This is a genomic window from Shinella sp. GW821-FHT11G07 (genome assembly GCF_058808115.1).
On sequence record NZ_JBXARJ010000021.1, the window covers coordinates 55,490 to 103,488 of the forward strand.

45 protein-coding genes and 8 pseudogenes (1 of these 53 cut by a window edge) are annotated in these 47,999 nt (G+C 58.8%); 23 read left to right on the forward strand and 30 right to left on the reverse strand.

The features are described 5' to 3' along the window. The 4 genes in view from AC1RT2_RS29125 to AC1RT2_RS29140 are tightly spaced (each overlapping or abutting the next) and all read right to left on the reverse strand, a layout consistent with a single transcriptional unit that may run on beyond the window. A protein-coding gene (locus AC1RT2_RS29125; protein WP_493107578.1) for an ABC transporter permease subunit crosses the window boundary here: on the reverse strand, positions 1 to 211 show its 5' portion. 773 nt of this gene lie to the left of the window's left edge; the window shows 211 of its 984 coding nt (coding positions 1-211); it begins with the start codon at positions 209 to 211; the stop codon falls past the left edge of the window. Continuing rightward, positions 208 to 1,788 carry a sugar ABC transporter ATP-binding protein gene (locus AC1RT2_RS29130; protein WP_493107580.1) on the reverse strand — a complete coding sequence of 527 codons (1,581 nt, stop codon included), beginning with the start codon at positions 1,786 to 1,788 and terminating at the stop codon, positions 208 to 210. Before AC1RT2_RS29130 ends, AC1RT2_RS29125 begins: the two co-directional genes overlap by 4 nt. After that, positions 1,785 to 3,188: an FGGY-family carbohydrate kinase gene (locus AC1RT2_RS29135; RefSeq protein ID WP_493107581.1), complete on the reverse strand. Its 1,404-nt coding sequence runs from the start codon at positions 3,186 to 3,188 to the stop codon at positions 1,785 to 1,787. The genes AC1RT2_RS29130 and AC1RT2_RS29135 overlap by 4 nt, the downstream gene beginning before the upstream one ends. Then, complete coding sequence (locus AC1RT2_RS29140; protein ID WP_069062293.1) at positions 3,185 to 3,964, reverse strand: DeoR/GlpR family DNA-binding transcription regulator; 780 nt, start codon at positions 3,962 to 3,964, stop codon at positions 3,185 to 3,187. The genes AC1RT2_RS29135 and AC1RT2_RS29140 overlap by 4 nt, the downstream gene beginning before the upstream one ends. Positions 3,965 to 4,160: 196 nt before the next feature. Here AC1RT2_RS29140 and AC1RT2_RS29145 point away from each other — a divergent pair, with 196 nt between their 5' ends. Genes AC1RT2_RS29145 through AC1RT2_RS29155 form a run of 3 tightly spaced genes read left to right on the forward strand, consistent with a single transcriptional unit; the run spans position 4,161 to position 7,356 of the window. Next, positions 4,161 to 5,243: a class II aldolase/adducin family protein gene (locus tag AC1RT2_RS29145; RefSeq protein WP_493107583.1), complete on the forward strand. Its 1,083-nt coding sequence runs from the start codon at positions 4,161 to 4,163 to the stop codon at positions 5,241 to 5,243. Further along, on the forward strand, positions 5,240 to 6,517 hold the full coding sequence (locus tag AC1RT2_RS29150) for an FGGY-family carbohydrate kinase (RefSeq protein WP_493107584.1): 1,278 nt from the start codon (positions 5,240 to 5,242) through the stop codon (positions 6,515 to 6,517). The genes AC1RT2_RS29145 and AC1RT2_RS29150 overlap by 4 nt, the downstream gene beginning before the upstream one ends. Positions 6,518 to 6,546: 29 nt before the next feature. Beyond that, positions 6,547 to 7,356 carry a TIGR01459 family HAD-type hydrolase gene (locus AC1RT2_RS29155; RefSeq protein WP_493107658.1) on the forward strand — a complete coding sequence of 270 codons (810 nt, stop codon included), beginning with the start codon at positions 6,547 to 6,549 and terminating at the stop codon, positions 7,354 to 7,356. A 158-nt stretch (positions 7,357 to 7,514) separates the two neighbouring features. On the opposite strand, the pseudogene AC1RT2_RS29160 reads toward AC1RT2_RS29155, so the two are convergent. From AC1RT2_RS29160 to AC1RT2_RS29190, 7 genes and pseudogenes are all read right to left on the reverse strand, one after another. Then, a pseudogene (locus AC1RT2_RS29160) lies at positions 7,515 to 8,170 on the reverse strand (Gfo/Idh/MocA family protein); the annotation flags it as partial. 82 nt (positions 8,171 to 8,252) lie between these two features. Next, positions 8,253 to 8,975, reverse strand: a complete 723-nt coding sequence (locus AC1RT2_RS29165) for an MBL fold metallo-hydrolase (protein ID WP_493107586.1) — start codon at positions 8,973 to 8,975, stop codon at positions 8,253 to 8,255. Between the two features lie 11 nt (positions 8,976 to 8,986). After that, positions 8,987 to 9,727 (reverse strand): amino acid ABC transporter ATP-binding protein, encoded by a 741-nt coding sequence (locus AC1RT2_RS29170; protein ID WP_493107588.1) that lies wholly within the window; start codon positions 9,725 to 9,727, stop codon positions 8,987 to 8,989. A 24-nt stretch (positions 9,728 to 9,751) separates the two neighbouring features. Then, positions 9,752 to 10,429 carry an amino acid ABC transporter permease gene (locus AC1RT2_RS29175; RefSeq protein WP_493107590.1) on the reverse strand — a complete coding sequence of 226 codons (678 nt, stop codon included), beginning with the start codon at positions 10,427 to 10,429 and terminating at the stop codon, positions 9,752 to 9,754. Between the two features lie 16 nt (positions 10,430 to 10,445). Then, complete coding sequence (locus tag AC1RT2_RS29180) at positions 10,446 to 11,285, reverse strand: ABC transporter substrate-binding protein (RefSeq protein WP_493107592.1); 840 nt, start codon at positions 11,283 to 11,285, stop codon at positions 10,446 to 10,448. 119 nt (positions 11,286 to 11,404) lie between these two features. Next, positions 11,405 to 11,707, reverse strand: a complete 303-nt coding sequence (locus tag AC1RT2_RS29185) for a GYD domain-containing protein (RefSeq protein WP_493107594.1) — start codon at positions 11,705 to 11,707, stop codon at positions 11,405 to 11,407. Then, positions 11,704 to 12,378: a cysteine hydrolase family protein gene (locus tag AC1RT2_RS29190; RefSeq protein ID WP_493107596.1), complete on the reverse strand. Its 675-nt coding sequence runs from the start codon at positions 12,376 to 12,378 to the stop codon at positions 11,704 to 11,706. The genes AC1RT2_RS29185 and AC1RT2_RS29190 overlap by 4 nt, the downstream gene beginning before the upstream one ends. 108 nt (positions 12,379 to 12,486) lie before the next feature. On the opposite strand from AC1RT2_RS29190, the gene AC1RT2_RS29195 reads away from it, so the two are divergent. Further along, entirely contained in the window at positions 12,487 to 13,395 is a 909-nt protein-coding gene (locus tag AC1RT2_RS29195) for a LysR substrate-binding domain-containing protein (RefSeq protein ID WP_493107598.1), read from the forward strand. Between the two features lie 31 nt (positions 13,396 to 13,426). Beyond that, complete coding sequence (locus AC1RT2_RS29200) at positions 13,427 to 14,350, forward strand: LysR substrate-binding domain-containing protein (protein ID WP_493107600.1); 924 nt, start codon at positions 13,427 to 13,429, stop codon at positions 14,348 to 14,350. A 133-nt stretch (positions 14,351 to 14,483) separates the two neighbouring features. Here the strand turns inward: AC1RT2_RS29200 and AC1RT2_RS29205 are convergent, their stop codons facing one another. Together AC1RT2_RS29205 and AC1RT2_RS29210 are read right to left on the reverse strand one after the other, a co-directional pair. Next, the gene (locus AC1RT2_RS29205) at positions 14,484 to 15,194 is read right to left on the reverse strand and encodes a YczE/YyaS/YitT family protein (protein WP_493107602.1); all 711 of its coding nucleotides are present in this window, start codon (positions 15,192 to 15,194) and stop codon (positions 14,484 to 14,486) included. Positions 15,195 to 15,345: 151 nt separating this feature from the next. Next, positions 15,346 to 17,073 (reverse strand): amidohydrolase family protein, encoded by a 1,728-nt coding sequence (locus tag AC1RT2_RS29210; RefSeq protein WP_493107603.1) that lies wholly within the window; start codon positions 17,071 to 17,073, stop codon positions 15,346 to 15,348. A gap of 135 nt (positions 17,074 to 17,208) precedes the next feature. Here AC1RT2_RS29210 and AC1RT2_RS29215 point away from each other — a divergent pair, with 135 nt between their 5' ends. From AC1RT2_RS29215 to AC1RT2_RS29225, 3 genes and pseudogenes are all read left to right on the forward strand, one after another. Beyond that, positions 17,209 to 18,111: a LysR family transcriptional regulator gene (locus tag AC1RT2_RS29215; RefSeq protein WP_493107604.1), complete on the forward strand. Its 903-nt coding sequence runs from the start codon at positions 17,209 to 17,211 to the stop codon at positions 18,109 to 18,111. Positions 18,112 to 18,803: 692 nt separating this feature from the next. Further along, a complete protein-coding gene (locus AC1RT2_RS29220) occupies positions 18,804 to 19,154 on the forward strand; it encodes a hypothetical protein (RefSeq protein ID WP_493107606.1) in 351 nt (116 codons plus the stop codon). A gap of 72 nt (positions 19,155 to 19,226) precedes the next feature. Beyond that, a pseudogene (locus AC1RT2_RS29225) lies at positions 19,227 to 19,484 on the forward strand (transposase); the annotation flags it as partial. Positions 19,485 to 19,495: 11 nt separating this feature from the next. Here AC1RT2_RS29225 and AC1RT2_RS29230 read toward each other — a convergent pair. Next, on the reverse strand, positions 19,496 to 19,768 hold the full coding sequence (locus AC1RT2_RS29230) for a hypothetical protein (RefSeq protein WP_493107607.1): 273 nt from the start codon (positions 19,766 to 19,768) through the stop codon (positions 19,496 to 19,498). 65 nt (positions 19,769 to 19,833) lie between these two features. Further along, positions 19,834 to 21,186 carry an NAD(P)/FAD-dependent oxidoreductase gene (locus tag AC1RT2_RS29235; RefSeq protein WP_493107609.1) on the reverse strand — a complete coding sequence of 451 codons (1,353 nt, stop codon included), beginning with the start codon at positions 21,184 to 21,186 and terminating at the stop codon, positions 19,834 to 19,836. Positions 21,187 to 21,319: 133 nt separating this feature from the next. Between AC1RT2_RS29235 and AC1RT2_RS29240 the strand changes: the two genes are divergently transcribed. From AC1RT2_RS29240 to AC1RT2_RS29260, 5 genes are read left to right on the forward strand one after another with little or no spacing between them, the layout of a single operon-like run. Further along, complete coding sequence (locus AC1RT2_RS29240; protein ID WP_493107611.1) at positions 21,320 to 21,958, forward strand: sigma-70 family RNA polymerase sigma factor; 639 nt, start codon at positions 21,320 to 21,322, stop codon at positions 21,956 to 21,958. Next, on the forward strand, positions 21,955 to 22,608 hold the full coding sequence (locus AC1RT2_RS29245) for a ChrR family anti-sigma-E factor (protein ID WP_493107613.1): 654 nt from the start codon (positions 21,955 to 21,957) through the stop codon (positions 22,606 to 22,608). The genes AC1RT2_RS29240 and AC1RT2_RS29245 overlap by 4 nt, the downstream gene beginning before the upstream one ends. 3 nt (positions 22,609 to 22,611) lie before the next feature. Beyond that, the gene (locus tag AC1RT2_RS29250) at positions 22,612 to 23,427 is read left to right on the forward strand and encodes a DUF1295 domain-containing protein (protein WP_493107615.1); all 816 of its coding nucleotides are present in this window, start codon (positions 22,612 to 22,614) and stop codon (positions 23,425 to 23,427) included. Then, the gene (locus tag AC1RT2_RS29255) at positions 23,424 to 24,461 is read left to right on the forward strand and encodes an SAM-dependent methyltransferase (protein ID WP_493107617.1); all 1,038 of its coding nucleotides are present in this window, start codon (positions 23,424 to 23,426) and stop codon (positions 24,459 to 24,461) included. Before AC1RT2_RS29250 ends, AC1RT2_RS29255 begins: the two co-directional genes overlap by 4 nt. Beyond that, positions 24,458 to 25,057, forward strand: a complete 600-nt coding sequence (locus tag AC1RT2_RS29260; RefSeq protein ID WP_493107619.1) for a hypothetical protein — start codon at positions 24,458 to 24,460, stop codon at positions 25,055 to 25,057. The genes AC1RT2_RS29255 and AC1RT2_RS29260 overlap by 4 nt, the downstream gene beginning before the upstream one ends. Here AC1RT2_RS29260 and AC1RT2_RS29265 read toward each other — a convergent pair. Continuing rightward, positions 25,022 to 25,423, reverse strand: coding sequence for a DUF2177 family protein (locus tag AC1RT2_RS29265; protein WP_493107621.1), 402 nt, complete (start codon positions 25,421 to 25,423; stop codon positions 25,022 to 25,024). The genes AC1RT2_RS29260 and AC1RT2_RS29265 overlap by 36 nt on opposite strands. A 120-nt stretch (positions 25,424 to 25,543) precedes the next feature. Between AC1RT2_RS29265 and AC1RT2_RS29270 the strand changes: the two genes are divergently transcribed. The 5 genes and pseudogenes from AC1RT2_RS29270 to groEL form a co-directional block, all read left to right on the forward strand. Continuing rightward, on the forward strand, positions 25,544 to 25,924 hold the full coding sequence (locus AC1RT2_RS29270) for a DUF2147 domain-containing protein (RefSeq protein ID WP_493107623.1): 381 nt from the start codon (positions 25,544 to 25,546) through the stop codon (positions 25,922 to 25,924). A 22-nt stretch (positions 25,925 to 25,946) separates the two neighbouring features. Then, positions 25,947 to 26,771, forward strand: coding sequence for a DUF1365 domain-containing protein (locus tag AC1RT2_RS29275; protein ID WP_493107625.1), 825 nt, complete (start codon positions 25,947 to 25,949; stop codon positions 26,769 to 26,771). Between the two features lie 80 nt (positions 26,772 to 26,851). After that, a complete protein-coding gene (locus AC1RT2_RS29280; RefSeq protein WP_493107627.1) occupies positions 26,852 to 28,081 on the forward strand; it encodes a class I SAM-dependent methyltransferase in 1,230 nt (409 codons plus the stop codon). Positions 28,082 to 28,183: 102 nt separating this feature from the next. Next, the gene (gene hemH / locus AC1RT2_RS29285) at positions 28,184 to 29,188 is read left to right on the forward strand and encodes a ferrochelatase (RefSeq protein WP_493107629.1); all 1,005 of its coding nucleotides are present in this window, start codon (positions 28,184 to 28,186) and stop codon (positions 29,186 to 29,188) included. 83 nt (positions 29,189 to 29,271) lie between these two features. After that, a pseudogene (groEL, locus tag AC1RT2_RS29290) lies at positions 29,272 to 29,564 on the forward strand (chaperonin GroEL); the annotation flags it as partial. Between the two features lie 134 nt (positions 29,565 to 29,698). Here the strand turns inward: groEL and AC1RT2_RS29295 are convergent. From AC1RT2_RS29295 to AC1RT2_RS29305, 3 genes are all read right to left on the reverse strand, one after another. After that, a complete protein-coding gene (locus AC1RT2_RS29295) occupies positions 29,699 to 30,070 on the reverse strand; it encodes a response regulator (RefSeq protein WP_493107631.1) in 372 nt (123 codons plus the stop codon). Positions 30,071 to 30,228: 158 nt separating this feature from the next. Then, positions 30,229 to 31,275 (reverse strand): sensor histidine kinase, encoded by a 1,047-nt coding sequence (locus AC1RT2_RS29300; protein WP_493107633.1) that lies wholly within the window; start codon positions 31,273 to 31,275, stop codon positions 30,229 to 30,231. After that, on the reverse strand, positions 31,272 to 32,714 hold the full coding sequence (locus AC1RT2_RS29305; protein ID WP_493107635.1) for a DUF7125 family protein: 1,443 nt from the start codon (positions 32,712 to 32,714) through the stop codon (positions 31,272 to 31,274). Before AC1RT2_RS29305 ends, AC1RT2_RS29300 begins: the two co-directional genes overlap by 4 nt. A 345-nt stretch (positions 32,715 to 33,059) precedes the next feature. Between AC1RT2_RS29305 and AC1RT2_RS29310 the strand changes: the two are divergent. After that, positions 33,060 to 33,542, forward strand: a pseudogene (locus tag AC1RT2_RS29310) (IS5 family transposase); the annotation flags it as partial. A gap of 131 nt (positions 33,543 to 33,673) precedes the next feature. Here AC1RT2_RS29310 and AC1RT2_RS29315 read toward each other — a convergent pair. The 6 genes and pseudogenes from AC1RT2_RS29315 to AC1RT2_RS29340 form a co-directional block, all read right to left on the reverse strand. Next, positions 33,674 to 34,473 (reverse strand): annotated as a pseudogene (locus tag AC1RT2_RS29315) (IS5 family transposase). Between the two features lie 67 nt (positions 34,474 to 34,540). Next, positions 34,541 to 34,735, reverse strand: coding sequence for a DUF2934 domain-containing protein (locus AC1RT2_RS29320; RefSeq protein ID WP_493107637.1), 195 nt, complete (start codon positions 34,733 to 34,735; stop codon positions 34,541 to 34,543). Between the two features lie 397 nt (positions 34,736 to 35,132). Next, positions 35,133 to 35,408 carry a hypothetical protein gene (locus tag AC1RT2_RS29325; RefSeq protein WP_257950960.1) on the reverse strand — a complete coding sequence of 92 codons (276 nt, stop codon included), beginning with the start codon at positions 35,406 to 35,408 and terminating at the stop codon, positions 35,133 to 35,135. Positions 35,409 to 35,504: 96 nt separating this feature from the next. After that, entirely contained in the window at positions 35,505 to 35,885 is a 381-nt protein-coding gene (locus AC1RT2_RS29330; RefSeq protein WP_493107640.1) for a DUF6481 family protein, read from the reverse strand. Between the two features lie 32 nt (positions 35,886 to 35,917). Beyond that, on the reverse strand, positions 35,918 to 36,142 hold the full coding sequence (locus AC1RT2_RS29335; protein ID WP_493107642.1) for a hypothetical protein: 225 nt from the start codon (positions 36,140 to 36,142) through the stop codon (positions 35,918 to 35,920). A gap of 124 nt (positions 36,143 to 36,266) precedes the next feature. Next, complete coding sequence (locus AC1RT2_RS29340) at positions 36,267 to 36,476, reverse strand: cold-shock protein (protein WP_493107660.1); 210 nt, start codon at positions 36,474 to 36,476, stop codon at positions 36,267 to 36,269. Between the two features lie 331 nt (positions 36,477 to 36,807). Between AC1RT2_RS29340 and AC1RT2_RS29345 the strand changes: the two genes are divergently transcribed. After that, a complete protein-coding gene (locus tag AC1RT2_RS29345) occupies positions 36,808 to 37,317 on the forward strand; it encodes a hypothetical protein (RefSeq protein WP_493107644.1) in 510 nt (169 codons plus the stop codon). A gap of 49 nt (positions 37,318 to 37,366) precedes the next feature. Then, the gene (locus AC1RT2_RS29350; protein WP_493107646.1) at positions 37,367 to 37,600 is read left to right on the forward strand and encodes a hypothetical protein; all 234 of its coding nucleotides are present in this window, start codon (positions 37,367 to 37,369) and stop codon (positions 37,598 to 37,600) included. 265 nt (positions 37,601 to 37,865) lie between these two features. Here AC1RT2_RS29350 and AC1RT2_RS29355 read toward each other — a convergent pair. Continuing rightward, a pseudogene (locus AC1RT2_RS29355) lies at positions 37,866 to 38,265 on the reverse strand (PAS domain-containing protein); the annotation flags it as partial. Positions 38,266 to 38,363: 98 nt separating this feature from the next. On the opposite strand from AC1RT2_RS29355, the gene AC1RT2_RS29360 reads away from it, so the two are divergent. Both AC1RT2_RS29360 and AC1RT2_RS29365 read left to right on the forward strand, forming a co-directional pair. After that, complete coding sequence (locus AC1RT2_RS29360; RefSeq protein ID WP_493107648.1) at positions 38,364 to 39,470, forward strand: Fic family protein; 1,107 nt, start codon at positions 38,364 to 38,366, stop codon at positions 39,468 to 39,470. Positions 39,471 to 39,594: 124 nt separating this feature from the next. Then, positions 39,595 to 40,308 carry an IS6 family transposase gene (locus AC1RT2_RS29365; protein WP_493107650.1) on the forward strand — a complete coding sequence of 238 codons (714 nt, stop codon included), beginning with the start codon at positions 39,595 to 39,597 and terminating at the stop codon, positions 40,306 to 40,308. 375 nt (positions 40,309 to 40,683) lie between these two features. On the opposite strand, the gene AC1RT2_RS29370 is transcribed toward AC1RT2_RS29365, so the two are convergent. From AC1RT2_RS29370 to AC1RT2_RS29385, 4 genes and pseudogenes are all read right to left on the reverse strand, one after another. Next, on the reverse strand, positions 40,684 to 41,850 hold the full coding sequence (locus AC1RT2_RS29370; protein WP_493107652.1) for a GGDEF domain-containing protein: 1,167 nt from the start codon (positions 41,848 to 41,850) through the stop codon (positions 40,684 to 40,686). Between the two features lie 528 nt (positions 41,851 to 42,378). Further along, positions 42,379 to 44,175 (reverse strand): autotransporter family protein, encoded by a 1,797-nt coding sequence (locus AC1RT2_RS29375; RefSeq protein WP_493107662.1) that lies wholly within the window; start codon positions 44,173 to 44,175, stop codon positions 42,379 to 42,381. Positions 44,176 to 44,241: 66 nt separating this feature from the next. Further along, positions 44,242 to 45,087, reverse strand: a pseudogene (locus AC1RT2_RS29380) (autotransporter-associated beta strand repeat-containing protein); the annotation flags it as partial. Between the two features lie 543 nt (positions 45,088 to 45,630). Beyond that, positions 45,631 to 47,694, reverse strand: a pseudogene (locus tag AC1RT2_RS29385) (autotransporter-associated beta strand repeat-containing protein); the annotation flags it as partial. Positions 47,695 to 47,999: the final 305 nt, after the last annotated feature.

The window sequence follows — 47,999 nt, forward strand, 5'->3', positions numbered from 1 at the left end:
GTATGACGAAGGTCATGCCGGCCGCCAGCACCGTGTTGATCGATGCCTGCTGCATGACGATCGACAGGTTGTTGACGGAGAGGAACCGGCCGCTGAGCAGATGGAAGCCAATGGCCAGAAGCACGAGGACCGGCAGCATGCCGAGCGCCGTCAGCGTCGAGCGCAGTTTCAGCTTTTCCATCCGGCCCTGTTCGGTTTCGCTTGCACTCATGGTTTCGTCCCGTCTTCTTCGTTTCTGTCTTCACAATTAGGCCGCATGACCGCTGAGCCGGTCGCAAGCGCCATGATCGCTTCCTGCTCGATCGGCGCTTCCGCCGAACCTGTCACTTCACCGGCGATCCGCCCCTCGCGCATGACCAGCACTCGGTCGGCAATGCCGAGGATTTCCGGCAGATCGCTGGAGATGACGACGATGGCGATGCCGTTCTGGGCGAGTTCGTCGATGATCCGGTAGATTTCCGACTTGGCGCCGACATCGACGCCGCGTGTCGGTTCGTCGAGAATGATGGCCTTGGGCTTCGTCTCGAGCAAACGCGCAAGCAGCACTTTCTGCTGGTTTCCCCCGGACAGAGCACCGACATTGATTTGCGTGCCTGCGGTGCGGATCGAGAGCGACTTCACCGAATGCGACGCCCGCTCTTGCGCGCGCGCGAAGTTGCGCACACCGGCCGCCTTCGCATCATCGGCGATCACGCCGATATTGATGTTGTCGCTGATCGACATGTCGAGGAACAGGCCGAGCGCCTTGCGATCTTCGGTGAGGTAGGCGATACCCGCGTCCAGCGCGTCACGTGGCGAGCTGATCGCAAGCGCCCTGCCGTTCAGCATCACGTCACCAGAGGTCCGTTTGTCGGCGCCGTAGACGAGGCGTGCCAGTTCCGTGCGCCCCGAGCCGACGAGGCCCGCAATGCCGAGCACTTCGCCGGCGCGCACCTCGAACGAGCAATCGTGCACCTTGATGCCGTCGCCGATCTTTTCGACCGAAAGCACCGCCGCGCGTTCGCCTGCGACCTGCCGGTGCTCCTTCTTGTAGAAGGACGAGAGATCCCGGCCGACCATCATCGAGACGAGCTTGCTGGCGGAAAGATCCGCGCGGTCGAGGGTGCCGACATAGGCGCCGTCGCGCAACACGCTCACCCGGTCGGAGAGCTGGTAGACCTCTTCCATGCGGTGGCTGATATAGATGATGGCAATGCCATCGGCCTTGAGACGGGCAATGACGTCGAACAGCCTGTCGGTCTCGCGGCTCGTCAACGACGTCGTCGGCTCGTCCATGACGATGATGCGGGCATTGGTGGTCAGCGCCCGGGCGATCTCCACCATCTGCCGCTCGCCCAGCGACAGTTCCGCAACGCGGCGGGAGGCGTCGAAACCGATACCGAGCTGCTTGAGAATAGGTTCTGCCCGGCGACGCGTTTCCGCGCGATCGGCAACGCCGAAACGCGATGGCTCGTTTCCGAGAAACATGTTCTGCGCCACCGTCAGATTCGGCGCGAGCGAAAGTTCCTGATAGATGACCGCAATGCCATAGGCCTTGGCCTTCAAAGGGTCGCCGAGCGTCACCGTCTCGCCGTCGATCAGCACCGAGCCGCCCGGATCGGCCGTGTAGGCGCCCGACAGGATCTTCATCAGCGTCGACTTGCCCGCGCCGTTCTCGCCCATCAACGCGTGCACTTCGCCGGAATGGACCGCAAGGCTCACCTGCGACAAGGCTTTCGACACACCGAAGGTCTTGCTGATATTCCGCATCTCCAGGAGCGCGCGCTGCCCGTTCATGGTTGCCGTCATGCGCGCTTCTCACTTCGCGAGGCCGGTTCACCCGATGTCATGGCATCGACATGGTGCCGCCATTCCCGCCGGTATTCGTCGAGGCCGGACATCAGTGCAGGTTCGGCGACCACGCAATCGTTGACGAAGGGATTGCGACCAATCGCGTCGAAGACGAGTGCAGCGGCACCAAAGGCGCTACCCTCCGGATTGGCGCTCGTGTGCACGGTTTGCTGCGAGCGAAGCGTCGCCAGAACGGAGGCATAAAGTCCCGTCTTCACAAGGCCGCCATCGATGACGATCGCATTGGCCGAGCCGATGAGGTCGAGAGACAGATCCGTCATCAGCGCGACATAGAGCATGGCGACAGCCGCCTGTTCCTCGCCTTCGACCGTCGGGCCGACGAAACGCCCTTCATGGCCCGGCATCGGCCCACCGGGCGCGAAGGATGGCAGGGCAAAAGCACGCTTGGCGATCACTGCCGCCACTGCCTCCGGAGAAACCGGCTGTGTCCAGCCCCCGCTCGCAACATCATATTCCCGACCGCCCATGAAGCGGATGGTCGCAACCGGCTGATGGTCGACCGTGACATTGGCCAGCATGTCGCGCGCGGCGTCGAGCTTTTCAAGCGGACTTGCCGGATTGAAGATGATGACCCAGGTGCCGGTCGATACCAGCGTAAAATCCGAGAAGCCGAGCGAGCGGTAGAAGTAGAGCGCGGCATTGCTGTCATGCACGCCGTTATGCACCGCGACCTTCATGCTGCGCCCGTCGTCGAGCGTCACCGTATGCGCGCCAATGACGCTGCCGGCGCGCGCGAATTCCGGCATCTGGCCGCGCCAGCCCATGCGATCGACGAGGCTGCTGAAATCGTCCTGCAGCGGCGCCCAAAGATTGGAATGGCAGCCGAGATAGGAAACCTCCGAGACAAGCCGGTCGGAAAACTTCCAGGTCCAGAACTGCGGATAGGCGAGGATGGCGTCAGCCTTGGCGATGAGGCCCGGATCGCGCTCGGTCAGCCACAGCAGATGCCGTCCATAGTTGAACCCCAGCGGCAGCGGCGGCGAATAGGTTTCGTTGAACTCGGGCGCCATCGCGTCGATACGGCTGGCGATGTCAGCGGGTGGCTCCTGCTCATAATCCAGGATTGCGTGAACGAGCGCACCGCCCGCAACAAGCGCAAAGGTGCAGCCATGCCCCGAGAAGATCATGCGATCGACCTCGTGCGTCGCAACGGCCCGCGCCAGCTCGTCCTCCATCCAGCGGAAGAGAGCGGCATCATCCAGAACGCGCAGATCCGCGTGTTCGCGCCAGACGGGGCGGGTCCGCGCCTCGCCGATCACCCGGCCCTCGGCCGAAACGACGAACAGCTTGGAGTTTGTCTTGCCGAGATCAAAGACGGCGATGGGGGACTGGCTCAATTTGCCCCCCCGGTGGTTGCGATCGCGATGCTGACGCCGGCATCTTCCATCATCTTGGCGGCGGCATCGGTCAGGCCGTCATCCGTGATGATCGTTCCGATGCGTGACAGAGGCAGGGCAACGTTGCGCGGCTGGATCGAAAACTTACGGCTGTCGGCCAGCAGAACGATCTCATCCGCGCAGGCCGCAAGTTCGCCGATGACCTTGACGAGCAACGGATGGGACTCGAGCAGCCCCTTGCTGCTGATGCCCTGCGTGCCGACAAAGAACCGCGAGGCGAAGAAGCCCGGGGATCCCGCCGAAGGGTCGTGAATAATGCCCGGCTCACGGTAGAGCTCACCGCCGGCGACCGACAGCTGGCAAGTGCCATGCTCGCCAAGATGAGCGGCAAGCGGCATCGAATTGGTCCAGACACGAAGATTGCGCCGCGCCAGGAGAGTGCCCAGTTGATAGCAGGTCGAGCCGGCATGCACGATGATGGAGTCGCCGTCGCGCACGAGATCCGCAGCGGCGGCGGCGATTGCCCGCTTTGCCTCGACCGCGATGTCGCGGTTCTCGTCGTAGGGCCTTGCGGAAAGGCGACCACTGTCGCCCGCCTCGCTGGCGGAAATCCCGCCATAGACCTTCCGGGCCCGGCCCAATTCATGAAGCTTGTCGATGTCGCGACGGATCGTGGCGGGAGATGCGCCGAGACGCTCCTGAAGATCGCGCACCGAAGCAAAGGGCGTTTCCCGCAAAAGGTCGATGATAGCCTTGTGGCGCTCGGTGTCGTTCACGGGTTCTCCTCTCCGGCGTCTCCCTCGCCGATGAACGAAGATAATCACACTAATACGATGCAATCAAGATATGTGACGTATTTTCTTCACTGTTGACGACGTTCGATCATATCAATACGATCTACAGAAAAGTTTGCTCATCATGGTGCGAATTGCCGACGATGGCTGACAGGTTTTTCTAGAGGAGGAGGCCAGCATGGCTTCGGGCATTCGGGCGGAAGACATTCCGGCCTTCGACGCATTTCTCGGTCTTTCGAGGAAAATCGGCAGTGACGTTCTGAAGACGCAAGGTGCTGGCGGCAACACCTCGTTCAAGCGCGATGGCATGATGTGGGTAAAGGCGTCCGGCACCTGGCTTGCCCATGCCGGTGAGCGCGACATCATGGTGCCCGTAACCGTGGCGCCATTGGTGGCGGCGCTCCGGGCCGGCGACCCAAGCGCCGAAAAGGCAACCGACTTCATTGTTTCGGCACTGAATGCCTCCGGTCTGCGTCCGTCGATCGAGACCAGTTTTCACGCCGCCCTGCCACAGGCGCTCGTTGCCCACTATCACTGCGTCAACGCGATTGCGCTCTCGGTGCTCGAAAACCGCGAAGCCGTCATTGCCAGACATATGGCGAAACTTCCCGACCTGACCTGGGCGACCATCCCATACCGTCGTCCGGGTACGCCACTCGCCTACGAGATCGACCGCGTTGCCGATAATCGACCGGACGTGCTGATCCTCTACAACCACGGCATCATCGTAGCGGGCGAGACCGTGGAGGAGGTGCGTGAGCGCATCGCCCGCGTTACCGCCGCCCTGTCCGTCGACGAGCGCGCGGCCGCGCAGGCCGATCTGGTTGCGCTGCAAGCTCTGGCGGACGGTTCGGACTTCCACGTGGCCGAGGATGCCGGCAGCCACAAAACGGCGCTCAGCCAGGCCAACGTGACGGTGGCGACGCGCGGTTCACTCTATCCGGATCATGTCATCTTCCTTGGCACCGAGATCGGTGTGCTCGACGACGGAGAGACGGCAAATGCCTATGGGAAGGCCCGCCGCTCGCGCGATCTTCCAGTCCCGAAGATATTGCTTGCACCCGGCCGCGGCGTGCTGCTGGCCAACGAACTGACTGCGGGCGGCCGTGTTATGGCGCGCTGCCTCGCAGAGGTTGTCTCCCGCATTCCAGATGGCGCATCGGTGGCCTATCTCAGCCCCGATCAGGAGCATGAACTGACCCACTGGGAGGCTGAACAATACCGTCAGGCGCTCGACCGCAAGGCAAGCAAACAGGCATGAGCACCGACAGAAAGCCCGCCGTCGCACTTGGCATCGACCTTGGCACCTCCGGCGTGCGCGCCGCCTTGCTGTCCGACGACGGCAACCTGATCGATATCGCTGCCTGCCCATTCCCGAACGCCGCAGCCGCACGATTGCCATCGACCTGGTGGAGCGGCGTCAAGTCTTGCCTTGCCGAACTCGCCTCGCGCAACGCCTTCGCGTCACTCGAAGGTGTCGCCGTTGACGGCACGTCCGGGACGGTCGTCGCGATCGATGCCCGCGGGATGCCTGTGGGCGAGGCAATGTTGTACAACGATCCCTGCCCCGATCGCACCATTGTCGAGCGCATCGACACCGAGGCGCCCCCGGACAGTCCGGCGCGAGGGGCGACCTCCGCGCTCGCGCGCGCGATCCACCTGTCCCGCCGACCTGGCGTGCAGGCAACCGTGCACCAGGCCGACTGGATCCTGATGAATCTCGGTCTCGCCAGCGCGACGAGTGACGAGAACAATGCACTCAAGACCGGCTACGATCTTGCTGCCGAACGTTGGCCCGACTGGCTGGAAGCGTGCGGAATGGACATTGCCCTGCTGCCTGCGGTCAAACGGGCCGGCTCACCCTTGTCGACGATCACAGCAGGGGGGCTCGCCCTCGGCCTGCCACCGGAATGCCGCTATTTCGCGGGGACGACGGACGGCTGCGCTTCTTTCCTAGCAACGGGCGCTTCGACAGTCGGCGACGGCGTCACCGCGCTCGGCTCCACGCTGGTTGTAAAACTTGCATGCGCGCGGCCGATAAATGCGGCCAACTTTGGAATTTACTCGCACCGCATCCTCGATTTCTGGCTTGCCGGCGGCGCGTCGAACGCGGGTGGTGCGGTCATCCGGAAATTCTTCGATGATGACCAACTGAAATCAATGACACCGCAACTGCAGCCGGACGTTTCGACCGGCTTCGCCTACTACCCGCTGGCGACGGCTGGCGAGCGTTTTCCTGTCAACGACCCCACCTACCCGCCCCGGCTGAGCCCGCGCCCGGCCGATGACGTCACCTTCTTCCAGGCAATTCTCGAGGGAATAACCACCATCGAAAAATCGGGCTATGACAGGCTTGCTGAGCTGGGCGGCCCGAAGCTGTTGTCTGTGCGCACGGTCGGCGGGGGGGCGGCCAATCCTGCCTGGACGCGAATGCGGGAAAATACGCTCGCGGTTCCCTTTCTTTCGGCGCGCTCGGCCGAAGCGTCCGTCGGTACCGCTTCCCTTATTCTTGCCGGAAAGGATCGCTGGCCTTGAGGACTGCTCAGCATATCACTCTCGCCGACTTGGCGGCGCGCTATGACGCCTTCTTCATCGATCAGTTCGGTGTGCTACGGGACGACGAAGGCGCATATCCCGGCGCCAATGCAGCGCTACACCATCTGAAGGCACTCGGAAAACCCGTCGTCATCCTTTCGAACTCCGGCCGCAGTGGCGAATACAACGCCGATCGCTTGGTCAAACTCGGCTTTGACCGGGCAGGCTTCGACCATTTCCTGACCTCCGGCGACGTCGCCTATAGCATTCTCGCCGATGAGACCGGCGGCAACGCCGGCGTCATGCGATGCCTGACGATTTCGAGCGGGGGCGATCGCAACCTTGCCGAACGGCTCGGCTTTGAAAGCACAGAGGATGCAACGCGCGCCGATATCGTTATCATATCGGGAAGTGAAGCGGAGAGAGTTCCGCTTTCAGCTTATCGGCATCATTTGAGGAACGCTGCGGAACGCAGGGTGTCCTGCTATTGCACCAATCCCGACCGGCACAAACTTGTGAAGGGCGGCGGCACGGCGCCAGGCGCTGGCAGCATCGCGCTCGTATACGAAGAGCTCGGTGGTTCGGTCCGGTGGTTCGGAAAACCCTATCCCGCGATATACCAACAGGCCCAATCCTTTGTCCCCAACATTGCCGCTGATCGCATTCTCTGCATCGGCGACAGCATCGAACACGATATTGCAGGCGCCGCTGGCGCGGGCCTCGCCTCCTGCCTTGTTCGCACTGGTATCCTTGCCACCATATCTGAACGCGATCTCGCTTTGATCTGCGATACGCATGGAGCGCGTCCCGATTTTCTGATGCCAGGCTTCAGGGTTTGAAGAATCACCAACCCGTATTTTATCGGAATAGGCGACGTTGATGTTGATAGGAATCGAACCACGAACCCATCGCCAGACAACTAACCACCGGAAGCGGGCCGGCCGCATTATCCTATATATGCCGCGGGGGAGCCGCCTCCTGCCGAAACCAACAGCCACTACTCCAAACGGAGCTTCACCCGGGCCCCGTTCTTTTTCGATGAGACGACGCATGCTTCGACGAATGCGACGCCCATCACACCATCGTCGAAGGTCGGGTGGATGACATCGTCTCCGACCGTGACGCCCTTCCTCTTCGCGTTGATGGCACGGGCCGCTTCCGCATAGATCGTTACGAATTCTTGGAGATAACCTTTCGGATGGCCGGAGGGGATGCGGTTGACACGGAACGCGGCCAGTCCACTCCCCGCACCGGCCCGGGTCAGCTGACGTTTCGGCTCGTTGAACGGTGTGAACCAGAGATAGTTCGGATCCGCCTGCACCCATTCGATATCCCCTTGTCGCCGTAGACACGGATCCTAAGACCATTTTCATGACCCGGTGGAATTTGGCTACACCAGAGCATCCACTTTGCACCGCCTTCGAAGCGCAGCAGGACACGGGCATTGCCATCCAATTGCCGGCCTTCGACAAAGGAAACGAGATCGGCTGCAATGCTTTCCAACGTCAGGCTGATAACGAAGGTGACAAGATTATAGGCGTGTGTGCCGATATCGTCGGTCGAGCCCCCCACTCCCGACCGGGACGGTTCGGTCCGCCAAACGGCCTGCTTGGCGCCGGTCAGCTCGACGGGCTCGGTCAGCGATTCCTGCGGACACCCTACGATCGGCGAGCATTATTGAGGGCCTCTAAAGCGGAGCATTGCTCAGGATTGATTGCTGGCCCCTTAGACGTCTTCAACCTTCCTTCGAAGCCAGATAGCGCACGGCGATCTCATGCAGCCGATCCTTACCGAACATCACTCCGTGACCGCCGTGGACGATGTCAACGTCAAGCTCCGACAGGCGCGTCATGGTGACTTTGTAGGCTTCGATGCTGCATCCAGGCAAATCATCCACGAGGCCACCCTCGTATATGGCGTCCCCGCTGAAGAATTCTCCCGTCTTCTGGTCGAGCAGGCCTATGGAGCCGGGAGAGTGGCCGGGCAGATGCAGGACCGTGTAGCAGGCATCACCGATATCGATGACGTCGTTCTCCGCGAGGATCGTGGTGAGCGGTGCGGTTGAAATCGTGTATGCTTCCGGCGTCAGGCCGGTGGGCGGCACCCCGGTCAGGGCGTCCGGCTGGGTGCGAAAATAGTCGGCGAGCGTATCCGCATCCGGCATGAGCGCGAAGGCCTCGGCTTCGGCTTCGTGGCCCAGGCGGATCTCGAATTCGTGGAACGAGCCGACATGATCGACGTGAACGTGGGTCGCCACCGCCAGCACGGGTTTGCCCGAGGGTATATCCACTGCGCTCCCGAGATCGGCGAGACCCATGCCGAAATCGATGACGAGGTCGGCATCCTTGCCGACGACGTGGAACATGTTGGCCTGGAAGAACTTATGGACATGCGGCTCGTAAATCCGGGTCAGACGGTCCGAGATCACATCCTTCGAAAACCAGTTCGTATTGCTCAAGATGGCCTCGCTCAATGCAGCAGCTTGCCGAGGAAGCGCTTCGTACGCTCGTGCGTCGGCGCGGAAAACAGGATATCGGGCGTGTTGCGCTCGATAATCTGGCCGCCATCCATGAAGACCACTTCGCTGGCGACCTCGCGCGCGAAATTCATCTCGTGGGTGACGCAGACCATCGTCATACCATCGGCGGCGAGCGAGATCATCGTGTCCAGCACCTCCTTGACCATTTCGGGATCAAGCGCCGAGGTGGGCTCGTCGAACAGCATGATGCTGGGGTTCATACAAAGCGCGCGCGCGATTGCGACGCGCTGCTGCTGGCCGCCGGAAAGCTGACCGGGATACTTGTCGGCCTTTTCCGGAATGTGCACGCGTTCGAGATATGTCATGGCGATCTCGACCGCCTGCTTCTTCGGCAGCTTGCGCACCCAGCGCTGGGCAACGGTGCAGTTTTCCAGAACCGTCAAATGCGGAAACAGATTGAAGTGCTGGAAGACCATGCCGACGTCGCTTCGCACACGATCGATGCGCTTGAGCTGGCTGGTCAGCTCGACGCCGTTGACGGTGATCGAGCCCTCCTGGTGCACTTCCAGACGGTTCATGCAGCGGATCAGCGTCGATTTTCCCGAGCCCGACGGACCGCAGATGACGATGCGCTCGCCCTTGTTCACGGTCAGGTCGATGCTCTTGAGGACCTGGAAGGCGCCGTACCATTTGTTGACGCCGGCAACCTGAATAGCGGTTTGCGTGTTCATATCCAACCCGTGGGTTTGCAGCGATCAGCGATAGCCGCGTGAAAGCACATGTTCGATGCGGTTCTGGGCGAGCGTCAGCACCGAGACGATGACGAGATAGTAGACAAGGGCCGCGCCATACCATTCGAGGAAGCGGAAGCTGGTGGCGATCGCGAATTGCGAGACGGTCATCAGTTCCTTGAGCGAGATCACGGTGGCAAGCGACGTGGTCTTCAAAAGCGAGATGAACTCGTTCATCAGCGCCGGAACAGCAATGCGGAGCGCCTGCGGCATGGTGATGACGAGGAAGATTTGCCAGCGATGCATGCCGAGCGCGGCCGCGCCCTCCCGCTGCCCATGTCCCACAGCGGCAAAGGCGCTGCGCAGGATCTCCGCCAGATAGGCGATCTGGATCAGCGACAGCGCCAGGAAGGCCGCGAAGAACGGCGTGAACCAGCCGGCACGGAAAATTTCGGATATCTGCGGCAGGCCGTTCCAGACGAACAGCAGCACGAGCAAGGCTGGTGCGCCGCGAAACAGCCAGACATAAAGCGTCGCCAGCCAGCGGGTGGAGCGGCGCGGTGAGCCTGCCATGGAGCCAAGCCCCATGCCGAGCACGAGGGACACGGCCATGACACAGAGGGAGAGGCCGATCGTCAGGAGTGCCCCCTTGAAAAGGGGAGCACTGAAGATCGCCTGCAGGAAGAGGTCGAGCTGGAACAACGGAAACCGCCTCTCGTCAGTTCACGTCGTGGGAAACGTCGGTCGAGGTTTCCGGCAGGTTCCACTTCTTGAGGAACGCCTTCATCTCGCCGCTCGCCTGCAGGGCCTCGATCGCTTTCTTCAGCATCTGCCGGTCGCCATCGCTTTTGCGCAGGTAGATGCCATAGTTCTCGCTTTCCTCATAGGTGTAGGCAATGGCCAGCCGACCCGGCACTTGCAACATGCGATAGGCAGCGGTCGTGTCCTGCGTGATCGTGGCCGTCGCGCGGCCGACCAGGATCTGCTCTATGACGCCTGACGCAGAAGGATAGGTCTGCGCCTGGATCGGTTCCTTGCCGGCAGCCTCCAGTTCGGCATTGAGGTCGGCGACCGTCTTCTCGTAGGTCGTGCCGGCTTCGATCGCCATGATCTTGCCACTGACATCGGCGGGGTCTTTCGTCTCCGTGTCGCTTGCTGCCGTGACCAGCACGACGTGTGAGCCGAAATACGGAATGCCGTCGTATTTTTCGAGGCGAGCCGGCGTGATCATGATGCCGCTTGCGACGAGGTCGCAGCGCTTGGAATCGAGCGAGGGAAGCAGGCCCTTGAAGTCGCCGACGACATATTCGGCCTTCGCACCCCAGCGCTTGGCGATGGCGTCCATGACGTCGATCTCGAAGCCGACCAGGTCCTTATCGCCCGGATTTTCATAATATTCCATCGGCGGGAATTCACCGCTGGTGCAGATTTTCAGGACGCCGCCCGATACGAAATCGGGCTTTTGGTCGGCGGAAAGAGCCGTGCCAGCGCTGAGCATGGTGACAAACATTGTGCCTGCCAGAAGCGGCATTTTCATTCTCAGTGTTGCTTTCATCATGGTCGTGTTCCCCTATTTTTGATGTCTTGCATCGCGTTTTATGGAGTCGTATACGAGCGCCTTTCGCAAACAAGCTAAATGTTTTCTGCAAAAAACTGCAGGAAAACTAAACTGTTTGATCAGCCTACGGCGTTGAGAATCTGGCCGTATGTCTCGGTGTCGAATGCGGGGAGGATGAGTGGCTCGACATGTCCATCCCGGCGCGCCGTGAGCACGTATTGCATCATTGCTTCATTGTTCGGCATTTCGAAAACCTGCATGAAATCGTAGGTCCCAAGCAGAGCATAAAAGGCGATCGACCGCCCGCCGAGCGCTGCGACGCGGTCCTCGCTAACCTTCCGGCGCTTGGCGCTATCGGTCAGTTCGGCAAGCCCCTTCTGCGTCAGGCGCATCAGCGAAACGTATTTCTGGATCTCACTCATGCCTTGGAATTTCCCAGCTTTTTCAGGCCTTCGAGCACCGCTGCGGTATCTGTCAGCGCGCCGAAAATGCCGTTCTCGACGGTGACCATGTGCAGGGCAGCCTCATGGGCATATTGATCGCCGCTGGCGCAGGCATCCGAGATTGTCAGGCACTGGAAATTCCGGTCGCAGGCTTCACGCAGCGTCGTGTGAACACAGACGTCGGTGGTGCAACCGGAAAACAACAGATGCGTGATGCCCTGCGCACGCAGGACATGCTCGAAATCGGTGTAGGTGAAGGCGCTGTTGCAGGTCTTGTCGACAATGATGTCCTGCGGGCGCACATCGAGTTCGGGAACGATCTGGAAGCCGGGGCTCGATCGCAGCAGTGCCGTCGTTCCCTCAAGGCCCGACCGCTGCCGGCGCCATTTTTCGTAAGGGGTCATATCCGCGAGGTCTCCGCGGTAACCCTGGCGCGTGTGGATGATCTGGATGCCCGCCTCGCGGCAGGCAGCGATGAGCTGGTTTACTGCGGGAAGGATCGCGCGCAGCGACGTGGGATCATATCCCTGCTTGGCGAAATAGCCCGTGGTGGAAAGGAAATCCTCCTGCAGGTCGATGACGATAAGCGCCGTTTTGCGCGCATCGAGATTGCCGTCGTAGGGATAGTCGAATGGTTTTGCCGAGATCATGAACAAGCTCCTCTTTGTCGATGGGATAGCACCCCTGACAGTTTTAAAAAATCAATTTAAAATCACCGATATCGTTCTATAATGGTAAACGATCAGCCGGATATCCAGATGAGCCGCCTCCCGCCCTACCTGCAATATCTGCCCGCCTTCGAAGCGACTGCGCGCCTCGGCGGCGTGCGCCAGGCGGCGGAGGAACTGAACCTCAGCCCGAGCGCGATTTCGTTGCAACTCAAGAAGCTGAGCGATGCGACGGGCATCATTCTGTTCCGAAAGTCGGGCCGGAATGTTGCCCTCACCCAGGCGGGTAGGGATTTTTCGCAAACCGTCGCCATATCCCTGGGACAGTTGGACACGGCGACACGGGCATCGCGAAAACTAACGTCCGGTGACCAGCCCGCATCGCTGTCGGTTTCCGTGCCGACCGCACTTGGAATCGCCTGGCTGACTGCGACCATCGTCGATTTCGCGCAGTCGCATGGCATTTCCAACCTCACCATCAACGAGGCGATCACCGCTGCGGAGGTGGATTGGGCGGAGAACGACCTGGCTGTTGTCTACGACAATCCGCCGTTCACCGGAAAATATTGGCGCTCGCTCAGCGAGGTCCGGCTCTGTGCCGTGTGTTCGCCGACCCTGTTTCCGCGGCTCGACCTGCGCAATCGCGACAGGAAGCTGAGTTCCGTCGCACTGCTGCATGAAGACGACGGTGGGGAATGGGCAAAATGGTCCGTCGCCGCGCGGATCGCCCTTGAGGGCAATACCCGTGTCCGGGTGACTTCGGTCGCACAGGCGATCGCCTCCGCCGTTCAGGGCCGCGGCGTGGCGCTGGTCTCGGATGTGCTGACGCGAAACTATCTGAGCGAGGGGCGGCTTATCCAGCCGTTTTCCACCACGATCAATGCGGCCCGGGAATATTATATCGTCTGCCCGGTCGATCGTGCACACGACCCCGTGCTGCGCGCCTTGGCCGACCGCGTGGTCGAGCAGCTACGGCCGGGTCGCGACCAGAATGCCTGATCCGTTGAACATCAATTGAGAGAAGAGACCGATGGCGCTGCCACCCCTTCATGCATTTCGCGTCTTCGAAAGCGTCGCGCGGCTCGGCAATGTCAGCGCGGCAGCGGCGGAGCTGCATGTGACGCCCGGCGCCGTCAGCCAGCAGATCCGCGCGCTCCAGGTGACGCTCGGGGTCGACCTCTTTCAAAAACGCGGCCGGCAACTGGCTTTGACGCCGAGCGGAAGCCAGCTCCAGCGCGCGGTGGCCAGCGCCATGCAGGCGATCCACAACGGCGTGCGCCAGTTGTCGGCGCAAAACTATGGCGGAGCCACAAAGCGGGCCCTGACCATCTCCATCCCGCAGGTGCACGGCGTTGCGTGGCTTGCCACCCGGCTTTTCACCTTCATGGCGGAAAGCCCGAATTTCCAGCTGAATGTTCTCACCTCCAGCCATTTCCACGGCGTCGACTGGCGCAAGACGGATGTCGCGATTGTCTACGGCATGCCGCCATGGCCGGGCTTCTGGTGGCGCCTGCTACATGGTATCCGCATGACGCCGGTTTGCAGCCCCCAACTCCTGCGCGGACCGAACGCCATCCGCCAGCCCTCCGACCTCGCCTATCACCGCCTGCTGCACGAGGATGACGGCTCGCAATGGCGGCGCTGGCAGGCCGAAGCCCGCATTCCCTATGCGGGCGAATCCGACGTGCATTTCGACGACTTCGGCATCGTGCTCCAGGCGGCCCGAGACGGATTTGGCGTCGCACTCAGCGATGAAGTCGTGTCCGCACGCGATCTCGACGAAGGCCGGCTGGTGCAGCCGTTGCGCTTAAGTGTGCCCGCAGTCCACAATTACTATTGCATCTGCCCCGATGCGAAACGCGAAACCGCTTCGGTCAGCTCCTTCATCAACTGGCTCATCGAACAAGCGGCATCTCCGGTAGGACCACACGCCGAGCCACACAATAGTGGCTGAGCTCTTGAAAGGATATAAACCGCGGTCCTGCACCTTGGATATACTAAGGCATTGAAAGTGCTATGACTCGATGTACGGCTACGCATAAGGGCGCCCTTTCAGGGCGCCCTGGCCTCGGTCCGATTGATGATCTTTACTTCGCGGCGGTCTCCAGCGTGCCCGCTGCGGGCGCCGCCTTCCTCGCGTTCCATTTCTTGAACAGGAAGAAGTAGAGCTTGATGTACTGTCCGATCAGGATGGCGTTGATAATCGTGCCCTCGCGGATGAACTTGATCTCGGCCAGGAAGGCCAGACCGACCAGGGCGGAGGTGACCAGCAGCGTGCAGTCGAAACCAGTCTTGATGTTGCCCCACTTCCAGCCGGTGCGCTTGAAGATCGTGTTGACAAACATGTCGATCGGCATCAGCACGAGGTTGGCCCGGATCATCAGGAAGAGACCGAAGGCAAGCGCCGCATCGGCGAAGACCAGCAAGGCGACCCGTAGCGAATATTCCTCCAGCACGATGAACTCGGTGAGCTTGAGGTTGAAATCCAGGAACACCGCCAGCACGAAGGCCGGGATCAGCGACGCGAAGTTCTTGAATTTGAAGTCCTTCGGCAGCACCAGATAGGTCAGGAACAGCATGATCAGTTCGAGGATGAAATTGTACGTCCCCTGGCTGAGCGGCGTGTAGACCAGCGTCATGGTGCGCGTCAGGCTGCTCTGCGGCGAAATACCGACGCCCGCACGGATCGCCAGGCTAACGCCGAAGGTCAGGATGTAGATTCCCACTACATAGATGATCCAGCGCCGGGTAAGGCTGCCGGTATCGACGATTTCGGCTTCCGCCGCAGTGTGTGCCATGGTTTCCTCCCAAGGTGTTGCACGGGGCCTCCCGTTATCCCGGCCTTCCGCGCTAAATTTTCGTTTCCGCGGATGTCGGGGAACTCCACCTTCCCGTCAATCCGCAACTTTCGTGCCCGGCAGGCACCGAAGCGCCTGCCGGGTGTTCTCGTCAGCGCATCAATCGGAACCGGTGCAGCGAGATGAACAGACTGAGCAGCTTGTTGACGACCGGCTCGCCCTCATTGCGATTGCCCAAGTCTTCCAGGGCGGCATCGATGGCGCTGGCGGCAGTCATCAGCTCGGAGACGGTCATGTTCGCCATGACGCCATAGATATCGAGCGGCAACACCGCCTTTTCCGTCTTGTTCTCCGTGACGATGCAGGCGCCGGCATAGGTGTCCACCTGGCGGACGCAATGGCACATTTCCGCGCTGTCCTCGCCTACCACCACGAAATAGGGTTTCGGCGCCGGCCAGAAGGTCGCGACCGCGCCGCGATCGATCGATACGCCCTTGAACAGGCCATTCACTACATGGCGCTTGCCATCGGCATAGCGCTGGATGACCGAGAGGCGGCTGTACTTTACGCCGTCCACGACCAGTACGACCTTGCCGTCTTTCAGCGGCACCCAGACCTCCTGGTAGAATTTGGCATGGCCGCGGCCGTAGACGTCGAAGAGATAGACCTTGGCCTTGCTGCCGTCTTCGGAGACTTCCAACGGCACGATGTCGAGCTGCTTGTCCGTGAGGTCGGCAAGGCCGGGAACGCCCTTCTTGCACATGCCGGAATAGTCGATCTCGGCATTCTTCAGTAGCTTGCGGTCCTTCGCGACCAGCTCGCCATCCTTGAAGACATAGAGCGGATTGATCTTCGACAGGCTGTCGGTCAGCACGATATCGGCGAAGCGGCCGGGCGTTAGCGAGCCGATCTTGTCTTCCATGTGGAAGGAGCGCGCCGTGTTATACGTCGCCATCTTGATCGCGTGGATCGGGTTGATGCCCATCTCGGCGCAAAGTGAGATGATCCAGTCCATGTGGCCCATCGTCAAAAGGCGCTCGACGGAGATGTTGTCCGTGCAGAGCATGAAATTGTCGGTCGGCCACTTGCGGTCCACGATGGAGCGCAGCAGAACCTTGATCACTTCGCTTGACCCCACGCCGAACTTGATATGCGTCGGGAAGCCGTAGCGAATGCTCTTCTCGATGTCCTTCTCGTTCCAGACGTCGTGGTTGTTGGAGCAGCCGATGGCCGGCAGGTAGTTGAGGATCATGTCGGACAGCGCGGTGACGCCCCAATGGCCGTTCATGAAACCGCCCTTGGCGCGCAGCCAGGCCGCCTTCCGGAAATCGTCGTCATTGCCGGAGGAATAGGTGAAGTGTTCGAACTCACCGAGACCGATCACCGGCTCCATCTTCAGCACCGCTTCGGTGACGGGCGCCGCCGTCTTCTTGCCGGGCGCGAAGGCGTAGAGACGATAGGGCAGCCTCTCGTAATCCTTGAACAGGCTTTCCGCTGCCTGCACGCCCTCCTCTCCCGCCGCGCTCAAAAGATCGAGGCATTCGGAATAGATCGTCGTCGTGCCGCAAGGCACCATCGCTTCGGCGAGCGCCGTGGGGTGGGCAAGCTGGGATTCGAAGTGGATATGGGCGTCGATCAGGCCAGGAATAGCATAAAGCCCCTTGCCGTCGAAAACCTCCTTCACCTTCAGCACGCTCTCGTCCGGATTGAGCGCAATGATGCGTTTGTCGTAGACGAGGATCGAACCCTGATACACGGTCTCGCCGTGGACATCGAGGATGTTTAGGTTCTTCAAGAGAAGATCGGCTTCGCCCTCGCCGTTCAGGATGGCGAAGATCGCGCGCACCTTGTCGTAGTGAGCGGCTTCCACTGTATTCACGGCATTCCTCCACGTCAGTCTCGCTGGCTTTCTGCCCCGCGTTTTCCGAGGTCATAAGACGGGATTGCACCGCTTCCGAAAAGCGGTATTTTCTGCGCATAGTGTACGCTTTTCGAGAGCGCTTGAGGGGGGTAAATGTTGCATTCACGCGTATTGCGCTACATCGACGAGGTCGCGCGCTCGGGCTCGATCCGCGCTGCCGGCGAGCGGCTGCGCGTGGCGCCGTCGGCCATCAACAAGCATGTGTTGCAACTGGAGGAGGCGATCGGCGAGCCGCTGTTCGAGCGTCTGCCGCGCGGCCTGCGCCTGACACCGGCCGGTGAGATCCTCGTCACCCATGTCCGCCGCACGATCAAGGAATACAGCCAGGTCGAGGCTGATATCCGCGATATCAAGACCTTGCAGAGCGGTGAGGTGATCATCGCCACCATGAACGGCCTTGCCGGCGGCATCGTGCCGAAGGCGGCGGCGAGTTTCTGCGCCCGACACCCACGGCTGAAGATTTCCATCCGGGTTATGTTTGTGCGCGACATCGTGCAGGCGGTGCTCGACGGCGAGGCCGACCTTGGCCTTGCCTTCAACCTGCCGGCAACACCCCAACTCGAAACGCTGTGGAAAATGGACACGCGCCTTGGCGCCGTCGTCTCGCCCGAGCATCCGCTCGCGGGCATGGACACGCTGCCGCTGTCGTTCTGCGAACCCTACCCGCTGATCTTCGCGGAAAAGTCTATGCTGATCCACAGCATCGTCGCCGATGCGTTCGTCGAGGCGGGCCTTTCGGTGGAACCCGCCTTCCTTACGAACTCCATCGAGGCGATGAAATGCCTTGCCGCCGCCGGCGACGGCATTGCCTTCCTAAGCAAGTTCGATGTCGCTGAGGAGCAGCGCAACGGTGTGCTGACCTACGTGCCGATACGCGATCGCACCTTCGGTAAAAATACCCTCTCCCTTGTTCAACGCGAAAAAAGAAGCCGAGGTCTCGCCGCTACGATGTTCGCCGAGGAGCTTGTCCGTACGGTCCGAGCCGTCGTTGAATAGAAAAACGGCGGACTGTTATGTACGTCGGCCTGTCATGTGATTGAACAGTGAAGTTTGACCACTTTCTGCGCGGAAAGGTGACCCCGCTCTGGGGAGATTAACATGCCGATCAATCGTTGTTTCACCGGTGTGGCTGGTGGTACCTAACGACCAGATCGACGACCGCCACCTTGTTCCCAGGAGTAAGGGTGGCAAGATCAAAATGCCTTTGCAACGGATATGCCACAGCCACATACATGCAGCCTTCACGGACACACAGTTGGCAAAGAACTTCTCCACGATCTCAGCTATTCTCGAGGTCCCGCAATTCAGAAGTTCGTCAGTTAGGTAAAAACAAAACCACCTGGCTTCGGTGATGAAGCAGAGGAGCATGGACGACGTCACTGAGAATTGGCTACGAGACTATGCGCGTTAGGCTTGATTTAAGATCGCCAGCAATTTGTCCGCCCGATTTAATGCTTTGACACTCTCTCCTAGTAAAGCATCGATGCGGCATACTTCGCCTTGAGGGGATTAGGCCGTGAACTCACAATTGAGTGGTATAGGCTATGCAAGTTGGCTAATCGTAATGCATGTTAAAGTTTGTCAAATTGCAACTCGGCCAGGGTTGGGTGGCCGATCCAAATGCCCCAGAGCCGCAGGTTTCAGTTGAGGCCTCCTCCGCCAACGTCCGCTTCCGCTCGTAGAGGGTCGTGGACGACAAAACGCCGACGGGTATTCTCAGGGCTTTGGGCCTGTTTTCGAAGCCCAGTTCGAAAATTGAAGAGACATGGCGCACTTTGAGATTTGCTGGTTGCAGCCGCTGGCGCTGGGACAGCACCAATGATCATGAATGGTATAAGGCAGACGGCCATGGCCGCTACAGCGGTGTTGCACCTCGTTGGGGCGAGTTCTATGAGTTAATCGGTCCTGACCCCGACCGCGATGCCGTGTCTTGGGAAAAGATCGGAGCAGACACAGCCAGTTCTCGGCATTTTCTATATTATTTCCGCGATGAAACGCTCGAATTCATGGCCGAGGATTGGTCGTTTTTCCCAAGTTGACGGACTAGATCGGCGCTCCCACTCCAGTTTCGAGCCTTTCCTGTCGTCGCATCACCTGATTCAGATTCAGGGATGAGCCGTTATGATCTGACCAACTTTGAATGGCGCATGATTTCGCCACTCCTGCCTAACAAGCCGCGAGGCGTGCCTCGCGTCGATGACCGACGGGTGCTCAACGGCATCTTCTGGGTTCTACGATCAGGTGCCCCATGGCGTGATTTACCAGAAAGATATGGTCCGTACACAACTTGCTATAATCGATTCAGGCGTTGGACCATTGCTGGCATCTGGGACAGGCTGATGGAGGCAAGTCGGTCGGCCGCCTCCGGGCATCGACAGCCTCACGGCGCGTGTGAGAGTATGTGAAAGGCCATAGTCGCGTCATTGAGCATGTCGTTCTCTTCCAGCTTCTTCTTCATCTGCGCGTCGAGTTCACAATCGACTTTTTGTGCGAAGCGGAACCTGGTGCGTCCCTCTTGTGTCAGATGCAGTCGTCTCGCTCCTCGATCAACAAGCTCAGCGGCGGCAGTGACGAGGTTGCGAGTCATCAGAGGTTTCAGGTTGGCAGAGACGGTCGGTGGATCGAGGCCGAGTGCAAGCTTAAGGTCACTCATCTAACCTCAGAGTGTTCTGCTTCCGATCGGAGTGCGTCCTTAATTGCCCAGAAAGGATCGCACCATCAAACCGTGGCGTAAGACGCCTGGGCAGATTGCCAATTAGGGAAGATCCGATCGGAATGCCCCGGCACTGACCACGGCCGTTCGGAGCCACCAAGGGCTTCGCCGACAGCAAGCCCGGCCTGGATGGCATCCTCGTGGAAACCAGAGCCAAAATACGAGCCGCAGAACCATGTGTTCGAGTGACCCTGCAACGACCAGAGCTTTCTTTGGGCAGTAAGCGTGGCGTTGTTGAAGAGCGGGTGCTTGTAGACCCCTCGCCATAGAACCTCATCATCTGACGGGTCCTGCAGAGGGCAAAGTGTCACGAACAACGGCCGTTCGCTAACAAGACCTTGCAGGCGATTCATCCAGTAGGTCACGCACGGTTTGTGCCGCTGGGCAACTCCTTGGCCAGAGCGCGCGAGATAGTTCCAGCTCGCCCAAGCACGTCCACGCCGCGGCATCAGAAGGGAATCACAATGGAGAACCGTTTCGTTCATCCCGTAAGAGAACGAGCCCAGTATCTCAGTCTCGCGCTCCGACCGGTCAGCCAGAAGGTCGAGCGCCTGGTCCGCATGGGCACCGATGACAACGTGATCGAACCATTCCGGCTCGGCACCCGTCACGGTTATCTCCACAGCTCCGTTAACCCGACGCACGGAGGAAACCGGCGCATTCATTCGGATGCGCTCACGGAACGATGCGGCTAGACGATCGATATAGGCGCGACTGCCGCCATCCACCGTGCGCCAGATGGGGCGACGGAAAAACTTCAGTAGTCCGTGGTTTTCGCAAAAACGAACGAAGGAAACGGCCGGGTAGTTGCCGATCTCGAGCGCTGGCGTTGACCAGATCGCCGCTGCCATCGGATAGAGGTGGTCTTCTCGGAAGGCGGTGCCGAACCCGGCGCTATTCAGATAGTCGTCGAGGCTTGCTGACGGATCGAGACCACGCACGCCGTCAGGCGCCTCACGATAGAAACGGACGAGGTCACGCAGCATCGACCAGAAGCGTGGGCTCGCAATGTTGCTGCGCTGGGCGAAAAGACCGGCAAGATTGGTACCGGAATACTCAAGCATGCCATCGTCCATGGAGACCGCAAACGACATTTCGGAAGGTTTCGTCGGCACATCGAGGTGGCGAAACAGCGCCGTCAGATTGGGATAGGTCATTTCGTTGTAGACGATAAAGCCGGTATCGACGGGCACACCACCCGCGTCCACTGTGTGGCAATGGCCGCCGATGCGGCCAGCCGCCTCGAAGACCGTGACGTCGTGGCGCTTCGAAAGCAACCATGCGGCAGAAAGGCCGGCAATACCCGTGCCCACGATGGCAATTTTCAAGGAGCGGTCGGATTGGGCGAAACGGTGCATCGGTCTTCCTGCGGCTGTCGATTTGCTACCAGACATTCTGTAGGATCTACGAAGACAAAGCCCGGCCGGATCACCCCCGCCCGAGCTTCCAGGCCCGGTGATCCGCTTCTCAGAAGACGCCGTAGAAGGATGCATGAATGAAATTTCGAGCCCCGTTGAGATTGAGTACAAACAAGGTGTGCCTTCAGGCCGACGGCTTGCCGTGGTGAGTTCAAGGGATAGGCAACAGACGCCTTCGCCTGATGCGCTTGTCGAAATGATGACGCAGATCTCACAAGGCCGCGACCGCCAGGCCTTCGCGCTGCTATTCCGATATTTCGGACCGAAGTTGAAGACCTTCTTCCTCCGCTGGACGATCTCGTCTTCCTCGGCTGAGGATCTTGTGCAGGAGACGATGCTGACCGTCTGGCGCAAGGCCTCCTATTTCAATCCTGAGCGGGCGGGTGTCGCGACTTGGATTTTTACGGTGGCGCGCAACATTCGAATTGACCACTTACGTAAGCAGCGTGACCCTACCGCTCTGCCGCTCGAGCCCGAAAGCATGCCAGATACCGTAGAGGACGGGTTGCTCGGAGCAGAACGGGACGCACAGGTGCGCGAGGCCCTGACCGCCCTCTCGCCAGAGCAACAGACGATCATTCGTCTTTCGTATTTCAGCGAGAAATCGCAGAGCGAAATCGCCTATGAGTTAGGTATTCCCCTCGGCACAGTGAAATCTAGAACACGCCTAGCCATGAACCACCTACGCGCGCTGCTGGAAAACAAGCCATGACCACCACACATCACGCAACCGATGAGACCCTGATGCGCTTTGCCGCCGGCACGCTTGCCGCGGGACCGGCCATCGTGGTCGAGGCGCATCTGGCAACCTGCCCTGCCTGTCGGGCCCGCCTTAGCAACTTCGAGACGCTCGGCGGCGCCGTTTTGGAAGAGATGGAACCCACCCCGCTTTCTGCAACGGCGCTGAACGGCGTGCTGGCGATGCTCGACGACGACGAGGGGGCGGCCGCCATCGCGCCGCCACCGCTGGCACCCTTGGAAATCGGCGGCATCCGCCTGCCAGAAGCACTGCGTGGTTGCGATATAGGCCGCTGGCGCTGGATCGGTCCCGGTATGAAAATGAGCCGGGTGGGCGTGCCGCAGGATCCTGATGCCAATCTCATTCTGTTCAAGGTGGGCCCCGGCCGCGCCCTCCCCGATCACGGGCATGTCGGAACAGAGTTCACCTACATTGTCTCCGGGTCGTTCTCCGACAAGTTCGGCACATTCCGTCCCGGAGATCTTGCCGAAATGGACGAGGACGTAGAACACCAGCCCGTCGTCGACAGGGATTGTGACTGCATCTGCCTCGCTGCCATGGAGGGCAAGATGCGCTTCAAGAACGTCATTGGCCGTATGTTGCAGCCGATCTTCGGGATTTGAGCCGTGACAGCAGCGGCGCTTTTCATCTTTCTTGTTGCCGCTGTCTCCCTTACGATGACCGCGGTCTGGTTTGCCGTCATCAAGGGCGCATCATCCGGCTGGGTCGACGCGGTGTGGTCATTTCTTGTCGGCGCTGCCGGCATGATTGCTGCCCTCGTTCCGGTCGCCGGCTGGGACGGTGACTGGCAGCGGCGGGTCCTCGTCGTCGCAATCGCAGGCCTCTGGTCCCTCAGGCTCGGCCTTCATATCCTGCGGCGTACTTTGCAGGGCGGAGAGGATCCGCGCTATGCCAAGCTGCGTGAGGAATGGGCGAAAAATTGGCGCTCGCGCCTCTTCCTTTTCCTCCAGATACAGGCAGCCGCGGCGCTTCTCCTGGCCGCGACCATTTTCATCGCCGCGCGAAACCCCGCAACGGGTTTGCAATGGAGCGACGTGGCCGGCATTGCCATCCTCGTCATGGCGGTAATCGGAGAAGGCATTGCCGATGCGCAGCTGGCGCAGTTCCGTGGCAAACCGGCCAACAGGGGAAAGGTTTGCGACGAGGGGCTGTGGAGCCTTTCGCGCCACCCCAACTACTTCTTCCAGTGGCTCGGGTGGGCCGGATATGCGGTTATCGCGGTCGGTCCGACGGGCGTTTGGGGCTGGGGCTGGCTGGCGCTTGCCGGTCCGGCCTTCATGTACTGGCTGCTCGTGCATGTCTCAGGAATTCCGCCGCTCGAAGCGCACATGATGCGATCGCGTGGCGACGCGTTCACCGCCTATGCCAATCGCGTCAACGCCTTCTGGCCCGGCCCGCAAAACGGGAAGGAAACACCATGAATATCGTCGTTACAGCCATCACAGCCGCCGAGCGGTTGCCAATTGCCGATCCAGCCCTGCGCTTCGGCATCAGCCGACTCGTGGGCCGCACCCGTCGTTTGCTGGCCAAGGGTGGCGGCACGACGGATCGCGAATTTGCTCGCTCGATGGACAAATTGCCGATCGCCGTTAACACCGACGACGCCAATGCCCAGCACTACGAGCTACCTGCGGCGTTTTTCGCGCTGACTCTCGGTCCGCGCCGCAAATATTCCTCCTGCCTCTATGCCTCAGCCGGCGCCAAGCTGGCTGAGGCCGAGATTGCAGCACTGGAGAAAACCTGCGCCCATGCCGGAATTTCCGATGGCCAGGACATCCTGGAGCTGGGTTGCGGCTGGGGCTCCCTTTCCCTCTTCATGGCCGAGCGCTATCCATCTGCAAGCATCGTCTCCATGTCGAATTCAGCGTCGCAACGCAACTATATTGAGGCGGAAGCCGCGCGACGCGGTCTCGGCAACTTGACCGTCGTTACCGCCGACATGAATGTCTTTTCTCCAGACGGCACCTTCGACCGGATAGTCTCCGTGGAGATGTTCGAGCATATGTCCAACTGGAATTCCCTGCTTGAGCGGGCGCGCGGCTGGATCCGCGACGACGGCCGGCTTTTCCTGCACGTCTTCTCGCACCGCAAGACCGCCTACCGCTTCGACCACGCCGATAAGACGGATTGGATCGCCCAGTATTTCTTCACAGGCGGCGTCATGCCGAGCCACGGGTTGGTGAGGGAGTTCAGTGACAGCTTCATCGTCGAACAGGACTGGCGCTGGAACGGCAAGCACTACGAACGCACCGCGCTGGACTGGCTGGGCAATTTCGACCGGAACCGCGACGAGATTCGCGCCATTTTTGAAGCGACCTACGGGCAGGAAGCAGTGATTTGGATGCGGCGGTGGCGGATGTTTTTTCTCGCCACCGCCGGGCTCTTCGGCCATGGCGATGGCGAGGAATGGGGTGTCAGCCACTATTGCCTGCGCCCCGCCGGGGGAGGGCGGTGATCCCCCTGTTCAGCAGCCTTGTGCAGCCGGTTCGGGCCTACGCCCGTCATCCGGACCCGCGCGTCGCCGCAGCAAACGTCATCGCGCTGCTGGTTGCCTCCAACCAGCCGTTCTATCCGCTCTACATTCTCGGGCTTGTCAGCGCCGACGTCACCGCCGCGTGGTTCACATTCCTTTCGACGCCGTTCTTTCTTGCAGTGCCGGCAGTTGCACGCTGGAACGGCATCGTCGGTCGCGCGCTTGTGCCTTTGGCCGGTATCGGCAATACCGTGCTTTCGGCCTGGCTCTTCGGCACGGCATCGGCCGTCGAAATCTTTCTCGTGCCCTGCGGAGTGATCGCACTTCTGATGTTTCGCCCGCGCGAGCGGTTTGTCGGGCTGGCGCTCGGCGCACTCACCTTCGGCGTGTTTCTGGTCTTGCATCACGCCTACGGCCCGCCACTGGCAAAGTATGACGCGGCCGAATATGCCGCGCTGGCGCGGCTCAATATCATCAGCGCAAGCACGCTTACTGCTTTTGTCGCCCTTATGTTCTCTAACCTCCTTGCGGATGCCGAACAATCAGCCGACGCGGCTTGCCACGAAAAAACCGGCTGACGCCCCGACACTGGTCACGAAAGCACCCCACGGAATGTCGGCAAGCGTGATGGAAAGCGGCCAGTCCTTCAAGGTTGCCTGATTGGTGAGGTCATAGGTCGCGTAGGCCACGAGACCAAGCACCGCACCGTTCAGCGCGGCCTTGCCGAGACCGCCGCTCTCCAGTGACGGCAGCACGGCGAAGAACACAATGCCGGCGACATAGATCAGATAGAAGAAAATCGCCGGGAACAGATGAAACTGCGGTGCGAGCTTGTCGCCCAGAAGCGGCCGGTAAAGCATGCCCGCCATCGTCGAAAGCCAGATGGCATCAACAATCAGAAAAGCGATGCCGGTGGCCAGATAGGCCGTAGTAACGGTTTTCATGCCGGTGTCTCCCAGGGTGTTCTCGACATTTTCTACGGCTTCATTGCCCCGACGGATCACCTTGAGTGAACCGGCCGGTCCGCCTGTGCGTATTTATACAAAAGCAACGAGGATAGACCGATGAGGATAGCCGTTCTGACTGCATGTGCCGTCGTAGTATCGACTGCTGTCGCGTCTTTCGCACAGCAATCCGCCGATCCGAGCGGCATCTGGATACGTGACGACGGGAACGCGCGCGTGCAGATCGCACCTTGCGGGAGCAACATCTGTGCGACCAATCTCTGGATCCGCGATACCAGCAAAGGTGAAGAGGCCGGCGATCGCCTGATCATGTCGCTTAAGCTAAAGTCGCCGGACACGCTGGCCGGCACCGCCTATGACGAGAAGCGCGAACGCAGCTATTCGATCACCGTTCAGGTTTCCCACAATTCGCTTCTCACCCGTGGCTGCATTCTGGGTGGCGTGTTGTGCCGGAATGTCCGCTGGCAGCCGGCACGGTAACGAGTTGAGAAAAGTGTAACGCATGAGGGAACCCCGCATCACGAGTATGACAGACAACGGCCCGCCGCCCGCGGCGGCCGGCACGCTTTATCCCGGAAAAGTCATGCATCACAGGCTCCAGCCGTTTGGCCACCGCTTCAGCTACAGTGTCTTCACACTGTTGGTGGATGTCGACCGCCTCGACGATCTTGCCGAACTCACGCGCCTGCTGTCGGTCAACCGGACCGGGATTTTATCGTTTCACGAGTGCGATCATGTCGAAGAGGATGGTGAGACGCTGCGCCTGTTCGCCGACCGTCTACTGTTGAGCGCGGGGTTCGAAGAGCCTGCTTCGCGCATCCTGCTGCTCGCCTACCCCCGCATGTTCGGCTACGTCTTCAACCCCCTCTCGACCTACTTCGCCTACGATGCAGAAGATCGACTGATCGCGATCATCTATGCCGTGCGCAACACCTTCGGCGAGCGGCACAGCTACGTGGCGCCGGTGCTTGCAGGGGAAAGCAGCGCCGCCGGCGTCCGCCAGACGCGGACGAAGATCTTTCATGTTTCGCCCTTCATGGATATGGGGCTACGCTATCATTTCCGCATCCTGCCGCCGGGCAAAACCGTACGGGTGCGCATCCATGAGACTGCCGGCAACGAACCGGTGCTGGCCGCCATGTTCAATGCGAAAGCCGTAGCGTTGACCGACGCCAACCTCGCCGGCAGCCTCCTGCGTTTCCCCTTCATGACGCTGAAGGTGATGGCCGGTATCCATTGGGAAGCGCTCAAGCTCTGGCTGAAAGGGGCGCGTTTCCGCACAAGCCCGCCGCCGCCAGAGACAGCAAGCTACAGGGACGCTGCGTGACCGGCCTTCGGCCGAGCGGTGTTCGACGCGAACCCGCACACGGCTCCACAACAACAATTAAGATTTTTCAGGAATATATAGTGGTAAGCCTGACAAAAATACTGAGAAGAGGCGTCAACAGGAATACAAGTCGGGGCGGCTTTCTCGCGCGTGCAGTACACGCCTTAGTTGTCTCGATAAATATCGGGAAAATCACCGTTATTCTGCCCTCCGGCGAGCGAGTTGAGCACAACGGAACCAAGTCGGGGCCTTCGGCGACGATCATCATTCACAAGTGGCGTGCCATCAGCCGGCTTGTGACAGGTGGCGATCTTGGCTTCGCAGAGGCCTATATCGACGGGGACTGGACGACACCGGATCTGGAATCCTTTCTGGAACTGGCTGCACGCAACATTGCCATGCTCGATGGGAGAATATCGGGCTATGCGGCCGCCAGGTTGTTGAATCGGCTTCGTCATCTCTTTCGCGCAAACAGCAAGACAGGCAGCCGAAAGAACATCACCTATCATTACGACCTCGGCAACGCCTTCTACAAAGAGTGGCTCGATCCGAGCATGACCTATTCGTCAGCACTCTACACGGAACCGACCCTGAGCCTGGAGGAGGCCCAATTGGCAAAAATCAATCGGGTTGAAGAATTGCTAGTCCTCAAAGGCGGGGAGCGCGTTCTGGAGATCGGCTGCGGCTGGGGAGCGCTTGCCGCGAGGCTGGGCCATGGAGGTGCGACGGTGTTCGGTGTCACGCTATCATCCGAGCAACTGGAATTCGCGACAGAATGCATTCGGGCTGAAGAGCTGCAGGAAACGGTCAGTCTCCAGTTGAAAGACTATAGGGATGTTGCGGGCACGTATGACCGGATCGTCTCGATTGAGATGTTGGAAGCAGTTGGAGAGGCCTACTGGCCCGTATTCTTCAACACGCTGCGGCAACGGCTTCAGCCGGACGGTCGCGCAGTCCTTCAGGTCATTACAATCGATGAGAACCGCTTTGCTGCTTATCGTGGTGCGGCAGACTTCATTCAGAGTCATATCTTTCCCGGTGGCATGCTTCCGACCAAAAGCATCATCCAGGCACAGGCCGCGCGCGTGGGACTCAAATTAGCGCAATCCGAACATTTCGGTATGGACTATCAGCGGACGCTTCTCGAATGGCGAAAATGCTTCCTGGGAGCGTGGCCCAAGATCAAAGCAATGGGCTATTCCGATGAGTTCTCCCGTCTATGGGACTACTATCTGTGTTATTGCGCCGCCGGCTTCAAGGCGGAGACCATTGACGTTGGCCTCTATGTCTTTGAGAAAACTGAAACCTAACAGACCCTGATCAAGAAGGCAGCATGCCTGCCCTTAAGAGTTACCAGATTTGAAATGAATAGCACAAACGTAGTGAAAACGGTGTCAGTACAAATCGGGGCAATGCACCCGCCCGTCAAGCACGGCAAGGTGGGCGTGCTGCTCGTCAATCTCGGCACGCCTGACGGCACGGACTACACCTCCATGCGCCGCTACCTGAAGGAATTCCTGATGGACCGGCGCGTGATCGAATGGTCGCGCTTCGCCTGGTATCCGATCCTGTTCGGTATCGTGCTCAACACCCGCCCCGGCAAGGTCGGCAAGGCCTATGAGACGATCTGGAACAAGGAAAAGAACGAGAGCTTTCTGCGCACCTATACGCGCAGCCAGGCCGAGTTGATGGCAAAGGCGCTCGCCGAACATTCCGAGGTCGTCGTCGACTGGGCCATGCGCTACGGCCAGCCGTCGATCGCGTCCCGCATGGACTACCTCCAGAAACAGGGTTGTGAGCGCATCCTGGTCTTCCCGCTCTATCCGCAATATGCGGCAGCGACCACCGCAACCGTCAACGACAAGGCCTTCGAGACGCTGCTCAAGCTGCGCTGGCAGCCGGCGCTTCGCACCGTGCCGCCCTATCACGACGATCCGGCCTATATCGACGCGCTCGCCGTCTCGATCGAAAAACATCTGGCGACGCTCGACTGGGAGCCGGAGCGGGTGCTCACCTCCTTCCACGGCATTCCGAAGAGCTACTTCGAGAAGGGCGACCCCTATTACTGCCAGTGCCAGAAGACCACGCGCCTGCTGCGCGAACGGCTCGGCTGGTCCGAAGAGAAGCTGATGATCACCTTCCAGTCCCGCTTCGGACCGGAAGAATGGCTGCAGCCCTACACGGACAAGACCGTGGAAAAACTCGCGCAGGACGGCATTAAGCGCATCGCCGTGCTCAATCCCGGCTTCGTTTCCGACTGCTTGGAGACGCTGGAAGAGATCGCCGAGCAGGCTGCGGAAAGCTTCCACCACAATGGCGGCGAGAAATTCACGCACATTCCCTGTCTGAATGACTCGCCCGAAGGCATGGCCGTGCTGGAAAAAGTCGTGCGCCGGGAACTCGGCGGCTGGGTCTAATTTCATGGCGGTTGGGCGAGGTGCAAATCTGAAAGACCGTTTATTTTCCCTTGTAGCCATTTCGCGGGCTAGCTGATCCACGGCAGTCCGGCAAACCACGTCTATTCACTGCTGAAGATGTCGAGGGCGAGGCACTGGCAACACGGCGGGCTTAAGTTTGCGGCTGTGACGGTTCCTGGCTTCGGCGCTCGCCTTGAGAGATACTCACGTACGTCACATTCCGTTGGGCGGTACGGCCTTTGAGAAGACGTAGGCATCAGGCACGAAACCTAATGCTCACTAGCCTCGGCCGGGCCGCCGGGCCAAGGACGCGGCGATCGAGAAGGAAAATACCACAATCATTGCCGGGGTCGGCTCGAAAGCTGAAATCGGCGGCCTTCTGGGCAATGCGCTGCGTGTCAGTCGCACGGCCGTCGAGAAAGACGGCGCATGCGCCTCGAGCCAGCGCGGGCGTGTAATTCTGAGACATTAAATAAGGAAAGGCGCGCTTGTCCCTTTGCTGGCGTGTGCCTAGGCCACGGCCAGCATTTCCCGCATCGTCGTGATGACGCTAGCGTGATCATAAGGCTTGCTGAAAAACTTGCCTTTGACCGGCAGAACCTGGTCACTCAGGTCGCGGTGGCCCGATGCAACTATGATTTTCACGGGCGGCCACCTGTCTCGAACGGCCTCGGCCAGCTTTAAGCCATCCATACTACCGGGCATGTCGATATAGGTAAACATCAGCCTGATCTCAGGGTGGACACTCAAAATCGCGATCGCCTCGTCGGCATTTGAAGCTTCGAATACGGAAAAACTCTCGCCCTCGAGAGACATCGCAATATCCATTCGGACAAGTGTCTCATCCTCCACGACGAGGACCGTAACCCGGCTATCTCCCATCCTTCACGGTCTCCCTCGTGCGCGCCGTGGACATGTCTTTTATAGTTTAGAAGAACACGAATAACGCGCGGAACGAAAGATTGATCCTCGGCTCAAAGGTGTTTTTTCGACGCGGCAGACTAAATGACTTACGTTGGCACTGCAGCGATGTTTCGACCTCAAGTGTGGTGCGGAGAAATTCGGATCAAAGGGCCAGCTACGCAACATTGAAAACCAGTCGGAGCAAAAAAGACCTCGGGAACCGTGCCTAGTAACGATCCCAATGCCGAACGCACATACCGGATGCCATAGCCCTGCCGCGTCGGTTCGCGCACAGGGGGGCCTCCAGCCTCAACCCATTCGAGAGAAAATTCCGGGCTGCGTGTCTTGGAGATTGCCCAAATGATGTCCACATGCCCGTTGGGCTGGGAGAGTGCGCCGTACTTGATCGCGTTTGTGATAAGCTCATGAAGGCACAGCGCGATCGTTGTGCCGGCTTCTCTGGTAACAACAACATCGCGCCCCCTTACGGCGATGCGGCTCATGCCATCGCTGTTGTAAGGCGAAATCGTCAGGTCCACGACCGCTGCCAACGACACCTCTTCGCCGCCTGCTTCAAAAACGGCTGTATGTACGTTGGAGAGAGCCCGCAGCCGGCCGGTGAAATCGCTTGACAGGTCTTCGACTGTTGTCGCCCCGCGCCGCGTCATCTGGAATATAGAGCTGACGCTCGCCAAGATGTTTTTTACACGATGGTTCAGCTCCAGCCGCAGCTCTCGTTCACGCTCGATGGAATCGCGAACCTGGCGTTGCCGCAGCCGCACCAGGAGATTTGAATGAACGCCGTTCACAAGCTCTAGCGGCGCGATAGGGCGCGTATGAAACAAGAGGCGGGACTCCGGCCACAACTTCTGCAGCTGGCTGCGAATTCTTGCAATCGGGGCCCCGCGCTCCAGCAGGACAATGATTGGCACTTCCGACCAATCGGGCTGTTCTTCTATGTGAGCGGCAACCTTTGTAACCATATCCGGATTGAGCGCTTCGTGTGTGATCACTATGACGCCGGGCGACAGACTGAGATGCTCAACGAGATCATCGTCCGCTTTGGCGGCCGTGACCTCGATGTTCTGTTCGCGAAGGAATGCAGCGATATAGTCGGCATCCCTGCGAAAGGGGGCGACGACAAGTACGGAATCCAGCTCGCTTTCGGACTGCGTTGTATTCATTTGGAATCGGGAAGGGGGTTGTAGGGAATCACGCTGACGCTCCCGCTCTCGATAAGGAGTTCTCGAACATTCAGGTCGTGCGGTCCGTGACGCTTCTTGACCACAGTTATGTTTCGGCGAAGGCGCCCTTCGTGCTCCATGATCCGTAGTAGAAGAACTGTGTCGCCAAGGAAGCTCACATCCACATCGATGCCTACATTCTGGCCGATAAGACCATGTTGCGCGACAATGAGCATGGTGAGGACACCCGAGCGGGCTAGGTATTTCAGCAGCGACTGAATATCGCGAACTGCCTTTTCACGGTGCGGCAGGGAATTCAGATACCCGGTCAAACTGTCGATCACAACGACGCGCGACTTATTCTGTGTGACCGCATCCTGCACAATTCGTCCGAATTCGCCGGGCGATATTTCATTCGGATTGAAGTCGCGTAGAATCAGCTTTCCATCCTTGTGGAACTGCCTCAGTTCCATCCCCAAACCTTCGGAACGACGGAAGAATGTTTCCAGGCGCTCCTCAAACAAAAATAGCGCGACGTTCTCGCCACGCTCGAGCGCTGCCGTTGCATAGAGGGATGACATAGTCGATTTGCCAGTGCCGGACTGGCCGATGACCAGCGTCGTCGTTCCAGCCTCTTGGCCGCCTCCGAACATTTCGTCGAGCTCGGCGACGCCAGACTTGATCAACTGTGGTTTGGCGGTCTCTGAGGCGGTGCTCAGCATAATGCGAGGAAAGACAACGACGCCTTCGCCCTCACGAATCGCCATGTCATGATAACCGTCGGCAATCGGTACGCCCCGCATCTTTGAGATCTCGATCCGCCTGCGCACGCCGCCGTATTCTTCCAGCGACTTGTCAAACCGGATCACACCGTGGGCAACCCCTTCGACTTCCTCGCCACTGCGGTCGGAGCCGGCTGTCTGAGTATCCAACAACAGTGCCACGACGTTACGTTTTGCCAGAAACGACTTGAAGCTGATCAATTCACGGCGGAAACGTGGAGAGTCGCCGGTGATCAGGCGGATCTCAAGCAGCGAATCGTAAACGAGGCGGCGGGGTTTATGCTCTTCGATCGCCGCTTCGATCGCTTTCCGTGTCTCGTCCAGGCGAAGATCAGCGGTCAGAAATATGCTCTGGTCGTCTGCCTCATTGACTGTACCTGAGGTGGACATCTCCTCGACGCGAATCCCGTCGAGTGTCCACCCGTGCGAAATGGCGATGGCCTCCAGTTCCGCAGCTGTCTGCGACAGCGTAATATAGATGCAACTCTCGCCTGCGTCGACGCCGGCCCGCAAGAACTGCAACGCAGCTGTCGTCTTGCCGGAACCCGGAGCCCCCTGCAACATGTAGAGGTTCGATGCTGGCAGCCCACCGCGCAGAATTTCATTGAGGCCAGCAATTCCGGTACTTACGACAGTCGGCTTTTTCGGTTTGGGCATGCTGGACTCCCGGTGCATAGTGAGGCGCAAATTTAACATTCGATGACACGCATCGTCCGAGGAGGATAGCCTTGATGTTATATTTGCCTTTTTCAGAACTTCAACCAGGCCTTCGCTGCGCGCGGCATGCCGTTTTGATGTTGCGTGGAACGAACGAATGGACTGAATTGCTCGTCAAGGAAAGGGCATATAAATCCGTCACAACGCTTCTGACATCACTCCACTTGCGAAAACACTGATGCCAACTCTTCGTCATTCTAACTCATGTCTAGCGCCCCAGCGTAGGATCAGGCTCCATTGATTTGATGCATCGGAAGTGGTTCAGACTCGGCAAGGAGACTGATCATGAGCGATCTTTACTGGCTGACGGAAGAGCAAGCGGCTCAGCTTGCACCATATTTTCCGAAGAGAGCCACGGCAACCCCCGGGTTGATGACCGCCGTGTCCTGGGTGGGGATCATTTTTGTCAATCGCAATGGCTTGCGGTGGCGGGATATCCCGGGAATACGGGCCGCGCAGGACGCTCTATAGCCGTTGGACGCGGTGGGGTGTTATGGGCGTGTTTGGCTGAATGATGGAAGGTCTTGCCGTTGAATCGCAGATCCGAAGAGCTTCATGATTGACGCAACGGCTTTGAAGGCATCACACCGCCTCAAGCCGACACGTAAAAAAGGGGGCTTGGACGGCAAATGGCGCACCAAGGGCGGCATGAGCACGAAGCTGCATGGTCTCTCAGATGCGAATGGCCGACCGCTCAGCTTCTTCATATCCGCCGCCCAGATCAGCGATTTTACCGCCGCAGCTGCCCTTGTCGATGACCTCCCCAAGGTGCAGTAGATGCTGGATTAGGTGCGTCGCCATTCGCTACGATGATGTCCGACTCTCTTCTTCTGAGCCTCGCTATGCGGCAACCGTCATCTTCTCGCTGTGATAAACGAGCCTGACGCTAGGTAGGGGACTCATTTAAGCCACTGCGTCGCAAGAGCAACAAGGGCAATGGCGGCGAGATAGTGGACAGCGAGGCGGTCGTATCGCGTTGCGATGCGCTTCCAGTTCTTGAGTCTGCCAAACATGCGCTCAATGATGTTGCGACGCCTGTAGGCAGCCCGATTGAGCGGGTAAGTTACGTCACGACTCGCCCGCCCGGGGATGACGGCCTCGATCCCTCGTTGGTCGAGCCAAAGCCGCAGCCGATCGGCATCGTAGGCCTTGTCGGCGATCAGGCGGCGGGTCGGTGAGATAACTTCCAGCATGGGCTGGGCCATGGAGATGTCCGCGATGTTTCCTGGCGTCAGGGCGACGGCAACGATCCGGCCGCAAGTATCGGCCATACAATGGATTTTCGTTGTTCTCCCGCCACGCGAGACCCCAACCGCTTGCGTCCACTCCCCCCTTTCCCGCCGGATGCAGAGCGGTGAGCTTTCACATGAGAGCTGTCGAGCATCAGTTCATCAGGGATCGATCCGGCAGCGGCTACCTTGGCGAAGATGCGCTGCCAGATACCGCGCCGCGCCCATCGGGCATACCGGTTATAGATCGTTTTCGCCGGACCGTATTGCGGTGGCACGTCCCGCCAGCGCGCTCCCGTTTTCAGGATGTGCAGGATGCCACTGATGACACGTCGGTCATCTACCCGGGGTTTGCCCGGCTGGTTCTTCGGCAAGTGCGGCTCCAATGCCGCCCAGGCGTCATCCGATAGCCAGAAGAGATCGCGCATAGTTTCCTCCATGCCCCATGACCCATTCCGAAACAGAATCATCCAATCTTGACAAGAACTTGAATAAGTCCCCTACCTAGCACCGTAGGCATAATTTCCTGACTCGAGCCTATCTCGTTGCACCGGGGGGCGCCCCTTCTTGAGGAGTACGCCATGGACCTTGATCTTTCTTAGGAGCAGGCTGTCCGTCCATCTCTCTGACCGCCAGAGCCCAGTGTTCGTCAGCCATTCCTTCCGGGCAGCCCTCCCGTTCCCATATTGCGTAGGCGCGTGCACGTAGTTGCTCTTCGTGTGACTGCCGCATATCGATCTCCTATTGTTCCATGGTTAATCCGGGAACGCCTAAGTATGTTCCCTGCCGCGGCGCCTCACTCATCAACTCAACCAATGGTAAACCGACGCGATCACGTCGCAGTCGACTAGGTTGTCAACGAAGCCAGCTCCGCGGACGATGCCGGCGCAGATTCTCATGACATCATGAAAAATGGTGACCGTCACCTTACAAGAGAAATTCGATTTTGGTATGCCTGACGATATCGGCGAGACCATTCTCGCCATCCGAATTGCGGCTTGTTAAACCGAGTGCGTCCTGGTCCGGCGTCCGTCCGACGGAACGGCCCATTGAGGGAATAGGCCCGCCAGATGAGCTCATAGCTGGTTTTTGATATCGCGGGTTTGTTCAGTTGCTCAGGCAAATTGACTCACGCTCGGTCATAGGTGAATGACGTCAGCAGCGTCGTCACGAAATTGCTTGCCCTTTCTTTGACGAGCACTTCCGTCCATTCATCCGTGCCCCGGAGTCTCAGGTCCGTATAGATGCTGTCGACGGCCGCTTCTTCGATGCGCTTGATATGGGCCTTGAAGGTAGCTTCGCCGCCATCATGGTACATATCTCGGATGACCATCCGTAAGATTTCCTGGATCGCGATTTGCCAGGATGTATTGATCGACTGGAGTTCGTTCGGATCGGGTGCCATGACAGCTCCTATAAGGTTCGCTAGCCACGGCATAACATCGTCCTGCCGTGGGATTGGCGCAGTGTCAGCATCTGGTGGCGGCAAAAATACCAAAATTTAAGCTTGTCTGGCCTTACGGTTCGCGTAACGCCGATCGCGCTCAGCCTTTCGCGCCGCCTCATCTTCGATCACGCGCGCTATCCTAGCCTTTTCCGCGTCCTCGCGAGCTTTGGTTTCGGCGAGTGCCTCAGCCTGCGCAGCCGCTCGCTCTTGTTCTGCGCGCGTCTCAACACGCGTGCGCTCCTCATGCTTGAGCCGCTCGCGCTCAACGCGTCGTTCCTCACGAGCCAAGGCGATGGCCGTGCGTGCCGCCTGCCTTGCCACTTTCGATGGTTCTGCCACTGTCTGTGCTGTACGGTAGGCGTTAAGAAGAGAAATCTTGGCTTCTTTGGATGCGGCTCGTCGGTCAGTAAGCTCGTTGTTTCTGGCGTTCTTCAAATCTTCATCCTGATATCGATAATGCGCAGTGATCAGCGCGTTTTGGCTCGTTTCGCAAGCAGGGCGGAGGTGGCCGAGGTTCGGTCGGCCAATTCCTGCGCCAAACGCGCCGCTCTGAGCCTGAACGTCTTGGCGTCCCGGCGCTCGGCCTCAGATTCAAGCTCTTCAACTGCGTTATTCTTCGCGTAGAACTGCGACTGGACGTTGCTAAACGCGAATTCAGCCCGCTGGCGGGATTTGCTGTGTGTTTCGGTCATTGAAACTCCTGATGGCTTCGACCGGTGACCCGGAACGAAAAAAGCCAGGCGAGATGCCTGGCTCAAATTGATTACGCTTCCGACAGTGCCAGTACATCCGTGGTCAAAGGGAAGCAGATATCAATTAAGCGGACTGCAGATTGCAGGCCGACATTTTGCCCGACTTGTTATCGCGCTCGAGATCGAAGCCGATCTTCTGGCCTTCGACGAGTTCGCGCATTCCAGCGCGTTCAACAGCCGAGATATGAACGAAGGCGTCAGCGCCGCCGTTGTCCGGCTCGATAAAGCCGAAACCCTTTGTGGAATTGAACCATTTTACTGTGCCTGTGGTCATGTTGATGAACCCTTTCAAAGCAATGTTAAGCGACCGCGGAACCAAAGGTTCGCGGATGGTGGTAGCGATTGATTTTGAGAGGGAAAGTTCGTCAGGCGCGGTGCTAATCGCGCGGCAACCAAAGTTCAGCAAGCAAAAGATCGATAAACTAAAAATAGTCATATCGGCGCAGATGTCAACCGTTAGTTCTCCTCCATCGGCCATCGGGCTCCTTTTGATCGATGAATGAACCGATGAGCGATGGAACTATGCCAAGAGCCGAGGGTTGCAGTATGACCTTCCTCCATGTTCGCCGGACAGTCTCTGTCTTTCGCGAGCCGAAAGCACGACAATGAATAATGCTCTGGCAGTGTCGGTCGCCGTTGTTTCCCTCGCGCTGTTCGGAGGCTCGGCTCATGCCGACGAAACAGTATTCTTAAAATCCCTCCAAGGTAGCTGGAGCGGAAAGGGTACCGTGAAGGTGCGTACAAATTCGCGTACAATGAACGTATCCTGCAGTTTCAAGTCGAATACCACGGCAAATTCACTCTCACTCGATGGACGCTGCAAAAGCCTGGCGGTGTTCTCTCGTGCGATCAGCGCTGACCTGAAGTCAAACGGAAGCGCCTACAGCGGCTCGTATGTCGGCGCGGGGACAGGCACCGCTGGTCTGGGTGGAAAGCGCAAAGGTGATGCGATCAATCTCGGCATCACATGGGCAAAACCTGTCAACGGGGACCGACGCGCGCAAATGACTATTGAGAAGATTGGTGATTCAGGAATGCGTCTCACCACTGTCGATAAGGACCTAAAAACTGGAAAAGCTGTCGTGACCAGCCAGATCAATCTGCGCAGAAAATAACCGGTAACTGTAGGTTAACGCACGACAGTCTCCTCAAAAGGATATCGTCATGGAAAACGAACAGGAATTCGCGGTCAGCTCGAATGGTGATCGCTGGCTGCTCAAGAAAGAAGAGCCGAGCAACGAGAGTATAGTTGTTCACAAAGCCAACCAATCCTCTGGAGTCATCAAAAATCAGCGGCAGAGGTCCGGCCCCCTGCTCGATGGCTATATCGATCTGAAGTGCCAATGCGAGGGTGACACCTTCCACATTGTCTGGCGAGAAGTTGGCGGCCACCGGTGACGAACGCGCCGTCCAGAAAGGGATTCGGAACCAGAATGGTCTCAAGGACCGTCGAAGCACAGCTCATGGGAAAGATCGAGCGAAACGTCCTGGTCGATGGCCTGGTGGTTACCCTCGACATACCTGCATCCATGCTTCAGCGGTAGCGCCTACATATACGGAGCGACTTATATTGGTCCCGGCAGGAATTCACGACCTCGCTTCTCATGCGGCAAGATGGCTTTCCTTCATCCTGAGCGTTACCACGAGGCCACCCCCGCCCCAGTCCCTCCTCCGCCTGCTTGCGACCCGTTACGTCAAGAAAAAATGCCGGTCATTTTCTTCGTTTCGACATCGCCATCGTTGCCCTGGCCACGCGCGGACACCCACCTGACATCCGACGCATCGGTCATGATACGAAAATCAATCTCGAAAGGCCCGCCGACTGCACGGGTTGCGACGAATGCCGCCCTGCCCCGATCGCGGTCGGCGGGATGGACCTTCGCAGAGAGGTGCTCGAAAGTAAGGTCTTCCTCGATGGGAATATCCCACAGCTCATAGGCCTTGGCGTCCATAACGAACGTATCGTCGTCGACAATCCAGGTCCACAACGCGACCCCTGCCGACTTGACAGCCTTCCTGAGCTCTTTGGCACTCCACTCCGGCTGCGATTTCGCTTGGCTCATCCCAAATCTCTTCCAGATGCGGTGCTGAGCGATAGATGGACTTGCAATAGCTCATTTATGGCAATATCCATGAGCTATAGAAAGGCTGGCTATAGCTCATGAAATGGAACTGGCAGAATGCCGACTGGCCAAATTTCAGGTACGACGCTGCAAGTCTGGTACCGTTGGAGCAAAAATTCCTGCAGTCCGCCGGCGAGGTCATTGGTGCCGTTCGGCATTTCAACGAGGATGACAGCAACCAACTTCGCATTGAGTTGCTAAGCGACGAGGCGGTTAAGACCTCAGAGATCGAGGGTGAGTTTCTGGACCGCGTAAGTGTCCAGACATCACTCCGCCGGCAGTTCGGGCTCAACGCCGATGATAGACAGGTTCGTCCCCAAGAGCGGGGGATCGCCGAGATGATGGCGGATGTCTATCGAAACTGGCAGGTGCCGCTGCAGCATGAGGGATTGTTCCACTGGCACTCAATGTTGATGGCCGGAAATCGATACATTGAAACGATTGGTGCTTACCGCAAGCATGAAGACGCCATGCAGATCGTGTCAGGTCGATTGGATAAGCCCAAAATCCATTTCGAGGCTCCTCCGTCTCGTCAGGCTGCCATTGAGATGGAGGCCTTCATCACATGGTTCAATCAATCCAGGCCAAGTGGACAGACGCCACTTCAAGCTTTGACGCGTGCAGCGGTAGGCCATCTTTACTTTGAAAGCATCCATCCGTTCGAGGATGGCAACGGTCGAATTGGGCGCGCGCTCGCCGAAAAATCCCTGGCAGAAAACATTGGGCAACCAAGCCTCATTTCCCTCGCCTTTACGATCGAGAAGAGCCGGAAGTCCTACTATTCCGAGCTTGAGCGGCACCAACGCACGCTTGATATCACCGATTGGGTTATTTTCTTTTCAGAGACGATCCTGGATGCTCAACGCGCAACGCTTGAGCGCATAGATTTCTTCGTTCAGAAAGCAAAATTCTACGACCGTTTTAGAGATCGCCTGAACGAGCGGCAGGAAAAGGTGGTCGCGCGCATCTTCAAGGAAGGTACAGCAGGCTTGAAGGGCGGCCTAAGTGCAGAAAACTACATCTCGATCACAAACACATCACGCGCAACAGCGACACGCGACCTACAGCAGCTCGTGGAGATTGGTGTCCTCATGCGTAGGGGTGAACGTCGGCATACCCGTTACTCGCTGTCGTTGCAGAAATAAATCTGCTGCCAAAGCAATGAATTTCACTAACGTCATTATTTAGGTGAACGGCTGTTCGGTTCGATTCCTCTCAAGGGCATCGTCAACTTAACGGCCTGTGGAGATTGATCTGGGAAGATGCGGCATGACCCGTTGCCATGATCCACTGTACCGTCGTCATCGATTTCCCGCCGATGTGATCGCTCATGCCGTCTGGCTCTATTTCCGGTTCCCACTCAGCTTGCGCATGGTCGAGGACCTGCTGGCGGCTCGTGGTGTCATTGTCTCACACCAGACGATCCGCCTGGGGGCGGAGAAATTCGGAAGGCAATTCGCCAACAAGCTTCGCAAGCAGTCCGTAGGCAGCCTCGGCGACAAATGGCATCTAGACGAGGTCGTCGTCAGCATCACAGGCAAAAAGCACTGGCTTTGGCGCGCCGTCAATCAGGATGGCTTCGTGCTCGACGTTCTTGTTCAGAGCCGGAGAAACGCCAAGGCGGCCAAACGCCTTGTGCGCAAACTGCTGAAAGGACAAAGGGCTGCACCGCGTGTCATGATCCCCGACAAGCTCAGGTCCTACGATGCTGCCAAGAGGGAAATCATGCCCGGCGTCGAGCATCGCTCGCATAAGGGGCTGAACAATCGAGCGGAGAATTCTCATCAACCGATCCGGCGGCGTGAGAGGATTATGAAACGCTTCAAGTCAGCACGGCACCTTCAGCGTTTCGCCTCCATCCACGATCCAATCGCAAACCTGTTTCACATTCCCCGACACGACATTCCGTCTGGCCATCATCGCGAACTGCGAGCCGTCGCCATCCAAGCATGGCGCCACATCGCCCGCCTTCAAACTGCATAAAATGCGACCGCACCGCATAAACGTGGCCAAAACTCTTTAAGTTTACAGTGCCGGCAAAACTGCTCTTGACCGGATTCGAACCGACGCCACTTCAGTCTGTGTCAGACATTTTGCGGCAGTCTCTGCATCTTAGCGGAACGTGGAGATTACACTGCGCGAATTTATTGGCCGTGCGAGGAGTCCAGGACACCTGGTGAGCTCTTCTATTTCGATATCAGCAAGATTTCACACGGTCATCATTTGGCGCTCCACCCGAGCCAGGATAAGCAATTGACAAAAAGTCGTTTTGGGCAGTTCGGCGCTTGCGGTGAAATCGCAAACTGGGTCAGATCCTGTCGATAGCCAACACAGCGTTGGCAAGCTGGATTTAGCTTCTCAACTGGACGACATTCCAGCGCGCGAATTTTGGCCAGCGGGCCGAACGCAATCACGTCCATCAGCTTTGGCCTGGTAAAGAGCGCGATCGGCACGATCCATGAGCACTTCGAGGCTCTCGCCCTCCTGTGCAATTGCTATTCCAAAACTGGCCGTCGGCTGGGCCTCTCCCGAAACGACAGACGGTGCGACCTCTTTGAATGCCTTCCGAGCCTCTTCGGCTAAAAGGTGCGCAGCAGTGGCCTTGCCGGGTGGAAGCAATACCGCAAATTCCTCGCCGCCAAGGCGGGTAATGATCGCGTCACGCGGGGCTCTTTCTTTGAGGACTTCTGAAAAGCTTTGGATAATCCTGTCGCCGCCGATATGCCCAAAACGATCGTTAATCGATTTAAAGTGATCGAGGTCGCTCAGGATCACCGCAACAGGGGCGTTGATGGTCTGTCTCGCCAACGCGTCGCGCGCACGGGGTTCAAAACCCCTGCGATTGAGTAGCCCGGACAAAGCGTCGACTTGAGCGTCCGATTTCATGCCCTCCATAACGTCGCTTGCGATCACCGCGAATATGCCAACCGCCGTCATTGCGCAAATAAGAGCATCCGAGATCGAGACGACCAGCCAATAACTTCCCTCGAACTGTCCGACCTCGGCGCCTGACGCGAGTAAATAAAGAGGCCTGAGCAAGAAACCCGCACACGAAATGATTATAAGGCCAAGCAGCACTTGCTCAACCGGAGTTCGATATGATGCCTTTGCAACGTCCAGCAGCATGATGAAACCGACCGCCGCGAGCCCGCAATTGAGGTAAATAACCCGCGCCAGAAGGCTAAGCGCTACGAACTGATGGTAATAGAGTGCTCCCAACGCAATTGCCGCGATACTGACGAGGATCTCATAGCGTGGCCTTCGTCCGCGCCGATTGGACAACCCGGCGGACAACAATATCATTGCTAGCATTAGGAATACGTTAGCCGACAACCGCAATACGGGATTCTCTAACGCAAAGGCAAAATAGAATATACCGAAGCAAAGGACCCTTATCGCATATGAAAGAACTAAGATGCCAATATATTTAAGGTGTTTATGATGGAGCCAAAGAACGAACAGGGACACACAAAAGATCGCCGACATACTGGTATTCAGCAGACCAATGACGCTCTGATAGCTCATACCGTACCGCACACCAAGATCAACTCTTGCCCCTCGTCCACATGGCTAAGACTGTGATTACCCTGTGTCCGTAAATATCGGGTGAAGCTGGTCCGAACATGGCCAAATTACCTCCCGTTTCACAACGCCCTCCCAAATACTGTATTCATTTGTCATCATGATGAGGAGACCTATAGCGGTAGGGCGATGCCCGCCCGAAAATGTAGCTAGGCTTCGCTCCTTCAAAATAAGGGGCCTATCAACCCGCGTTGGAGAGCGGGCAAGCCCATCCCCTCGGCGTGAACGCCGGAAGTCGCCACAGGCCGCAATGACTCCGTCGCATCACCAGTGCTTCCGGCTTTATTGAGGCTGACGGTGGCGGTGGCGTCGCTTTCCGGACGCTTATATCTTACCAAGATGGGCGCGAGGTATCGGCGATGTCACCGCTTTTTCCTGCCGGCCATGTCGATGACACGAGGCTATTCGAGCCTTTTCACAACCTGTTTACCGCTCAGGAGATTTTGTCTGGGCAACAAGCATATTCGCAACCTAAAATTTAACAGTCAGACCCATTCTTCCTGTCAGAGTATGGTTATGCCCGAAGTTGTTTAGACTCGTGTCGACCGTGGCTTCCCCATAAATGGCGTACTTATCATTGCCCCAACTGTAGGTGCCCCCTAGACCGAGGCCACCCCAAAGTGCTTCTTGCTCGGTCATGAACTTGACGCCGGAAACCCGGACATCCGAGTTCGACTGTAAGTCGTAGTAGAGGTTCGCAATGCCATAGGCGTGGACACGGCGTGTCTGGCCGCTGCTGTCGGCCCAGCTGTTCTCGTAGTCGGCAGAAATGCCAAGACGCCCTCTGAGCTTATGTGCGTCCTTCAGCGAAACCGCAGCGCCGAAGGGATCGGTAAAGTCGTTGTGGTCGATTTTCGAATAGGTCAGCTGTGCCTGCGGGGTGACTGACCAATTGGCGCCGAGCGCGATCTGTTGTCCAGCCTCTAGTCCGAATGCATAGCCGAAGCCGTCATTGCCCGAAGTCAGGCTTGTACCCACTGTGGAAGAGAAAAGGTCGCTGTCGTACCAGGTGGCGTTCGCCTGGGCATCCAGATAGAAGCCGGTTTTCCCGTACCAGGTCATCGACCCATCCAGGCCAAAACCGGTGCTTGTGATCGAGCCGTCGCCGAAAATCGAAGACACATCGGCGGAGATTGTGCCGTAGCGCACAGAAAAACCGCCTATCAGATCACCTGCATCCCCAGAGTAGAGCTCACTATCGACCCCGCCCTGCAATTGCCAGAGGTCTACGTCGTAGTTGGCGCCTGTAGTCGACTTCCTGGGGTCGATGCTAGCCTGTCGACCAAGGATCCGCCCCCACATGCCGCTTCCGGCACTGTCGGCATCGACCGCCGAGTTCGCCACGGCCGCGCCGCTGGACCATGAGCGGTTGCCAAGGCGTTGTTGCAGCGTATCAAGTTCATTGAAGCTCTGCAGAACGTTTGCATATACCTCGTAGATCGGAGTGAGCGGCTGGTAGAGGGGAGTTTCGGCATTCAGGACCGAGCGCAGATGCCAATCGCCATCGGTGGGTGTGCTCCCGCCGCCCTGGTAAAGGCGATACGCGTAGGCACCTGCTATCACCGCCTGGTCGCCCTCGAACACATAGTTCCCGAGAAGCGTGAAGCTGCCGTCCGAGACGCCGGCGACATCGATGATCTTGATGCCTTCGGAGGTTTGTGCGCCGACACCGGCGAGGTTGGTCACGTGCACATTTGTGTTGCCCGACGTGTTACCGGTAACGATCAGTTTGTCGGTGGCGGAACTGTCATCGCCAAGCACGGTCTCGATTTCCAGCGTGCCCCCGCGGCCGACATAATCGCCGGCGACGGTGAGCATGCCGATCGAATCTCCGGGTGCAATCGTGCCTCCAGCAAAGTTAGTGGTTTCCCCCACCTGTCCAGTGCCCTGAAGTCGCCCGCCTTTGACCGCCATCGATCCGCCCAGAACGCCGTTGACCGATAGAATTCCCTTTTGGACCTGGGAACTGCCAGTCAGGGCAGAACTGTCGCCCGTGAGAATGGTGGTTCCCATGCCGATCTGGTCAATGCCGCCGGTTCCGGTAATTGCACCGTCGAATGTCACCACATCCGTGCGGTTGAAGGCCAGAGTGCCGTTGTTGGTCACGTCGCCAAGAAGCGAGCCCGTCGTGCCACCGTCTCCGAGGTCCAAGGTGCCGTCGGCAATCGTGGTCCCACCAGTGTAAGTGTTGTCGGCAGTAAGAATGGTCTTCCCGTTGCCGATCTGTTGGATACCCCCCGCCCCCCAGATGACGCCGTCGAATGTCACAGCATCCGCGCGGTTGAACGCCAGGATGCCGTTGTTGGTGACGTCGCCTTGGATCGAGCCTGTAGTGCCGCCGTTGCCGAGTTCCAGCGTGCCGTCGACAATCGTGGTCCCGCCGCTATAGCGGCTGTCGCCGGTCAGAGTAGTTGTACCCGAACCAAGCTTGTTGAGAGAACCGCTACCAGTGATCGTGCCATTGAAGGTAATGGCGTCGGAGCGGTTGAACGCCAGGATGCCGTTGTTCGTAACGTTACTCTCGAGGCTCCCCGATGTGGCACCATTGCCCACCTGCAGTGTTCCGGCGGTGATCGTCGTGCCGCCGGTCTGCGTTGCATTGCCGGAGATGACGAGGTTTCCCACTCCATCCTTGATCAGGGAACCGATGCCGCTCACACTGCCGGTGAGCGTCGCCGTCGTGCCTGCGTCGGTCAGGAATGTACCTGCGCCAGCCAGATCCACGTTGCGGCCGGAGGTGATGTCGGCAGTGGTGTTGAGCGTACCGCCATCGAACGACAAACCACCCGTGGCCGCGCCAAGATTTGCGTCGGAGGCGATCTGCACCGTGCCGCCGTTAATCGCCGTGCCGCCGCTATAGGTGTTCGTGCCGCGCAGCACGAGCGTGCCAAGATCCGTCTTGACGAGCTGGCTGGTGCCGGTCAGTTCCGCGTCGATGGTGGCGGTGTACCCCGCACCTGTCGCCGTCCCGTCGCCGACGCGAACCGTAGCCTGCGGCCCGACGAGCGTCAGCGCATCGCCAGTGACCGCATAGCCATCGGTGGCAAACTGCATGCCCGCAATCTTCACAGCACCGTCGCTATTGTCCACCGTCACCGTGCCGGACGCGCCGGCAAAGACGGCGAAGCTGCCGTTCTCATAGGGCGCATTGATCGTCCCGGTCGCCTCGGTCCAGTTGTCGTCGGCGCCACCAACATGCCAGACGCCGTCGCCACCATCGATCGTCCCGTCATTCTTGACGCCGGCACCACCGTCCCAGAAACTCAGGTCCAGCCCTGCCGTATTGATCAGGTTCACCTGGTGGTTCACCGCCGTCTGCACGATGGTGTCGCTGCCAAAAGGCATCGTACCGAGTTCAAGTCCGTTGTCGGTCAGCGTGCCGTCGTAGTTGAACACGCGGTAAATGCCGCTGCCGAAGGTGCCGCCGGACGATACGGACACATTGAGCGTCCCGTCCAGGATCAGGTCACCACCGACATTGACCAAATCGTTGAGGGCGCCGCCGACCACGCCTGCTGCGCCGAACTGGTAGTCCAATGTCGCGCCGCTGGCGAGCGACAGGTCGCCATTGATCGTCAAGGTGCCCGGACTGTTGCCCGGCGCCAGGACAGCACCGTCGGCGATCGTTACGTCGCCGCCCAGCGTGCCGCTGCCGCCGAGCGTGGCGCCGCTGTTTACCGTGGTCAGTCCGGTCGCCGCACTCTGGTCGCCGTTGACCAAAAGGGTCCCGGTGTTCACAGCAGTGGCGCCGAGATAGCTGTTGTTCGCGGTCAGTTCCAGCACACCGGCACCGTTCTTGACCATCGTTCCGCCGCCCGAGATGACGCCGTCGAACACCAAGGTGTTGGACCGATCAAAGACGAGAGTACCGTCGTTTGTAACATTCCCGGCGACGGAGCCCGTGGTGCCGCCATTCCCCAGTTGCAACGTGCCGTCAGCAATCGTGGTGTTGCCTGCAAAGGTATTGTCAGCGGTCAGCGTCGTCTTGCCGGTGCGGGCCTGTTCAATCCCGCCGTTGCCCGAGATCAGGCCAGAAAAAATCACATCGTCCGAGCGGTTAAATGCCAGCACACCGTCGTTGGCGACGTCTCCGAGGATGCCGCCGGTCGTGTCGCCATCGCCCAGTTGGAGCGTGCCGGCGGTGATCGTGGTGCCGCCGGTATAGCTGTTGTCTGTCGTCAGGATCGCGGTTCCCGAACCGGCCTTCTCAACCGCGCCGCTGCCCGAGATGACGCCATCGAATGTCACTAAATCCGCGCGGTTGAAGGCCAGGATACCGTTATTGGTAACGTCGCCAAGGATCGAACCCGTCGTCCCCCCGTCGCCAAGCTGCAACGTGCCGTCGACTATCGTGGTGCCGCCGTCGTAGGTGTTCTCACCAGTCAGGGTCAATGTACCTAGGCCGTCCTTGGTCAAACCGCCCACGCCGACGATTACAGGAGCGATGCGGATATTGTGACCATTCGTGTCGATGATTCCACCGCCAGCGCCAAGGTTCACCTGCTGACTGCCGTAGTTGGAAAAGAACCAGGCGTTATTGTCGATAGCGCGCACAATACCGCCATCAATTGTCAGGTCAGCGGTTCCTATGCCGCCCTGGAATCCAGTCGTTTCCAGAATCCCGCGAGCCCCCGGCATGCCGTTGACACTCAGCGTCCCGCTAGCATCTGTCGCTGAAATACCGAGGTGGACGCCCGTCTTCGCAAAAACGCGCGCGCCATCTTCGATGGTCATCGAGCCAACGCCGAAATTCCCCAGGACGAGGTTGTAGTCCGTTATCTCCCAGCTCGAGTTACTTCCCGTCACTGTAACGGTTCCGACGCTGCCGGCACCGGCTCCCACATAGCCCTGGGAACTCGTGACGGTGGCGCCGTCTTCGACCCGCATGGAACCTACGCCATAACTGCCGACGGTAAGCTGCCCGGAATTGGCCCATGTCGAGACTCCGCCGGTGACAACCACATCCGCGGCACTCAAGTCGCCAATAATAGCCAAGGTATTTGAAACGCGCCCGCCATCCTCAATCCGCAAACTTCCGTTATCGATGGTCAGCCGTCCTGTATTTTCCCAGGATGAACCGTTTCCGGAAACCAGCGCGTCGCCGTGGGAAGATTGTCCAAGAACCGCATCCGTGTTTACGACAACCTTGCCGCCGTCGAGGATATTCAGTGTACCGGTGGCGCCTTCACCAACCAAGAAATAGCTGTTGTTGATCCAGGTCGAGGCATTCCCGCTACCATCAACCCCCGACACGGTGACAACACCGTCGACAATGCCGTTTCCGTTGGTGACCAAGCCGCCGTTTTCGATATTGAACGACCCGCCATCCGTACGGGTTTCCGTGGTCGTCAATGTGGACCCCGTCCCCGTCACGGTCACCGTGCCGCCAGATCGTATGGTGACATTGTCGCCTTCGGCAGCGTTGCCGGAAATGATTGCAGTACCGGGATTGACTTCGATAGATGTGGACGCATCCGGCACGGCCGAGGTGTCCCAGTTTCCGGCGTCGAACCAGTCGTCGTTCCCGGATGCTCCGGTCCAGGCAGTCTGCGCCACTACAGGATATGCGGTGCCGGCCATTAGGCAGCCAAGTAACGCAACGCGCGGCAACAGCAAATTAGGCCATCTCGCTACTGGATCGTACCCAGTTCGCACCCGCATGGATGAGTTTGACGACAGGCACTGCGTGCCAGCCGCCCGAATCGGCGATGGATGAAAAGCAACTCCGCGAGTCGGGGCAACTAGGGTTAGCTTTGGGCTTCTTCTCGACCCCGGCAATTTGCGCATCGTCCTTGTCCGTATAAGCAGGCTAAAAAGGACGCAAAACTAAACCTCGCTTAAAGAGAGCATTTTGTGGTTAATTATCAGTGAATAGAAGGTGCTGTTGCAGCATTACCGCTGGCTGCGTTCCGGTATCGAACGGTCACTTTGACCCAAAACACGGCCTCGGGAGTGTACGTGCAAATGGCCTGCCCCCACGGGGTGATCCGTTTGGAATGTTAGTGCATGCTCGGCTTGAAGCGCTTGGCTGCGGTGGTCCGGCTGGAACGTTAGCCTCCAGCGGGGATGAAGCGCTTGGCTGCGGTGGTCCG

Coding starts and splice junctions, on each gene's coding strand:
- AC1RT2_RS29130 (WP_493107580.1), bottom strand. CDS start 1,788: ATGACGGCAACCATGAACGGGCAGCGCGCGCTCCTGGAGATGCGGAAT.
- AC1RT2_RS29145 (WP_493107583.1), top strand. CDS start 4,161: ATGGCTTCGGGCATTCGGGCGGAAGACATTCCGGCCTTCGACGCATTT.
- AC1RT2_RS29150 (WP_493107584.1), top strand. CDS start 5,240: ATGAGCACCGACAGAAAGCCCGCCGTCGCACTTGGCATCGACCTTGGC.
- AC1RT2_RS29170 (WP_493107588.1), bottom strand. CDS start 9,727: ATGAACACGCAAACCGCTATTCAGGTTGCCGGCGTCAACAAATGGTAC.
- AC1RT2_RS29180 (WP_493107592.1), bottom strand. CDS start 11,285: ATGATGAAAGCAACACTGAGAATGAAAATGCCGCTTCTGGCAGGCACA.
- AC1RT2_RS29185 (WP_493107594.1), bottom strand. CDS start 11,707: ATGAGTGAGATCCAGAAATACGTTTCGCTGATGCGCCTGACGCAGAAG.
- AC1RT2_RS29190 (WP_493107596.1), bottom strand. CDS start 12,378: ATGATCTCGGCAAAACCATTCGACTATCCCTACGACGGCAATCTCGAT.
- AC1RT2_RS29195 (WP_493107598.1), top strand. CDS start 12,487: ATGAGCCGCCTCCCGCCCTACCTGCAATATCTGCCCGCCTTCGAAGCG.
- AC1RT2_RS29200 (WP_493107600.1), top strand. CDS start 13,427: ATGGCGCTGCCACCCCTTCATGCATTTCGCGTCTTCGAAAGCGTCGCG.
- AC1RT2_RS29205 (WP_493107602.1), bottom strand. CDS start 15,194: ATGGCACACACTGCGGCGGAAGCCGAAATCGTCGATACCGGCAGCCTT.
- AC1RT2_RS29215 (WP_493107604.1), top strand. CDS start 17,209: ATGTTGCATTCACGCGTATTGCGCTACATCGACGAGGTCGCGCGCTCG.
- AC1RT2_RS29230 (WP_493107607.1), bottom strand. CDS start 19,768: ATGAGTGACCTTAAGCTTGCACTCGGCCTCGATCCACCGACCGTCTCT.
- AC1RT2_RS29235 (WP_493107609.1), bottom strand. CDS start 21,186: ATGCACCGTTTCGCCCAATCCGACCGCTCCTTGAAAATTGCCATCGTG.
- AC1RT2_RS29240 (WP_493107611.1), top strand. CDS start 21,320: ATGAATGAAATTTCGAGCCCCGTTGAGATTGAGTACAAACAAGGTGTG.
- AC1RT2_RS29245 (WP_493107613.1), top strand. CDS start 21,955: ATGACCACCACACATCACGCAACCGATGAGACCCTGATGCGCTTTGCC.
- AC1RT2_RS29255 (WP_493107617.1), top strand. CDS start 23,424: ATGAATATCGTCGTTACAGCCATCACAGCCGCCGAGCGGTTGCCAATT.
- AC1RT2_RS29265 (WP_493107621.1), bottom strand. CDS start 25,423: ATGAAAACCGTTACTACGGCCTATCTGGCCACCGGCATCGCTTTTCTG.
- AC1RT2_RS29270 (WP_493107623.1), top strand. CDS start 25,544: ATGAGGATAGCCGTTCTGACTGCATGTGCCGTCGTAGTATCGACTGCT.
- AC1RT2_RS29275 (WP_493107625.1), top strand. CDS start 25,947: ATGAGGGAACCCCGCATCACGAGTATGACAGACAACGGCCCGCCGCCC.
- hemH (WP_493107629.1), top strand. CDS start 28,184: ATGCACCCGCCCGTCAAGCACGGCAAGGTGGGCGTGCTGCTCGTCAAT.
- AC1RT2_RS29295 (WP_493107631.1), bottom strand. CDS start 30,070: ATGGGAGATAGCCGGGTTACGGTCCTCGTCGTGGAGGATGAGACACTT.
- AC1RT2_RS29300 (WP_493107633.1), bottom strand. CDS start 31,275: ATGAATACAACGCAGTCCGAAAGCGAGCTGGATTCCGTACTTGTCGTC.
- AC1RT2_RS29305 (WP_493107635.1), bottom strand. CDS start 32,714: ATGCCCAAACCGAAAAAGCCGACTGTCGTAAGTACCGGAATTGCTGGC.
- AC1RT2_RS29320 (WP_493107637.1), bottom strand. CDS start 34,735: ATGCGGCAGTCACACGAAGAGCAACTACGTGCACGCGCCTACGCAATA.
- AC1RT2_RS29325 (WP_257950960.1), bottom strand. CDS start 35,408: ATGGCACCCGATCCGAACGAACTCCAGTCGATCAATACATCCTGGCAA.
- AC1RT2_RS29335 (WP_493107642.1), bottom strand. CDS start 36,142: ATGACCGAAACACACAGCAAATCCCGCCAGCGGGCTGAATTCGCGTTT.
- AC1RT2_RS29340 (WP_493107660.1), bottom strand. CDS start 36,476: ATGACCACAGGCACAGTAAAATGGTTCAATTCCACAAAGGGTTTCGGC.
- AC1RT2_RS29345 (WP_493107644.1), top strand. CDS start 36,808: ATGAATAATGCTCTGGCAGTGTCGGTCGCCGTTGTTTCCCTCGCGCTG.
- AC1RT2_RS29350 (WP_493107646.1), top strand. CDS start 37,367: ATGGAAAACGAACAGGAATTCGCGGTCAGCTCGAATGGTGATCGCTGG.
- AC1RT2_RS29360 (WP_493107648.1), top strand. CDS start 38,364: ATGAAATGGAACTGGCAGAATGCCGACTGGCCAAATTTCAGGTACGAC.
- AC1RT2_RS29365 (WP_493107650.1), top strand. CDS start 39,595: ATGACCCGTTGCCATGATCCACTGTACCGTCGTCATCGATTTCCCGCC.
- AC1RT2_RS29370 (WP_493107652.1), bottom strand. CDS start 41,850: ATGAGCTATCAGAGCGTCATTGGTCTGCTGAATACCAGTATGTCGGCG.